Below are 57671 nucleotides of genomic sequence, written 5' to 3' on the forward strand. Positions count from 1 at the left end.
CGTTTTCACCAACCCGCGCAGCACGGTCATTGCGTAACCGTACCGGGATTGCAACTTGTTCTCCAAATGATTCACGGTTCGTATCCTAGCAACAGCGCACACTAAAAGCAGATATTTGCTCCTCGCGATGGGCGCGGAGACATAGCGCGCACCATACCATACACGGTTCGCACGGCAGCATTTTATCGGTTACATGAGGCAACCTATGTGCTTTCTTACATCTGCATGCCAGCAATATATGACAATAAGATTGTTATTATTGTACGAGGAACAATGGCAGTTTAGGAGTATTACAGTGTCGTCTTTGCTCACATCCCTCAAGAGTCGTGTACCGGTTTCCTCTCGCTCGTTCCATGAGTTCGAAGGTGCGCAAAACGGTGCCGCTGAGCGCGAAAATAATCAGCTTACCGAGATTCTGGATACGGCGCATCGCTTGGAATCAGACATGCGCAGCACAGCGCAAAGGAACCAACTGAACAATATCAGTGAACGACTGATGCACGTGGAACGTGAACTGAACGAGGTCCGCCGCAGGCAGAAAGCTGTAGATAGCAAGTCCGAACTTCGCTTCTGGAGCACTTATGGCAGCGGTACCGGAAGTACCGACGACAAACGTCAGTTCTTCCGCTCTTTGCCACCAGCCGGCGGCAACCTTCGACTGTTGCAGCGCACATTGGCCACCATGCTGCACGCATTCGCCGATCTGTGCAACGATAACGGCATTGAGCACTGGTGGCTGTGTTACGGCACGCTGCTCGGTGCGTATCGTCACGATGGATTCGTGCCTTGGGATGACGACATTGATGTCGGCATCATGCGTGACGACCTAGAACGGCTCATGCACGTGGTGGAACACTCCGACCAATTCCGCATCACTGTGCGTTGGGACCATATAGCTTACTGCCGCCAGGTCAGACTTTGGTCCACTCAGCCAAACATCCCCGGCTTCATTGATCTGTTCATTTTTGACTGGTGCGCTGATGCCAGTGACGAAAACTATGCCAAAAACCTTGAGGGACGGCAGCGCGTCATCGACACGCTGAACGCCATGGGGGACGAGCTCGCCGACTGGGAAGGCGATCAGGTCTATATGCCGCCTCAAACACCATGCGGAAAGAGGATAGGAGCGGTTTTCGACAATGAACTTGCCAGGCTCCGGAACGACGGCGTGGTGTGCGATGCAAGCCTGGCCACTGGCGTCATGCTTGCATACGACAACTACAGCGCACCTGATGAATTCTATTGGATCGGCTCCACCGACACCATGTTCCCCGCCACCATGCTTGAGTTCGAAGGCAGACAGTATCCCGCACCAGCACAGTTCATGCGCTTTCTCACCGGTAAATATGGGGATATCTACGCTCTACCAAACGACATCGGCCAACATTTTGAACATGTCTCCATGGACGACTTTAACAGCAGTGATGTTCGTAATGCAGTGCTGCAGTATCTCGCAGGCAACGAAAGCAGCACACCCACAAGCAGGGAGATATGATGCGACGAGTCATTACATACGGCACCTTCGACTTGCTTCATTACGGTCACATCAATCTGCTCAAACGCGCGAAAGCGCTCGGGGATTATCTCATCGTCGCTATATCGACCGATGAATTCAATTGGGCCGAAAAACGGAAGCGATGCTATTTTCCGTATGAGAAACGCAAGCAGCTTGTGGAAGCCATACGTTACGTCGATCTCGTCATACCTGAGGAATCGTGGGAACAGAAACGTTCCGACATCCACGATTACAACATCGACACCTTCACCATGGGCAGCGACTGGGAAGGGAAGTTTGATTTTCTGCGTTCCGAAGGCTGTGAAGTCGTTTACCTGCCCCGCACGCCGGAAGTCTCATCAAGCCAGATCAAGCACGATTTATCGTTGAAATAGGCCATTCGGCTTGTGCCATATCACGCAGCACAAGCCGAAAACAATCGTCAGAGCAAAGCTCGAATGACTTTGCAGCGCTTCTAGTCCATCTTCAAGTAATTACGCCAGTACTTCTCACTAGTCAACGTAGGGCGCGCAGCAGCGTACTCCTGACGCAGACGGGCAATGTTGGCCTTGTAATACTTGAGATCCTTGCGGTAGCGGCGCTGAATATGCTCATACCGTGCAGTGTCCTTCACGCGTATGGCACCCTTGCGGTTGTACCAATCGATCACCACCAGCTTGCGCTTGTCACGAATCACACCGGCGGGGTAGACCCAGCCGAGCAGCGGAATGACCGCGTAACCCTCGCCAGGACTCTTCATAACACGCTGGCCATTGTCAGTAACGAAATCTTGCAGCCGCTGCCCCATGGTGCGTGGCTTGTCACCGTCGATGAGCTGGCGATCAACCTTCTTGATATCGAAGCCACGCAGGTCGGAATCAGCGTCAGCTTGCGCCTGCAGCTCTTCGAAACCGATGAGCTGTTCCTTGTGCTTGTTGGCAGCCATGAACGTCTTCTCAGCGATGCCAGGCTGGCTGATGAACTTCGGGCCTTTAAGGAAGTCCTCAAACGCGTCGAGGCAAAGCTCGGCGTTGTCGTACCCGAACTTTTTGAGCTCGAGACGCACATTGTTTTCCAGCTCGTGCATGAAGTCCGACTTGGGAGCCATGCCACACGTGGCCTGAGCCACCATGGTGTTGCGCGTGGTCTGGTAACGCTCCACCGCGGCGTTGTAGCGCTCGTGGAACGACATGTGCCACACGCACAGGCTGTTCATGGTAATAAACTTGGTCTTGCAGCGAATGCCATATTCGGCATCATCGCAGCGCACAAAGAAGGGTAGCGGCAAGCCGTTCTTTTCGATGACCGAAACAGGAATGCAGCAGTACCACCATGCGGCATACATATTCTCACGCATTTTGCGTGTGGGCTCAAACATCTCGTTGTAAACCAAATCCTCAAACTTGGTCATGCGCATGTTTGGCTTGCAAGGTGCAAATGTACCCTCAGGCGTCATGAAACCGATGTCTTCCCACTGATCCTCGCCAATCTCATAGTTGAGCATGGCACCGCTGATCATGGCCTCCTCGTACTCAGGCTTGACGATGCGCAGCAGATTGTAGGTGCGCTTGATGGACTCGGGGGAGACCGCCACGTCGTCGTCCATAAGCAGCACGTTCGTGGCTTTCGGCTCCTGGGCCATGGCCGTGAGCATGCCACGGGTGAACCCGCCGGCACCGCCTACGTTGTCGTTGGGAATGATCTTGACGTTCTCGCCGCTGAGCGCCTCAGCGTCAAGCGTACGACCGTTGTCGATCACATACATGTGGAAGTGGCTGGAGATATCCTCACCGGCGCGCACAATCTTATCCTTGATGAGATTGACATTGCCGATGATGTAGCTTTCCTTCTTGAACGTCGTGGTGGCCACAGCCAGCTCAACGGCGCGAGGTTCGCCTTCAAAATCGAGCGAGTAGTAGCTGTCGCGCATCTCCACGCGGCCTTCGGTCTCGATTTCGAAGCCGGTGATGACCATGTCATCGGTGACCTTGAGTTCCATATCGAAGCCTTGCCATTCGTCGTTGGCGGGCAGACTGCGTTCTGTGCCTTCAACAACGATAGGGTGCGCGGAGAAGGCATCACCGTAGTTCTGGCGCACCTTGCACGCGGCACCGCGCAACTCCAAGTGCAGCATGAAACTGGTGGCGCGAGTGTAGCGGCGCAGCTTCATGACAGACAATGAGTTGAAATATGTGTCAAAATCAAACAGACCAGCACGGCTCATCGCCCAAGCCTGTGTCTCATCATCAAACACCAGCGGCTGGTCGGCACGGCAATACATGCCTGGGTACGCAACCGACCGTGGATTGGTCTCCAACAGAATGTTTGCAAACTTCATACTCGGCATTCGTTCAATACCTCATTTTGATTGTGCTATCAATGTTCTGATGTTATTTTAGCGGAGTATCCGCCAAAACCGGCCGGCTTTCAGCAATTTACCAGTCTGTGGCAGATACTTTGCACGAAACCTACACAAACAGGAACCATGAATACACGTTCCACCACAAATCCTTGTTGTATAGATTCGCCGATAGATCAAATATGCTGAAGAAGGTGAATAATACAGCCATTACAACTCCAACGAGCACACAGCCAATCATTCGAGATGAAGAAGCAAAGTGACGAGGCAAAGCAAAGCCACCTCCTATTTCAGGAATAAGGTTCTCGCAGTCAACCAACGAATTACGCTGAGCATCAACTACCAGCACTGCCACTGCGAACAGCGCCATGATTGCCCAACCGAAATCAAGGATATAACGAGTATCGACTCCGACCTGATGAACATCGAATACGAATATCACAACTGCCGCAGCTGCGAGTCCTGCGACAAAACCTGTTGCTTTCATTCTCCTAAGCTGACGCTTGTACCCAAATAACGCGAAGACAATCAAAGCGAAGGGCGCTATCGTTGTAAAAAGACCTCCTAAATATGGGTATGTCTGCGTCGGTGTCGACACTATGAAATCAACAACTGTCCCTCTAAAGAATGGGAATTGCGCTGCAATGTTCGGCGCTTGGAAAAGATACGTGTACACCAGAGATATAACTTCGCTCCATGGTAGGTGCGAATGCGTCATATCGAAACCAGTCAAATTGTAATTCGCGCCAAAATCAAACAGGCTTCCAAAACGAACACGGTTATACAGCAGCACAGGTATAACTACTACGATTACTGGAACCAAGGCGCACGCCCAAACACCAAGTTCACGTAGCAAGCCCTTCCAAGAGCGCCGCCCGTCCATAAACAGTTTTCGTATTTCGTCCCAAAATAGCGGGAACGCAATGAATACCGCTAGTATGAATTGTGGTCTACTGGCTAACGTCAATGCCAACAAGAATGCACCAGCAGCAAGCCAGCCTTTGCTCAATCCACGTAACTTCGACTCAATCCAGCAAGCCAACGCAAGGAGAGTCAATGCCAACGCAAGAGTTTGTGGAGGCTGATAGAACATCTCTATTCGTAATGTTTGGAACAAAGGAAGCCCGATTACAAAAGCTGAACTCGCCAGTAATACTGCACCGATACTTACATGTTTCGAGCGGCGTGACAGCAAACGTGCAATTTGCACAACCAAGAGCATCGCAGCAATTGCCACAACAATATCAAGCAGCAGAATAGACCATGTTGTCGGGAGATCATGACCCGTCAACAGTTTATACGGCATAAACAATAATATGGCTGGCAGCACACCAAAGTAGCTATAATACTTGCCCTCCCAAAAAGCAACATCTAAATAAATAGGTGTCTTATCACTGGTAGTTTGCGCAATCTGAAAACGCGTTGCAGCATCATACGGGTTCTGCATCTGCGCCAAATCTTTATTAACAGGTAAATCAAGATTAACGTGACCGTGTATAAGGGCATCTGCTAGCTGATTGTACTGGCCCGGATCAGTATAAACACCAACTTTCAGCCTCTGTGAGTGATTATCGATCACCGTTCCGCCCCACAATCGCCAAACCGTGATGATAGCGATTATTTGTATAGCAAGCACTATTACCAAGCCAATGCTTGATACCGGATCTCGTAGTGAAAAATGTCGCTTATATAATCCTGAAGCCGGACGAAATGCAATAATCAGCATCACCAAAAATATTTCAATACAGATTCGCACTAATGGGAACCGTAATGGCACCTTGGTGTTTACTGTTAACGCACTGACAGGAAACACAGACCCTTCAGGTGCCGTATAACGCAATCGTAGGTGTGTAGCGCTATTCCCAACATGAAAGTAGCGTGAATTGTTATATTGCGGCGAGTATGCATGCTCAATATCTGAGAGATACCAATCCCCATCGGTATCTTTTCGCGTGTCCATCTGCCACGATTGGGTCTTACCATCAGCCTCGCCATCAGACGGATTGACATAAAAGTAATTGATAGGTGCCGCACTATCGATCTCGCGATACTCTTTTTGATCATCCACCACTTTGACGGAGTGATCGCCTACAAGTTCTAACCCAGGCCCAAGCTTGCCAATACCGGTATTTACCGGTTGCGCTCCCAATGTCTGCCAGAAAGGCAAGTTAAATACAAATACCTCTACTATTACAAAAAAGAGAGCAATCAGCAGAGGGGACTTCCACTGCCGCAACAAACGAGATGAGCGCTTTGAACCAGAACTTTTCATAATGGTCAATACTAACAAAGCGTGTCTATCCTTCGGTACCAGCCAAGGCTCATGGTTGTTTCATGTCAGGACACAATCACTCATCAACTAACTGGGCGTGAGTCCGTAATGATTTCGCAAATTCCGAGCGCGAACTTGCATGAGTCACAATTCCTTGTATCCATCGGTAGATGAAGTTTTTATCAGAGTCTAAGCTATCGTCACCTACTATGCGAATCCCGTTTACACTCAGCAGTCCCAACACTGCAAGCACAGTCGTTCGCTTATTGCCATCGGCAAAATAGTGGTCTTTAGAGAGATATTCGGCCAAGAGGCTCACTTGGTCAAAAGCGTCGGATATATCCTGATGCCTTTCCTGCGGAGAGCTGCCGAACTGCACGCCAAAGACTGACCAGATAACAGTTGATACTTTTTCTACTCTTTGCTGACGGTTCGTACGCTGCGCGTAATCATTCACTCCGGCGGCGTCCAATCGTTTACCTGTAAGAGCACCATTCGTATCGACAATCACTCTGGCAACGGCGAGAATGGTTTCCTCATCTTCAAGTACCAGTACTGGGGCAATGGTCAACCAATCAGTTGACCCGATATTCACACTCATGATTCTTCCAAAAGGCGCAAGGCATTGGCGTGCTCTCGGGCAGCTAGCTTGATGCCTCCTGTGAGAGTACGGGACTCTTGTGGAATCTCACGACCATCGCACGAATCGCAAATCATTTGTGGGGTGATAGTGACGTTTCTGTGTGGTTGGTATGCCGCCTTCCATGCAGACCCCTGCCGATGGGAGAACATCATAAGGTCGAAGGCAGTCAACTTACCGTAGTTTTTCGCCACAGTCTCCACTGTTTGCCGTTGCTCAGACGCTAGCTGTGCCGCGCTGTTGGGCTGTGATGGAGCAGTGATGCGCGCAGCGCCGAATCCGCGGAACGCCCGGTATACAGTGGGCTCTACAGGACCATAATCCCAAGCCTCAATGGGGTCGTCAAAGAGTGGCCGCCCCATAGTCCGTAACGCCTCAGCCTGTACGTAGTACACGAGCTTATTGAGCTTGAGGTTCGAAAGATGCAAGCTGTCGCCGTACTCACGGATAAACGTATCGGCAATATTCAATGCAGTGACCATGCTTGCTCCTTTCGATTCGGCGAATATGCTCTTTCAAACTTCGGGACCGCTATCATATCAGGTTTCAATTGTTCGCACAATCTTCCCGCTGTCCGTCTTCCTTTTGTCTGTGGTCATCTAGATATTGACTTGAGTATCATCTTCCTCGAGCGAATCACTCCCCAGCTGCTGCTCTTCCACCAAGTAATTCGGCCGGTGTTTGGTCTGGACGAAGACGCGCCCAAGATATTCGCCAATGATGCCCAAACTCAGCAGCTGAAGGCCGCCCAGGAGCAGAACGACCACCATAATTGAAGCATATCCAGGCACATCCACACTGTCCACGAACACACGCACACAGATGATCAGAGCGTAGATCACCGCCACCACGAAGGCAATCAGCCCAGTGTAGGTGGCGATTTTGAGCGGTGCCGTAGTAAAACTGGTGATGCCATCCACCGCTAGATGAATGAGCTTCCAGTAGTTCCATTTCGTTTTCCCTGCCGCTCTCTCGTCGCGGTCGTAGAGAAACTCGATCTTTTTGAAGCCAATCCAGCTAAACAGGGCCTTCGAGTTGCGTTCAGACTCGTCAAGTTGCTTCAACGCGTCCACGCATTTGCGGTCAAGCAAGCGAAAATCACCGGTGTCCTCTTGAATTTCTATGTTCGAAACCTTGGCCAGCAGACGGTAATACCACCTACTAGTCATCTTCTTCAGCCAATTCTCGCCCTTCCGGCTACGGCGTCGGGCATACACATCCTCATACCCTTGCAGCCAAAGGTCAGCCATCTGGTCTATGAGTTCGGGTGGATCCTGCAGGTCAGCATCGATGACAACCAGCGCGTCGCTGTCTGTGGCTTCGATGCCGGCAAACATAGCCTTCTCTTTGCCAAAATTGCGCGAAAGGAACAGGTAATCTACGTAATCACGCTCGGAAGCATACTGTTTAATGAGCGTGCGAGTGTCATCCTTCGATCCATCATCAACAAACAGCACGCGGTAACGCAAGCGTGTTCCCTCACGTTCCAAGCCACTCGCCACTAGACCTTTCAGCCGCTCAAACAGTGACGGCAACGACTCCTGCTCGTTAAAGCAGGGCACCATGACGGTGATGGACTTGTCACCAGTACCCATGAATTTACTCCCCATCCTTGCCAATTTATTCTGCTACTGTACACCTGCACATTCAATGCACAGATGTCAGGTATTAGCGTAGATAACAAACGTTGGCACATGCGAATCACACAACTTCGGTGTTCATAACGACCACTAGACTGATTACATTACAGTTGGCTGTCAACGTGCCACTAGGCATTAGAGGGAGTATGTGCATGCCCACCAGAATCCGATACTTCGACATAGCTCGAGGTCTTGCCATGATTGCTGTAATACTCAGTCATACCATAGGTGCCGTGGGTGTCATCACTGATGTTGGTGGGGGCTGGACTGCCATATCGAACTTCTGCTTCTCGTTCCACATGCCGCTCTTCTTCATCCTTTCCGGTTTCTTCATGCATCCAGAGCGTAAGTTCAATTGGAAACGTGAATCACGTGAATTACTAGCAACTTATGCACTCACAGCAGGCGCGGTTATTATTATCAATACCGTGCATGTTGCAGCAAGGCGTCCTGATGCTGGACAGACGTTTGTTGACTGGCTCGCTGCAGCTTTGTACGGAGCCGGCAGCGAAGCCAAAAAACCAATGTGGGACATACCTGTGTATATCGGTGCTATCTGGTTCCTACTCGCACTATTCTGGGCTCATCTTTTCATGCACATGTTAAATAAAACTAAATTAACACCTGTATGGATCCTGCTGCTGTTCCTGACCGGATATCTCAGTGCCCACTGGTTTTGGCTTCCGCTCAGTATTCAATCAGGTATGAGCGCTACTTTGTTCGTCTATCTCGGATGGATTGCCAAGAAATGTGATATTCTCGACCGACTGCAACAGATTCCGTACATGTGGATTATTCCTACTGTTATCTGGGTGTTCTTCATCTGGAAATTCTCGGGGTTCAGCATGGCGATGAATCAATATGGAGACAATCCGCTATTAGCAATCATCGGTTCTATTTGCGGAACTCTATGCATACTGGGCATAGCGATGTTCATCGAACGTTTTATTCCCATTGTTACCAGTGCCTTCGCGCGTATTGGCAGGTTCACTCTACCCGTACTGTGCATGCATGTCCTCGAAATCAACACCTTCCCATGGCCACGCATCATTACTGCGCTTATCAACGCAATCGGCACAACCGGTGCCGTACTCATATCCTTCATAGGCAGGACGCTTTTCGACTTCCTGCTTGCTTGGGTGCTGTACCATATTCCCGTCTTCAATGAGCTGTTCTTCCCATCTCTGCAAAAGAAGTCCCGTCATGTCACTGCATAGGCCCTATGAGAACAACGCGTGTTGCTTACCATATTCTCGTTCGAGTCTTGTACCATAGGGAACAGAATGAGTGGGATGCCTCTTAGGATGGTATCTATGTAAATCCTGCCCACCGCACACCTAAAAGACGTCAACAACTCTGAAGGAATCACAACGTGACCGTCACAAGCACCAACACCTCCGCACGAGTGGCTGTATTGCTGCCCTGCTACAACGAGGAAATTACTATCGGGAAGGTGGTACGCGATTTCAAAGAGGCTCTGCCGCAGTCTGACATCTACGTCTACGACAACAATTCAACAGACCGCACAGCGCAAATAGCCAAGCAAGAGGGAGCCATAGTACGGCAGGAGCCGCGCCAAGGCAAAGGCAACGTCATTCGTTCCATGTTCGAAGACATTGATGCTGACATTTATGTGATGGCGGACGGTGACAACACGTACCCTGCCGACGCAGCCCCACAAATGGTTGAAAAAATCGAGCAAGGGTACGACATGGTCATTGGTGACCGGTTGAGTTCGACTTACTTTGAGGAGAACAAGCGGCCGTTCCACAATTTCGGAAATGTACTGGTACGTAGCTCCATCAACAGCATGTTCGGTGCTCATGTAAACGACATCATGACCGGATACCGTGCATTCTCGTTCACTTTCGTTAAAACGTATCCGGTGTTGTCCAAAGGTTTCGAAATCGAAACCGAAATGACGATTCACAGTCTCAACAACAATCTCAAACTTTACGAGATGCCGATTCAGTATCGCGATCGTCCAGAAGGCTCGGAAAGCAAACTCAACACCATCGGTGACGGCATCAAAGTGCTCAGTACTATCTTCCGTATGATTCGCGAATACCGTCCGCTGCCCTTTTTCGGCGGCATTGGAGCGCTGCTGACTCTGATAGGGTTGGGATTCACGTTGAGCGTCGTCATCGATTTCTGGCATACCGGTCTCGTCTCGCGGTTCCCCACACTTATTTCCGCCGTTATGATTATCGTGGCCGGTTTGCTGCTGATTGTAACCGGTTTGATTCTGGACATTATTGCCAAAAATCAGCGAAAAGAATTCATCGTAAACTCAAACAAGTTCTCTTATCTGCGTCGCCACTTGCAATAACGTATCTCTACCATGAAGGCCGCGCATACCGTAACTATCGACGGTGTGCGCGGCCTTCGCTATGTCTATCAGACTAGAGGCGCTGAAACATTGCTTTCATTGCCCGGAAACCCAACGCTGCGCATTGGTGCCATTGTCTGTATAGATTTGCACCAGTGCGTTGTTGCCCGTTTGGCCCGCCTCCACGTCCAAGACTAAATTCTTGTCCAACGCAGAAACAAACTTGTATGAGTTGCCCTGCCGAACAGCAATCCACTTCTGCGCATACGTGCCGTTGGACTGGTATTGCTGCACTTTAACACTTGCGCCGTCTCGCCCGGCAGGGACATCGAGCACCTTGCCAGAACCGACATTTTTAAATGTGACATATCCATTAGCATCGTGCGTTATACGCCATTTCTGGGCATTTGTACGGTTCCCCGCGTAAAGCTGAACCACACCGCCATTGGCGCGCGACGCAGATCGCACATCCAACTTTTGTGCGGTCTTGTTGCGCGTACCGAACGTATAGGTTCCATCGGCAAGATCTTTACGATGGCTCTTCGCCAAATCGTTCAGTGTCTCTCTCGCCGTCTTGGCTGAGGTCACCTTCCACCGCTGAGCGCTCGTGCCATTGCCCGCATACAGGCTCAGCCCAACACCGTTTGACGCATTCGCAGCAGGAATATCGATGGGCTTGTCAGCAGCGCATGTGCTGTAGAACGAGTATTGTCCAGATCCCTGCTCGTGGATAGCCCAACGCTGCGCGCAGGTATGATTGACACTGAACTGGTTAACGGCAGCACCGTTCTTGGTGTTAGCTGCCGCAAGATTGACCGCCTTGCCTGAATTCACATTGATGATCTCGTAAATGGCATTGCCGACCTTATTGAAACGGAACAGCTGCGCATCAGTGCCGTTCCACGCATAAACTTGAGTACGCGCATTGTCTGCCTTGGAAGCGGCAGGGATGTCCATAACTTTGCTGCCATTCACCATGGAACTAATCTTTACCGTCCCTTGCGGAACAGCTGACACTGTACTAAAGATGAACTGTTGCGCAGAAGAGAGGTTCGGTTCCCACAGACGAATCTTTGTAGAGTTCGCCGTAGTTCCATTAGGCAAGTCAAGAACCCAATTTCCCAATGCAGACTGAATAATCATGCCGCCATTGCCGGTATCCCTGAGGTACCAGCGCTGCGCTCGAGTTCCGTTGGCAGCGTACTGCTGCACGGGAGCACCCATGTACGCATTGGCAGACGGTATGTCAAGCACCTTGTTTGATGCAAGGTTACGAATCTCGTAAGTGCCATCATTCTGCCGGTTCAAGCGGAACTGCTGGGCTCTGGAACTATTCCCTCCATAAAGCTGCAGCTGCACATTATTGGCAGTGGAAGCGCCGGCGATATCAAGCCCAGCTGAGTCTCGTTTCACCGCACTCACATAGTATGTTCCGCTGGGCAATGCTACCGACCTATAGTTACTCATTCTAGGTGCGGTGCTCACGTAGTTACGATTGCCGAAAACATTGATATCGACATGGCCATCGATGCCACGCACTCCGCCATTATCGGCATACTGCCAGCCGCGGTCATTCGAACTGTAGCTGAAGCCGGTACGGGCACCATAACTCGCCACCCAGCGGGTTTTCGAGCGGATATTGTTGGAATTCAACGCAGTGTTCAGGTAATACGTGTAGGAGTACACGGAAAGATTGTTGTATCCCGCTGCCTGCAACTCCCTGTACCACGAGTTGACTATACCGTTGTACACGTTCGGACTCGTGGGACGCACACGCCCACCATCTGTCCAATTTTCCAAATCATAGAACACCGGATAACTCAGATTAGAGGGAGACACCCCATAGTTTCGCAACCACTTAACAACGTCTCGCCCCTCAGATGCACCATCATTACTGTTCGCAGCGTAGGAATATATATACACACCAAACGGAATCCCGAGTCTCTTGCACTCATTGATATTCTGCTGTGCTTTTCTATCGGCTTTATTGTTCCAACCATAGCTGATGCGGATGATGGCACCCTCCACGCCGGAATTCTTCACTTCCTGCCAATTGATGTCACCCTGCCACGCCGACACGTCAATCACACCCTTGGCCTGCTGAGCAAAGAGATTCCCGCCATTTTCAAAAAACGCCTGCGTACCGTTGTAACGCCCCCAATACGCACCATATGCGTTGTTCTGCAACGCAGCATTCTGCACACCACCAACGTTGGTGGAAGTGCCCAACATCTGCACCTTCCCACGAGGTGAAGCCGTCCGGGATTCACTGCGCTGCGCCTCGGGCCGCCCGACTGCGGCATCACTCTGTGTATTATGCTCACTCCCAGTGGCCTGTGAACCATTTTCAGCACCGCCGACTGGCGCATTCGCATCGCCGCCGTTGTCACGCACGGCATCCTTCACATCGCTAGCTGGCACAGGGATAAACCTACGCCCATCCGTTTTTGCGAGCGGATCTGGCTGTTCGTTTTCCGTACCGACCACCTTCGGGTCCGTCACCGGTGCGCCCGTCTTCAAATTCTTGACTTCACCATCGTTCGTAACAGCCAAATCCGGAGCAACCACAGTGGCGTCATCAGGCACCGCGGCACTCACCTTATCCGGCAACTTTTGTGACGGATTGTCCGGCATGGCATCTTTGGGCTGGTCGCTTTGATCCGCAACTGGCTTTGCTCCCGCGGTCTCCTGCTCGCTCACATCAGCCGACTGATCCACGTCACGTCGAACAGAATCGCCGTGCACCGGGTTAGAGGTGGCAGGAACCTGTGCCGTGGCAGTCGACGCGGGCGCAGATACGACCCCTGCTGCACCAAGACCGACGACAGCGGCCATCATCCACGTAGCTATTTGCCTTATGTATCCCATTACCTCACCAAACCTCACGAACCAATGTATGCGTATTTACCAGCGCCGTCACGCGCCTGCAGCCTTAATGCCCCTGCCGCCGGTACAGCCGCTCGGTTGGCGCCTTGTCGGCATTCCACCAGCTTTGCTGCGTTGCGTACCATTCTATGGTTTTCTCTAGACCTGCCATGAAGTCCGTATGCTGGGGCCGCCAGCCAAGCTCTTCCTTGATTTTGCGCGCGTCAATCGCGTACCGGCGGTCGGCTCCCGGGCGGTCGCACACATGGTCGAACTCGTCCGCACGGCGGCCCATGCAGCGCAGGATCATAGCCAGTACTTCGCGGTTGCTCAGCTCGCAGTCGGCACCGACCAGATAGGTCTCACCAGCCCGTCCGCGCGTGAGCACGGCCCAGAGCGCCGAACAGTGGTCTTCCACATGAATCCAGTCGCGCACCGCATCGCCAGTGCCATACAGCTTGGCGCGAGCGCCGGCGAGCAGGTTGGTGATTTGCCGCGGTATAAATTTTTCGACGTGCTGGTAGGGCCCGTAATTGTTGGAACAGTTGGAGATGGTGGCATTGAGGCCGTAGGTGCGGTGCCATGCGCGCACCAGGTGGTCACTGGCGGCCTTGGAGGCGGAGTAGGGGCTGGAGGGGCGGTATGGGCTGGCTTCGGTGAACTTGATGGTACTGCCTAGGGGAGTGTCACCGTAGACTTCGTCGGTACTCACGTGGTGGAAGCGCAGACCATACCTGCGCGCAGTTTCGAGCAGCACGTAGGTGCCTTGGATGTTGGTGTCCAGGAAGGGCTGGGCGTTGAGGATCGAGTTGTCGTTGTGGGATTCGGCGGCGAAGTTGACAATGGCGTCGATGGGGATGCGGCTTGTGCGGGCACACAATCGATCCACTAGCGCTGCGTCGGCGATGCTGCCGTGCACAAAGGTGAGAAAGCTGGAAGGCAGGCCGTTCAGGCTTTCGCGTTTGCCGGCGTAGGTCAGGGCGTCGAGTACGGTGACGTGCGTTTCGGGGTGGTGGGCGAACACCCAGCGCACAAAGTTCGCTCCAATGAACCCAGCTCCTCCGGTCACCAAGATATGGCGCGGGGCAACGTCCGTTCGGACACCTGTACCTTGCACTGGTTTTGCAACTTCAGCCATGCCTATATCATACGCAGCCTGCCAAAGGAGCCGGCAGCGCTAGTTTTCTGCCTCTATCCAAGCCTGCCTCTCAGCCCAGCCCGCCTTCAGCTGTCTGAACCGCTCAACTCGGCATTAAGCGCCACGCTTGCACATGTCCCGATTTGCTTTTTTAAGCGTCACCTATTTGCTTTTTTAAACGTCACCCATTTGCTTTTTTAAACGTCACCCATTTGCTTTTTTAAACATCGTCATCTATAATCGGCATAATAACGCCATTCCATTTACACTACCAGTTGCCGTAAGGAGTATGTATGTCAGCGCCATCGCAAACGTATCGTTACCGCATTATCGACGACCAACTTACAGAATATCTACAAACGTTCGGCGCAGTGTCCGTAGAAGGACCAAAATGGTGCGGCAAAACAACAACATGTCTCCAACAAGCCAATACCACTGTCGAAGTCACCGACCCTGCCGGCAATTACGCCGTTCGCACACTGGCACGCATCGATCCCAACCAACTGTTTGCAGGAACACCACCCATTCTGCTCGACGAGTGGCAAGCAGCTCCCGGCATCTGGGATGCGGTACGCCATAACGTAGATAGAAACCATGCCCGTGGCAAATTTTTACTCTGCGGCTCAGCTGTCCCCACTCACGGAACAACACACAGTGGTACAGGTAGAATTGCTCGTCTGCGCATGCACACTATGACGCTGTTTGAGTCAGGACTCTCATCCGGTTCGGTCTCATTACAACAGCTCATGAACGGCGCCCCAGCTGTCGGCATGACTCAAGGCGTCCATACACTCGACGATGTCATCGAGGCGATTTGCCGAGGCGGATGGCCTGAAACCATCAACGATCCCCTCAAACGCGCCATGCTCGTACCACGCCAATACGTCGAGTCCGTCTGCAATCGCCCCGCAGATACAACGAATATAGACCTTACTGGCAATGAGAACAACAACTTCGCGACGGAAGCCCACCAAGCAAGCGACAGCCCAACAGAAATCGACGAGAGCAATGTTGACCCCGACCGCATGCGCGCACTGTTTCGGGCGGTGGCACGCAGCACGGCCTCACCAGTCAAGAAAAACACACTGCTCCAGGATACAGACGACAACTATCGTCCCGCCAATAAACGCAATGTGGCAACTTCATACCAAACATTGAACCGTTATTATCAAATCCTGCGCCAGCTCTACCTTATTGACGAACAACCAGCTTGGGCTCCTGCGCTGCGTTCTCCTGTACGCCTGCGTGCAAAACCAAAACTGCATCTGACAGACCCGTCACTGGCAGTGGCATCACTTGGTGCCACACCGCAAACGCTGAAGGGCGATTTCAAAACCTTGGGATTGCTCTTCGAATCCATGGTGTACCGCGACCTAAATGTCTACGCATCAAGCTTCGACGCCCGCGTGTACCACTATCTCGACAACTCAGACCTTGAAGCCGATGCCATAGTCGAGCTCGACAACGGAGCCTGGGGAGCCTTCGAAGTCAAACTCAGCCCGGATAAAATCGACACTGCCGCTGAATCACTCAACCGCTTGGAAGCCAAGATGATTGCCAGCGGACAGGAAGGTCCACGGTGCAAATGCGTGATCGTAGGCACTTTCAACACAGCGTATACAAGGCCAGATGGCGTGCGCGTAGTACCAGTAGGCGCACTCCGGCCTTAACTACCGCACCAAGAGCAGAGAAGACAATACTAGCGTCCCACACCTTGCACCAATCCAGCGTTTTCTGCCGTACCAATAACCACACACGCTTTTCGCCGCGCAGGCCTAGACTGAATATCAACGTTTATATACAGGGGATGCCGCGTCAGAGCTGCGTCATCTTGGGACAAGGGGCAACGAGATGAGTTATATCGAAGTGATTGGCGAATCGAAGCGATATAAGACCGGAGACACTGTCATCGCTGCCAACAACGACGTCAATTTTTCGGTGGAGCAGGGCGCACTCGCCATCATTCTGGGTGCTTCTGGTGCCGGCAAGTCCACCATCCTCAACATTTTGGGCGGCATGGACACCTGCGATGAGGGTCAGGTGATCATTGACGGGCACGACATCGCCTCCTACAATGCCAAAGAACTCACCTCGTACCGCCGCACCGACGTGGGGTTCGTCTTCCAGTTCTACAATCTGGTGCCTTCGCTCACCGCGCGCGAGAATGTGGAGCTGGCATCTCAAATCGTGCAGGGTGCGGCAGACCCGGGACAAACGCTGGAAAGCGTGGGGCTGGGTGAACGTATGAACAACTTCCCAGCGCAGCTCTCCGGCGGAGAACAGCAGCGCGTGGCCATTGCCCGTGCCGTGGCTAAACGCCCCAAGATTTTGCTGTGTGACGAGCCTACTGGTGCGCTTGACTATGAGACCGGCAAGCAAGTGCTGCATATTTTACAGGATATGTCGCGTAAGTACGGTGCCACGGTGGTGATCGTGACGCACAATGCCGCCATTGCACCCATCGCGGACCGCGTGATCCACATGCGTGATGCCCGCGTGCAGCGCATCGAAGACAATCCAACCCCCACCGACATCGACGAAATCGAGTGGTGACATGGCCGGAAAGCACACCAAAAAGAGCGTCAACAAACTGCTGCGCACCCAAGCCCAGCAGAACGCCGACAACAACACCGGCAGCAGAGCGAAAACCAACGCAAGCGCCGCTACAACCGCTACAGCCACAGCAGCGGCAGCCGCAACCGCAGCAACCGCAGCAAAAGCCCAGCACCTTTCCAAAGCAATGCTATGGAAGGACATCCGCAAGTCATTCAGCAATTCAAAAGGCCGTTTCATCGCCATTGTCTGCTTGGTGGCACTCGGTTCATTCGCGCTGGTAGGCCTCACCGTTACCGGGCCCGATATGCGCTCTGCCGGCAACGATTACTTCAACGAACATCATCTGGCCGACCTCTCCGTCATCAGCGATTACGGGCTCGACCAGGCCGACCGCAACGCCATCGGTACCACAAAAAGCACCAGTCATGTTGAATACGGCTATCTGAAAGACGTGGTGACCAGCAGCGCCGGCAAGCCCACCGACGAGAGCCTGCGCATCTATTCCACGCCTCAGCAGGTTTCGACCTACGAACTCACACAGGGGCGTATGCCGCACGGGGACAGCGAAATCGCAGTGGACGGCGGCTTGGCAAAGCAGCATCCGGTCGGATCAAACCTGAGTGTGAGCGAACAGGCTGATCAGCTGGGGCGCACCGTGCTGCGCCAGCACACTTTCCGTGTGGTAGGTGTGGTGCAATCGCCAGAAATCATCAGCCGAGTCAACTTGGGTAACTCCACCTCCGGGTCCGGATCGCTCGACTCATTTGGCATCGTCGACCCCAAAGCCTTCAATTCCGACGAATACATGATTGCCAGACTCACCTTCAGCGACCTGGACGCGATGGGTGACCACTATTCCAACGCATACACCAAAGCCTTGCAGCAGCATAAAACCGACTTGAACCGTGCGTTGGCCTCTCGCCCCGATCAGCGGCTGGCCGAGATTCGCACCAACAAGCAACCCAGCATCGACCAGGCACAGCGGCAGATCGACGACAGTAAAGCCAAGCTCAACGATACGCAAAACCAACTCACCAGCGCCAAACAGCAGCTTGACGATGCGCAGACGAAAATCAACGCCGCACAGGTCCAAATCGACCAGAAGCAGGCGCAGATCGACCAAACCAAAAACACCCCCGTCGCCGCACCCGATCCCAACGCCTCACCGGAAGCCCGAGCCCAACTCGCACAAGCCCAGGCACAAGCACAGGAACAGCTCACCCAAGCACAGACCCAACTGGATCAGGCGAAAACACAGCAGAACCAAGCACGAACCGATCTGCAGAACAAAACCAACGAATACAACACCAACCTCGCGCAATTTAACCAGAGCAAACCGGAAGCCGAGCAAAAAATCAGCGAAGCAGAGGCCAAACTCAGCGAAGCCAAAGCCACCCTAAACGACATGGCCAAGCCCACATATTCGGTCAATTCGCGGCGTGAGGCCCCTGGCGCCGACGGTTACACGGTGTATCACTCGGTCTCGGTAATTGTGGATTCGCTGTCGCGCATCTTCCCCTACTTCCTCTACCTCGTGGCAGCTCTGGTCACTTTCTCCACCATGACCCGGTTTGTGGAAGAGGAGCGCATCAACTCCGGCACGCTCAAGGCACTCGGCTATTCCAACCGCGATGTGATGAAGAAATTCGTGGTATACGGCACTGCAGCCTCAGCACTCGGCGCACTCATCGGCATTGCGGCAGGGCATACGCTCATGCCGGCCATCGTGTATGCCGCCTACGGCCACGCGTTCGACATGCCGTTCATCGCCATGAACTTCAACTGGCAGGTCACGCTACTGGCCGTGGTGCTGGCCGCTGTGAGCGCCGTGGTGCCAGCCGCATTGAGCGCACACAACGAATTGCGCGAGCGCCCGGCAAGCCTGTTGCTGCCCAAAGCTCCCTCCAACGGCTCGAAAATCATGCTGGAGCATATTCCGTTCGTCTGGAATCGCCTCAGTTTCACGCACAAAGTCACCGCTCGCAACATCTTCCGATACAAGCAGCGCATGTTTATGACCATCTTTGGCGTGGCTGGCTCGGTGGCGTTGCTTATGGCCGGGTTTGCGGTGCAAGGCTCCATTTCAGGCATCAACGCACACCAGTTCGGGCCGGTGCTCGACTACAGCCTCATTGCCGCACACAACGACCATATCTCGCAGAAACAGCATGATGCCATAGCCAAGCGGCTCAAGCAATACGATGTGGAACGTGCCACCAGCGTGCGCTACGAGAACCTCACCAAAGTGGCCGGCAGCAACGACGACAAGCAAGACATCACGCTGATTGTGCCGGAGCACGCCTCACAATTGGGCGACTATGTAACGCTGCGCACCCGGGACGGCCACAAACCGCTTTCGCTCGGCGGGAGCAACGGGAGCAACGCGACCGGCAACACGGACTCCGCCAGCTCAAGCAACGCAAACGACACCGCCAGCTCGAGCTCAGGCGGCGCTCAAAATTCCGCTGCCAACACCAACGGCGGCGCCATTGTCTCCGAACGATTCGCCAATTTGGTGCACGCCAAAGTCGGCAGTACCATCGACGTGCAGGATGCCGGCGGGCACAGCCACAAAGTGCGTATTTCTGGCATTTGCGAGATGTATATGGGTCACTTCATGTTCATGAGCCCAGAGACCTACGCTTCCGTGTTCGGTACCACGTTTACCTCGAACGCAGACCTGGTCACCCTTCGCGACGGCAGCACCGCCAACGTGAAACACCAGTCTGCCTCGTTCATGCGGCTGGACGGCATCAAGGGCGTGCAGCAGAACACGGCGCTTATGACGCAAATTGACACCGTGGTCTCGTCGCTCAACATCATCATGTGGGTGCTTATCATCGTGGCTACGCTGCTTGGTGTGGTAATTCTCTACAATCTCACCAACCTCAATGTCACCGAACGCATCCGCGAGCTGAGCACCATCAAAGTGCTCGGTTTCTACAACCGCGAGGTGACGATGTATATTTACCGCGAGACCATCCTGCTCTCCGGCATAGGCGTGCTGGCAGGCTACCTCTTCGGCGCTTGGCTGCATCGCTACATCATCACCTCAGTGCCGCCGGACAACGTCATGTTCGATCCGTCCATCAGTTGGACCGGATTTGTGGTGCCGCTGGTGCTGGTGGTGGTCATCACCGCTGTGCTGGGCTGGCACGTAAACCGCAAGCTCGCACACATCGACATGCTCGACGCATTGAAGTCCGTGGACTGATCGCAGGTGGTGCTGACGAGAAACCGCCAGCACCACCTCATCTGTAACGCAGCTCAGCTCCGGTGCGTCTGTAAGGCAACAGAAGCAAACAGACTGAGATGCGCCTTAAGTTGGTATGCAAACATCAAATACAGGTAATCGACGCCACCACTAGTCACCTAAACCAGCCAAAAGTTCTACCGATTTAAATAAACTTTTGGCGGAATTTCAACGATTATCGCACCTTCGTCCAGTCATCCGGTCTGGCAATTTAAATAAACGCGGCAGTCATATGTCTCATAACGACACGCCCGAAATGTGGATAACTCCGAGCATTCGACCACATACGCTAACAATCATCTCCCTGCACCATCAAATCCAATACGCTTATCTGCATATATCATAATTGCTTATTTATCCGGAATGGAGGACACATGGAAGATACTTACCCCACACTGGTACAGCTACTTGATTTAGCATCGGAAATCGCTTCCATCGCAGGCGTTATCGGTATTATCGTCGCAGTATTCACCTACCGCAAGGCCGTGCGCGACACTGATAAGGCCGAGCAGATTCAGCTGATGCATAACTCTATAGAAGTCATCAATATCTTCACCGATTCATTTGCTCCGCAAATTCCCAGCTACAGGCAACGCATGAAAATCGAATACACAAAGAAGCGATCACAAATCATCACTACTAACAAGCGAGAGAATCCTTCTTTCACCGTCTCTTCTATTTCTCATACCGTCGATAGAACCCTCAAACAGCAAGCTCAACTGAAGGCAAACGTCGGCAATCTATTCAACAAGCTTGAGCAGATTTGCACATACATCAGGAGTGACCTCATTCTTGACGATATTGTGTACCCTGTTCTGCACTATGAATTCCTTGAATTCATCAATAGCAACGAAGAATCGTTGACACACCTGACCACGCCGTCCAAACCCTATACGGGAATACACTTCACCATAAGCAAGTGGCAAGCTCAGACAAAACACGATACTATGAAACAATACATGTGAATGCGTTTACACAAGATCTATCCGCCCGTGACAATAACACTGCACACGAAGGACCGATGAGATGACTGAACAGAAGCAATACAAATCAATCGAACAAATCAATGCTGAACTGCTAGTGCAGTGTAAAGCAGAACTCGAGGAAATTACCATTGAAGCCGAAAAGCGGGCGCGTAACGCCAACATTTTCTCTGACTACTACAAGGTGACCCATGGGCTACCCACAGATTGGTGACTAGCCCTGACGCAGCCAAAAGTTCTACCAAATTAAATAAACTTTTGGCGGAATTGCAACGATTATCGCACCTTCGTCCAGTCAACTGGTCTATCGATTTAAATAAACCCGCTGGCCTGAGCAATAACGTTTACTCGCAGGCGATGCCGTCGTGGTCACGGTCGAGGGCGGAGCGGTAGCCGGGCTGTCCGGCGTACAGCGGAGCTTTGCCGGCAGCACGTACAGCCGTGCAGTTTTGGTAGTACACATTGGTGTCCGGTGCAGGCTGGGGTGCCGGGGCAGGAGCAGGAGCGGGCGCTTGCGGCGCGGGAGCCTGTGGCACTGGTGCGGGAGCCGGCTGCGGGGCAGGAGCCGGAGATGATGGGCGCGTATGTTGCGGCGCTTCACCGGCGTTGCTGGGTTCTGTGTTCACATTCGGTTCGACGGGAGCGCCGCCAGCCGAGTTCGCATCGTTGTTCTGCCCAGCAGACGCTGCATCGGAGTCAATCTTGCCGGCTCCATCGCCCTCGGCAAAGGGCCCATTATCCTGTGCCACTTTATGGGCGGGGCAGGCCTTGAGGGTCTTGTTCATCGCTTTTTTCTCAGCAGCGGTGACCCAAAGACCATACTTGTGCTTCACGCCGATCTGCCGCGATACATAATCGCAACGATACTTCTTGTTTTTGGGAAGCCAAGTGGCTGCGTCCCCATCCTTTTTCTTCTGGTTCGACGGGCCGTCAACAGCCAGGAGATTGTACGGATCGTTGGCCAGCTGCTGACGTTGCTCGGCGGAAAGTGCCTGTGCGCCGGTCTGCCATGCATTGGAAAGCGCCACCACATGGTCAATCTGCACTTTGCTGGACGTCTTCTTGCCTTGCTTGAAGTGAATCTTCTTGCCGGTGTACGGATCGGCGAGGTTGCCTGACATCACCTTGCAGTCGTTGGTGCCGGCTTTGAACTTCTTCTTCGTCAAGTCGCGCTTTAACACGTCGTTGCGGGTGTCGCAACCGTTCTTGTCCACATCCGCCCAAGCCTTGCCGAATTCGGAGCGGGAATACCCGGTTTTGGGTGCGCGCCCTTTGACCGGCAGCGTGTTCAGCACGCTTTTCGCACTCTGCGGCTCATCGGCCTGCGCCTGCTCGGGTGCAATGACCACAGCCGCCGGCAACAGCACCGCCACCGCCAGCAACGCCACAAACGCGCGTTTCATGGCATGCATGCCGGAAACTTTGCCGGCCCCCTCAATGTTGTGTTCATGGTTACTTCTACGCCAAAAACCGTTCACCGACTCACACTCTCTCTCGACAGCCGTTGAAAACCCAGCAATATTATAGCGGTTATGGCGTTACCGCACACCGGCAACACGTTCACATTCCACAAAGTTGGCCGAAGTCTGAACATCTCTATACGGGGATACCTCCACGAAAGCCGCTCTACTCGTCACCGTTACCGCTCACATCGGCACCGTCGTCCTCCAACAATTTGAGCGCGCGGCGCAAAGACGAAACAGAACCGAACCCGCACAGCGCACTCACCTCGTTAAGTGTGAGCCCTGGTTGCCGAGCCTCCAGCTTTTGAGCAGCGTGTGCACGAACATTGCGCACCAACGTGGTGAAATTCGTATGATGTTCCTGCAGTTCAAGCTGCAATGTACGAGTGGAAACGCCTTCATACTCCGCCACATCGGACACGCTCAGTTCCGGGTCGGAGAAGTGGGTGGCCACGTATTCCCTGACACGCAGAATCAGCGGTATACGGCTCGTATCCTGCTCAAAGCACAGGACCAGCAACGCTCGCGCCGCCTCATCCACCACATCAGCCAGCACTTCGGCAGTCTCACCGTTCGGCTCATGCAAGTTGCACATAGTTATCACGAACGAGAGCAGCGGGCGCAGTGCCGCTGTGTCAATCTTGTTGTACCGCTGGTCAGCGTTCGGTGCAAGCTGCTCCATCGACACCGCCGACGAAAAAAGACGTTGCGACATGCTCACGCCAACAAGTTCGTTGACTGTACCGGAAGTTCGGTAGGTGACCACACCCTCACCAGGCGGCAGCAAGTACACCCCGGGCTCCCGCGTCACCACGATACCTTCGGATGATTCCACGTGCAGCGAACCTTGCAGCAAAAAGGTGAGTGTGGCCATGCCAGCGGTGGAACGTTCTCGTTTCCAGCACATCGCGGTAGGGCCGAGGGTCATGTGCGAAAGGGTAACCTCGGGAAACACCGCCGCTTTGGATGCCAGCACACCGTTTTTGTGCACCGTGCCGGGGCTGGTGTTGCCGATTGCCACTGGTACATCGTTGCGATCGAACATGACTCGCCTCTTTCCCCTTCAGTGCGCCCTTACGGACGCGTCCCCTCTCGCGCGCCGCCACCGGGGCCTTGGTAGGCACCTGAAGACGCAGCGAAACGCATACCTGACTCATCACGTGCGCCAACCGCACGGTCAGCTTTACTAACATCATCGTCTGTCTTGCCGTTGAGCGCCCGCAGCTCACCGGAGATTCCCTGCAACAGCTCAATCATCTCCGCGTTGGCTTCAGACTGCTTCTTCTCCTCAGCTTCTTCGTCCTCACTGGCGATACCCATTTTTTCGGCCAGCGCCTTAGACATATCGCGAACTTTGTTGATGGGTACGACGATGACGAAGTACACTGCAGCAGCGATGAGTAAGAAGTTGAGCAGAGCGCTGAGAATCCCGCCGAACGAGATGGTGGCATTGTTGAAGGTGAAGTTGAGCAGGTTGTCCATGTTCGGCTTGCCGAAAATCATGGCAATCAGCGGGTTGATCAGGTCTTTGACGATGGCGTTGACCACAGCGGTGACCGCGGAGCCCATGACCACACCAACTGCCATGTCAATCATGTTCCCGCGTGAGATAAACTCCCTGAATCCCTTCAGCATGCCCCCTCCTTGGCCGCTCAGCTTGCTCTTCCCTCCATTCTACCTGAGCAATCTACCAATTCTTGCATAACGAGAACATATACAATTAAATATTGAATATATTGTATTGCCGTTCATGCCGGTGCAACTGCTGCCCGCTGGAGCAACTACACACGCCCACAACACCATCCTGCCTTACGCAGTACGACCGGTCTTCCTTCCGGCCCCAAGCAGGGCACCGCCACCCCTAACCAACTGTTCACATGCCCTCTTCCAAAGCCCCGTCCTTCAGCAGCAGACGCTCAATCTGCCCAGCGGCAAGCGCGGAAAACTCGTTTACCACGTTCCCTTGTTTCATCAACAGAATGCGGTCAGCTGTAGCGGCGACCTGCGGGTCATGAGTCACCAGAAGGCACGTCTTCAAACCACCTTGCATGGCGTTGGCAAGTGCGGCGAGGATATCTTCTCGAGCCTGGGGATCAAGATTGCCGGTCGGTTCATCGGCGAACAGCACATCAGCTCTCATCATGAGCGCGCGAGCGATGGCCACGCGCTGCTGCTGACCTCCAGAAAGCTCTGTGACCGACGCACCGGCAAGGTCTGGGCTGAGGTTGACGGAGGCGAGCGCACGGCGTACTTCAGCATCACGATATTGCTGTTTCGCCAGCCTGAGCGGAAGCGCGACATTTTCGGCAACGCTCAGACTGTCGATGAGCATGTAGTCTTGAAAAATGAATGCAAATTCCGACCGCCGTAGAGCGGCAAGTTGCGTCTCCCGAAGCTTGTCGAGATGCTTGCCGCGGTAAGAGACATGCCCGTTACTGGGTTTTAAAATTCCTGCCAGCAGGCGCAGTGTAGTGGATTTTCCACACCCAGAGGGGCCAATCAGCGCAGTCGTTTCTCCCTCGCGCAGTGTGATGTTCAGCGGTCCTATTTGGTTGATACCGGAGCCGTTGGCTTGCTTGGATCGGTAGGAGAATTCGAGATCTGAGGCAGACAGCACTGGTTCACACTGACGCTTGGTTTCACCGTCGTCAGCGCAGCGATTGCGGGTATTGAGCGTGGCGTGTGCCGTTGTTTGGGGAAGCATGTTCAAACCTTTCGTAGTATTGCAGATTGCGTTTGGGGACGGGGATACTTAAGCGTTCGGCAGACTCTTGCGGTAAGACAAGCCATGCACCACCAGCGCGAGCAGGCCTACGGCGCAGACCATGAGCAGCAAACCGATGATTTGCGGGGTGGGAACGAAGCTTGAGATGCCACCATAGAACACCTGCGATTCGGAACGTAGGCATAGGTTCATGACGAGTACCGATCCGCACGTTCCCAGCAGGGATGCCGAAAGCATGTGCACCAAAACGTACAGAGCACCCGCTGCGGCGTACCGCCATGCACCAAAGACGATGAGCCGTGCCGCTAATGCTTCTTTTTTGCGTTCGGCTATCAGGTCGAACACCACCGATACCGCGCCAATCAAGCAGATAGCCAACACTGGGTACACGATGGGTGCAGCCTCACTCAACCCGTTGCCCCCGTTCACCGACGCAGCCTTCCCGGGAGCCAGATGACGGATCCATTCGGAAGCGGACTCAACGTTAAAATCGGCTGCAGGGAGGGCACGAGCCGACTTGTTGGAAATCAACGCGAGCGCGTTGGAATTCGGTGATGCCACCGCTGCCCGGTCGAGCACGAAATACTCCCCAAGAGCAGCCGGCAGTTTCGCGATGGCAACAACTGGCAGCTCGCGAGTGCCGTCACCGACAGCCACACATATCATGTCGCCGAGCGCGATGGCATCACCGTCATCGTTGACATCTTGCGCAAGCGCCACCACTCCGCCGGTCGCTTCCAGGGAGCCTTGCACAACGGTATCACGCGGAATGAGCGTGGAGATATGACCGCTGGACACGGTGCGAGCATTGTTGGCAACTCCATACTGCTGTATTTGCTGCGCACAACCGGTCTGTGCTGCCCACTTGGAAACGGCGGTGGTTTCGGACAGTATCAGCGCGTTAGAGTCGCTGCGCTGTACCGCTTGCGTAAAGTCGGCACCGCGCAACGTAGCGCCACTGACTACAGATGTGTCACTGCCCATCACCGTGGAGAGCGAAGCTCGGGCATCTGCGTCGGTATACCCGTACACGCTGTACACCGTGCCGAGCAGCACAGAGGCTATGGCTGCCAAGGTGAATAGAGCCGTAGATGTGGCTGTTTCGAGATTGCGGAAGGCCAGGAGCAGCACATTGTTGTTGGTCAATGAGGCCACTCGCGCCGAAGCCTGTTTCAGCACGAATCCAGCACCGCGCACCAGCAACCATCCCCACACAAAGCACAGCAGAAAACCTAACGCTATATTCGAGGAACTGTAGTCGCTTACTGCCGCAAAGCCAGTGCCCACCACCAAAGCAACGGCCAACAGCCCGGTGAACCATGGGCGACGATGCCGTACAGCGGTCACTTTCCCTACTGTCAGGTCGGGTACAGCGCTGACGATGCGCCATGACGACAGGGCAGCGCCCACACTTGTACAGAACGCGGATGCCAGCACAGTGATGCCTGCGGCAGGCAACGCAACACTCAAGCGGAACGCAGGAATATGCATATCTATACCGCGATATATCAGATTGATCGGGGAGACGAGCAGTACACCGCACACGCTGCCAACCACCGCGGAATACACGGAAAGCTTGAGCTGCACCGCAACGACACCGACCATGAGCTTGAGAGGCGAGGCGCCAGTCAAACGCAAACGCATCAGCGGCTTCCACTGTGCGGTAAAAGCGTGGTCAGCAACGATTTTGGTAACTGCCATCGCGCACACCAGGCAGATGATCATGATCCCTGCCGGACTGGAGGAATCACCCTCGGCACTCTGCGCCAGCATCACCTCAGCGATGGTGAACACCAAGACCATCGCCACCGCATTGGCCATAACATTGACGGCTTGGAGCGCACGTTTGTCACGCCATAGCGAATTGACCAAACTAACATATTGCATAAGCCCACCAATCGTGCGTGGGCATCACGCCCAGTACCAGCGTTCGCAAGGCCATTACTCAGCAACGTTCGAACGTCACCCGGTGTAATCGCCTTACACTGCGAGCCTACAAAGTATGGAACGGGAGCGCAGCAGGCAAATGTCACTGCCGGCAGACGATTGTCACTCACTCAGCGCACTCAGTAAAGTCCTCGTCATGTTCGATGGGGTAGATGATGTCGACTTGGGCACCACTAAGGCTGCCATGTGGCGCAATATGCATGCTGCCACCTATTGCGGTGATACGCGAGCGCAGAGAACTCAGGCCGAACCCGGTATGGTTTGCCGGCATGCCGCTTCCATCATCGCTCACGCGCAACGACACGGTGTAGGCATTCACTCGAATCTCAACGACCGCTCGAGTTGCTTTGGCGTGGCGCACCACATTGGTCAGCAACTCTTGCAGCGAGCGGTACAGCACCGTTTTCTCTACTCCCGGCAGCTGAGCCACGTCACCAACCACTACCGCTTGTACGTCAAGTTCTGTGGAATGAAATGAGTCCGCTAGCGCTTGGATTGACCCATTGGTCAGCTCTTCTCCGAACGCCGCAGGGTTGAGCGCGCGGGCCTGCTGCCGCACTTGTGTGAGTCCGTCGTGGGAAATCTGGAGGATACTGTCAATGGACACACGCAGCGCCTCGTCCTCGGCTGGCACACGGCGTTGCACAGCCTCCGCTTGCAAGTGAACGGCAGAAAATGACTGCCCTATGGAATCGTGCATCTCACTGGCCATCCGGGCGCGTTCGCGGGCTAACGCCAAACTTTCGATCACAACGGTTTGCCGTTCCAAACGCGCATTTTGGCGCAGCAGCTGCCGAATCGAATGCGAATACAGCAGCAGCAACGCGGCCACTAAAGCCGGAATCAGCAGAGTATACAGCGCAGCTCCATAATCGAGCCGCGGGTACGACAGTAATCGGAATGCGGCAAACCCTACGAGTTCACAGCCGACAACCGCTAGCTCGCACTTCTCGGAGCTGGCAAACAGCACGTCAACGCTGACCACAAGCAGCGTGTATATCTGTCCGTCTCGGTTAAAGACAATTTGTGCCGCAGCAACAATGATGAGCACTATGCCAAACAGCAGGCCTGCACGGCGGTCGGGCACCAGCCGGTACAAGCCCCACAACAGCAGAGTTACAAACAACCACCCGAACATGAGTACGGGGGATCCATACGCCGACATGAGCACGGTGATGCCCAGCGCAATGACAAACATGGCGGCTGAGTAGGGGAGGAATGTGCGTGAAGCCCGCATTGCTTGTCTGTCACCCATGGAGCAGCACCGCTAATTCCGTGCGATTACGCACACCAACTTTGGCAAAGACGGCACTCAAATGGTTGCGTACCGTGCCGACCGACATGAACAGTCGCTGCGCTATCTCACGATTGGTGACCCCCTGCGCCGCCATGTCGGCAATGCGCCGATCCTCTTCGCTGAGCTGTGCGAGCACACGCTGCCGCTCACTGCGGGATGGCGCCGCTGTTCTTTCTGCCGACTCTGCGGCCTCTATTGCGGCAGGATGCACTGCTGCAATTTGAGTTTCCGCGGGTTCCCCGTGAGAGGAGTTCAGTACGCCCGACTGCTCACGCCGCTGCCTCTGTGCCAGCAAGCCGGCCATGCGCTCCATCTCGCTGGCGCCGAACGCCATGCCACCGCCAGCCACGGTGCGAATAGCCGCAACGATGTCGTCGCCAGACGCGTCCTTGAGCAGATGCCCGCGCCCACCGGCCTGAATACAGTCAAGCAGGCTGGCGTCCTCGTCGAACGCCGTGAGCATGATGCAACTGATATCCGGATGCGTCTGCGCAAGCCGTGCGATAAATTCAGCGCCACTCATCTCGGGCATGCGCGCATCAACCAGTGCCACGTCAACGTCGTCAAGTCTGTCGTCCTGCAGGGCATCGTTAGGATGAGCCGAGCTGATGACCACACTGCAATCGTCTTCAGCCGCCACGATGGCAGACAACCCCAACCGCACCAACTCTTGATCGTCCACCAAAGCCAGACCAATCGCCCCGTTGTCCGCCATCGCTGCCGCCTTACGCTTCCATTCTTACCGCTAAACCCTCTCCCTCAATTCCAACCGAAGGGCACGACTCCACGATACACACGATCATTATGAGAGTCATAACTGCGGTATGACTCTCACAGCTTTGAAGGAAGCCAAGCGCGACACGGTTATCCACATTCTGACAATAACGGCAAGCATTCGTCCACAATGATCGATTCTGTTTTCCCACCTCACAAATCCATGTCATAGTAGGCCGTACACAACCCACTACAACACAACAAAGAAACAAGGAAGTAGAGACGACACGCCGAGCATGATACAATTTCTCGTACATACAACCAAGGAGATCATCATGCCTATGACTGTTTCGTATAGCAACTTCAGGAAGGATTTGAAATCCTATATGCGCAAAGTTAACGACGAATGCGACACACTGCTCGTCACCAATAAAGACCCGAACGACAACGTCATTGTGATGAGCACCGACGAGTACGACTCCATTATGGAAACCATTTATGTTATGCAGAACCCCAAGCTCTACAACAAAGTCCTTAACGGACTACAAGATGCTCGCGACGGCAAAGTTTATCAGCACGCCCTCATCGACCCAGAGGAGGACTCGTGATTCTATCTTGGACAGAACGAGCTTGGGAAGACTATCAGTACTGGCAGCAGCATGATAGCAAAGTCCTCAAGAGGCTCAATACCATCATCCGTGATACCTTGAGACATCCCTACAGCGGTATCGCCAAACCGGAATCCCTGAAGTGGGAGTTGGAAGGGGCTTGGTCGCGACGCATTGACGTACGGAACCGGCTGATTTACCTCGTTGTGGACGATGAATTAAGAATCATTCAAGCACACGACCACTATTAACGCGTACTGCCCATCACTCGCTGATTTTGGCCTGCTTGGTGGGGTCGGCAAAAGCAATGGACTGGCCTTCGCGCTGGGCACCGTCTGCGGCGGAACCGGTGAATGCGGGGCGACCGCCAGCAGCCTCGTAGGCAGCACGAGCTTCCTCGTCATTCCACTGTTCTCCAACCAAAACGCCATGATTGAGCATGATCTCACGTTGGGCGCAAGAGGCCACCAGCGCATCGTGCGTGACCACGATGATGGTGGTGCCTTGAGCATGCAGCTCCCGGAACAGATCAAGCACAATGTTCTCGTTCTTCTCATCCAAGTTGCCGGTGGGCTCGTCGGCCAGCACCAGCTTTGGATGGTTGATCAGCGCGCGGGCAATGCACACTCTCTGCTGCTCGCCGCCGGAAAGCTCGCTCGGCAAATGCTTGGCACGGTCCTTAAGCCCCACATGGTCAAGCGCTTCCAACGCCTCAGCCTCATCCACCACCGAATGGTAATACTGCGAAACCATCACGTTCTCCACTGCCGTCAGGTGCGGCACCAAATAGAACTTCTGGAACACCAGGCCGATTACATTCTTACGCACTCCGGCCAGCTGCCGGGCGTTCAGGTCCTCAAGCCGTCGCCCTTCAAGCTCCACAGATCCCTTGGACGGTGTATCCATGCAGCCGATGATGTTCATCAACGTGGTCTTGCCCGAGCCGGACGACCCCACTATGGAGAGCCACTGACCTTGCGGCACAGTGAGACTCAAGTCGTCCACAGCGTGCAGGTCGCCGTATATCTTCGAAATATGGTCCAGTTCCAGCAGCATGAGTTACTCCTTGGCATCGCAGGATAGAAGGGACAAATACGATAGTTGGGACGAATTAAATCGTTGGAACGATTGACCCGACGGCAATCGTGATGTTGAGACAAACGCGGCACATACCGCAGGCATGGTCCTCATGATCATTCCTCCCTGAGCACGACGGCCGGGTCGATGGTTGTAGCTCGACGCACGGGCGGAATCGATGCCAACACGGCCACCACCATGGTGAACACTACCGAACCGACGCCCAACACCCAGCTGAACGCGAGCGCATAATTAAAGATGGAAACGCTGAGCACCCGGGCGAACACATATCCCACAGCGGTACCGATCGCACCGCCGAACAAGCCGTAGAGCGCCGATTCGGCGTAGAATTCAGCACCGATGCCCAACGTTGAGGCACCAAGCGCTTTGCGCAGGCCGATTTCGTTGCGTCGTTGGGAGACGATGGAGGAGATGGTGGTGCCCACTCCCACGAGCGTGAGCACCAATACCACCAGCGAGACAATCCAGAACAGGGTGCGCAGCATGGTGACGATGCGTGCGTTTGACGAGGTGATTTTGGTGGTCTGCTTGGCTTGGGCGCCCAATGAGGAGTCTTTGTTGAGCGACGTGACCAGGCTGGCCAGCTGCGCATCCGAGGCGCTCGACGAGTACTCGACGACGTCTGCACCGCGTGCTGTGCCGGTAAGCTTCGCCACGTCAGCCGCCACTGCGTAGACAATGTCATCCTCGTTGCCGCCGGTGCTTACGATGCCGCCGACGCGGAACTCGATTTTGTTCTCCTGCGGTTTGCTCCATGTGCCGGCACCGGTTTTCGGCGCTTCTCCGGTTTTGAACGTCATGGTGACGAATGACCCGGCTTGCAGGCCGAGAGTCGATGCCAGATCTTGCCCCACCATGATGTTGCCCGCAGATGGCCAATGCCCTTCAACATCCCAGTGGTGATTGAGTGTGCGCACAGCAGCCGGGTCGATGCCGGCGATGGTGTATGGCGTTGAGTTGATGCGCATGGTTTCGTAGCGGTATGCGGCGTGCGGAGCTGGAGCCACCGCGGTGATGCGCTTGGTAAGCGCTGTAATCTGCGTATCGCTCAGGCCTGGCGATTGCTGAGATTGCTGGGGCTCGCTGCTGCCACCTTTGGCCGTACCAGAAGCACCCACATCGCCCGCAGCCGTACTTGACGATGGTGTGACGATGAGGTTGGCTCCGTACGCGCGCATTTCTTCGGTCATGCGCTGCGGCACCACCAAGCACACTGCCGTTAGGCAGAACAACGTGGCTGCACCGATGGCCGCAGCAATCACGGCCATAACGGCGCGCGAGCGCCGGCGAAACACCGCACCAAAAAGCATGGTGGCAAACATACGCCGATTAGAGGTGCCGTAAGGGCGAGATGCCGCGTTTGCATCCCCAGAACCTGCAGGTTCGCGGTGTGTGCGTGTCAGTTTCGGATCAGCGGCCATGAAGCACCTCCGCGGGGCGTACGTGCAGAATCGAGCGAATTGCCGAGAATGAGGCAATCAGTATGGTGACGGCCAGCAACACAAACACCAGCACGAACACCATAGGCCGCATCGTGATGCCTGAGCCAAAGACCACGTGCCCCACCACTTGTGCCAGTGCGGAGCCAAGACCTGCGCCCACAATGGCTCCGGCGAGCGCGATCACCGCCGTTTCGGTGAGCATGAGTCTGGAAACCGCGCCGTCGGTGGCGCCCACGGCTTTCAGCAGGGCCAGCTCGGCGCTACGTTCGTTGATGGAAGAGGCCATAAGGTTCGCCACGGCCACGGCGGCCGCGAACAGGCTCAACACGGTCATCAGTATCATCACGGCTTGGGTTTTGCGCAGCACGTCGCTTTGCAGCGCCGCTACTTGGCGTACTTGCTTGGCTACCACACCGGGGATGGCTTCTTCGATCTGGTAGGCGATGGAGGAGGGGTAGGCGGTGCAATACCAGGTTTCCCACTCTTCCGGAGTCAGACCGGCTGGATTCTTTGCAGCTTTGCGCGCCAAATCGTTCTCGGGGGTGGTGAGCGCTTTTACTTCGATTTTATCGGCTGCATCAGGCAGGTCGGCCAGGCGTTGCACCAGATTTGAGGGTAGGTAGAGGCTGCCGTCGTCGCTGTCTCCCGAGTCATAAATGCCGGTGATGGTCACGTTCTGGCTGGTGTGTTTGCCACTGGCCGTGGTCTTGGTCAGCGTCACCGTACTGCCCACATTCAGGTGATGTTCCTTGGCGAGCGTTTTTCCTGCCATGGCCTGCGCTTTGCCGTCCTTGGCCCATTCGCCGTCTATCTTCCACCATGAGCGCATGCTTTGCACCCCTGCCGTGGTGGATTCGCCGCTAGGTAGGTGGAGTTTTTTGTTGAACCATGTACCTACCAACGGCACGCTGGAACCGGACTGACCCAACTCATCGGCGTTACCGCCCGTACTGTCGCTCAGTGACGCATGCACGTTGAGCTGCGGGGCAAAACCAGTGATGTTGAATGCCCAGAATGTCGTTTTGATTTTCGGAACATCGGATTCCTTAAGGAATGACGTGGGATCGCTCTGCGAGGTGTCATTGCCTCCTGAAGAGCCACCGTCACCATCTTGCCCTCCGTACAAGTCGGAGACCACAGCGGCATCCTTGGGCTGCACCACGATATTCGACCCGTAGGTGGAAAGTTCGGCGTTCACTTTGTCGCCCACATCAAACACGATGCCCAGCATGGAGACCGCCACCGTCGCAGACAGGCATACGGTCACCGCGATCAGCAGCCGTCGTTTGAACTGGCGGCTGAATGATCGGAAAATCATGCGCAGCATGAACATAATGACCGTTCCTTTCTGTTACTTATCTACCGTGTACCCGTCACGCAGGCTTGTCAATGTTGGAAATGCGACGAGAGCGCGTCCAAGTCCCCGGTGTGGATGGTGATGGAACCATGACCGGCGGTGTAGGGGAACGGAATGGGGTTGCACCCGCCCTTGAAACCGATGGTGGCCACATTCATGGTCACGTCGCATCGTTTGCAGATAATCCTGCCGTTCTTCTCGTAATATCCAGCGTCACCGCACGTCTCGCAGGCATCGAGTCCCACACCGTACGCACCGCCATTTTTCTTGATGATAATGAACCGCATCTTGGTGCCGTCTTTGGCAGTGTAGGCAAAGCGGTGAAGGTGCCCGTCTTCCACATGCGAGAACGGTATAGTGGCCACGTCACCCTGCAGCGAGTATGGCTCCGGAGGGGAGAGCGTAGGCTCTTTGTGTACTTGGGCCACTCCTACCGTAAGCGCTACGCTCACACCGATGATGGCAGCCAAACTCCAAGCTCCAGCAGCCAACGCCCGGCGTTTGAAGGCGATATGCTCGCGTCGCACAGCGGGGTTTGGCCCTTCAGGCTTCTGCCGGAACCCGGCCACCAGTGAGGCGAGCGCAGGGATGATAAACACCGCACACTGTGCGATGACCATAATCATATCGTTGTTTGCAGCCACGATAAGTAACCGGAAAGCCGTACCGTGCAGCATGAAAATCATCATCGACATGAGCAACGAGAACAGCTGGGTGAGATGGCGCACCAACAGTATCAGCAGTAACGCCACACAGGCGACCATGAAAGAGCCTTGCACCGCCGTGGTACGCATGGTTCTGAAGATGGCAGCGGCCACCACAGCCACGCCGATACCCAGCACAAAGCCCAGTACGCGCAGCAACATGTCGGATGTAAAGGGGGATTTGCCTTCCTCCACGAAACTGGTGAGCTGCATGATCACGTCCTGCAGCGCAAAGAACGTGGTGAACGCGATGCCGACAGCCGAAACGGCATTGGCAATATGGAGCCGAACCGGGTGTTCATGCCATTGATCGGTGATGCTGCGCGCGCGCAGAGCAATGACGACCATCAGCACGTCAGTAACCACGCATACCACCAATACCGGCAGGTTGACACCAGAACGGCGGGTGACGATGACCAACGTACGCAGCACGGTGAACACGATGGCGCTGCCAAGTCCCATCATCAGGCCAGCAAGTCGCCAATGCCTGCTCATAGGCCTATCACGCCCCTCGCCTACGGTGAGCAGCACACTCATGGTCATTACCAGTAGCGCCGGCGCAAGCATGCCCGGCAGAGCCTGCACAAATTGACCCAGCATCAACCCTCCCGTCATAGTTCATCGTCCAAGCAGCCCGTACGGCTGCAGCACCCCTATATTACGACTTTGGCTTTTGCTGTTGTTTCACGTGAAACAACAGCAAAAGCCTCATCTCCAGCAACCAAACGATATGCAATCTACATACGTTCCGGTCACCGTTCAGCGCAGTCAGCGGCAAGACCGTCAGCAACGCCGTGCAGCATATCGGACATTCCCGCAGAACGGAGAGAACATCCAACACCCGCTGGTGCGCGGCCCCAAAGACCGCACACCTCAATCATTTACCACTGATGCATTTACCACTGGTGAACAGTGTAGTCCCAATCGAAGTTCGCCTCGATGGGCTCCGTCCAGAAGCGGCCCTTCACACCAGTGTCGGGATCCACGTGCAGCGTCCAACCGTTGGTCTGCGGGCTGAGAATAGTGAAGGTGAGCTTGTACTGGCCGGCCTTGTCGAGCTTGATGTTCGCGCCGTAGTGCGGGCCGTCGTCCGCGTTCATTTCCATGAACGTGCCCTCTTGCACGTTGCTCGCGTCGTTCTTGTCCTGAATCTTGTACTTCACCGTGAGCTTGGGAATGAACTCGCCCGCACCGTAGCCCAGCTTGTTGTCCTTGAGCGCATGGATGTCGGCCTCGAGGTGGAGGTTCGACTCGGCTGCGGAAAGACCCATGCCTTCGGGGTACATATCAACCGGCTGGAAATAAACGGCTCCGATGTTGAGCGGGAAGATTTCCTGATCGTCACCGATCGGAATCTCCTCGAACTTGGCACCGCCATCATCCTTCTTCTTATCGTCCTTCTTGCCGTCATCTTTTTTGTCGGCCTGGGACTGCGAGGAGGCTGCCTTGTCTTCACTCTTGCTGTCGGTTCCACCGCAAGCCGAGAGGGACAGTGCGAGCAGGCCCGTCGTCAGCGCGGCAAGCGCGCCGGTGAGTTTGCTGTTGGTCATGATGTGTATTGCTCCTTTACCGATGTGGTTGGGGGGTTTGTTTTCCGGAAATCTTATGGGCGCGATGCTCCTTGATACCGAACACCACGTAGAGCGCCACGACGACCACCAACGCCACGCCTTGAGCCACAAGGGTTTCGGCGTAGGGGTAGAAGCCGAGCCAATCGCTGGTGGGCACACCGTCAAGATACGTGCCGGCGATGAGGTTGCCTTCGATGAGCGCATGCACACCGCCACCGGCGAATACCACCACCAGCAGCGCCATAAGCACTGACGTGATGATGAAGAAGGGACGGATGGGGATGCGCACGGAAGTGAGTCGGAAGATGACAAAGACGATGACAAGTACCACGGCCGCAGCTATGCCACCAATCCACATGCCCTGGGAATCCTGAGTCATAGAGTAGATGCTCTCATAGAACATCACCGTTTCGGCACCCTCACGGAACACCGCCAGGAAGCTGAGCATGGCCAAGGAGAACATACCGCCTGCAGTCAGCTTCTCGGAAGCGTTGACGCTGCGCACCGTACGCTCGGTTTTGGTCTTGATATAAGCGTTCCACTTATCGACACTCGATTTGGAGAGCATCCAATTGCTGGTGTAGAGCAGCATCACCATGGCGATGAGCGCCACCACGCCTTCCATGATCTCCTGCTGGGGCCCGTTGCCTCTGAACAGCACGCCGAACAGCGCCGCCATGATGCCCGAACCGGCCAAACCAGCCACTACGCCAACATAAATCCACCTGACCAACTGCTTATTGCCAGACTTGACCAAATAAGCCACAATCGCGGCCACCACGAGTAGCGCTTCCAAGCCCTCACGTATGAGGATAATGAACGCTTGACCCACCGAACTGGTGATGAACTTGGTGAAACCGTTCACTTGGTCTTCGGCACCGCCGTCAAGCTTCTGAGCGTCTTCGACCAGCATGGACTTCAAACCGTTCACCTCTTTGGTGACGCTCTGTATGCTGTCTCCGCCGACCATGGCCTTGCGGCATTCCTTGAATCGGCTTTCCACCAAGGAAACGCGGCTGCCGCTGATGGCATTCATGACGTTCTTTTCAAAGCCCAGCTTTTCGTAATACTGGTAGTAAGCCTCGTTTACCTTGTCGGAACCGGCGCGACCGTCACCGTTCTTGGTGGCTTTCACTGCGTCGTCGAGGATGCCGCCCATCTCTTCGGCCACCTGCGACCAGGTCCGCTCGCCTTTGCCGGTGAACTTGGTTTTCTTCTCGCTTTGCAAACGCTTACGCTCGGTTGTGGTCTGCTTCTTGCGTGCTTTGGCATACTCGCGCGGGCTCCCTATGGCAGCGTTACCATCCAGAGTCTGAGCGGCAGCGTTGAGGTCTTGCTCGAGCGCGCTCACCTGCGTTTGCAGGTCATTCTCGTGCCCGGAAGAGTACGTGAGCTGCTGGATGGATTGGAATGCCGCAGATTGTTGCTGCTGGCGGTCGGCTCCGAGCTCCGAGCTGACCCCGGAAATCATGTTGCTGGAGATATAGGCCACGTTGAAGGCGGAACTCACCGCCGAGCTGGCAGAACTCATGTCTCCGGACTGATAGGAAGTCACGGCCTGATTCAGCTGTTGTGCGACCGCTGACGAAACAGCCTCCCACGAGTCGTAATCAGTGGGGAAGGATTGATTCGCAGACTTGGAGCCGGTGGAAGGAGAGGAACTATCGGCTTGGATAGCCGCAGAAGCGGCGGACACTGCAAGGGGCTGCGCAGAAGCGGGGGCAGCAATGGCACCGGCCGGGGCAACAATCGCACCAGCGGCAAGAGAACCCGCCACCACCAGCAGCGAGCACAGCAGCACTGCAACACGGGACCACACGTGAGCCGTGCAATCTCGTCCATTACCCTTCCGCCCTAGCATATGTCTCCCTCACCTCTCTCATCGTGAGCTCCGCCATCACTGGCCATGCGAAGCGAGCTCACCATATACTCAGACAGCGTAAAGGAGAAAGTAATCAAAAGATAGACTTGACTTTCTTTCACAGATGAGGTAACCGCTAGGAAAACCGCGGTATTCAGCCATTCCTCAACCACAACTTTTCACACCACTGTCTCAGTATATGAGATTTGCTTCTTCATGCTGCAGATGTCGGTTCGCAGACACACCGCATCCCAGTCACGATAAATCAGCATCCTCCCAGTGCGCGGCACTCGGTATCTGGCGAATCGAAGGTGCCGCAAGAATCAAAACCGCACCCAGGAAGAACGCTGCGGAAAATGTCGTCATGGTTCCGCGGAAGCCAACGACAGGAAGCAAGGTTCCCGCTATGGCACTGCAAAACGCCGACAATATCTGCGACGGGGCACTAAGCGCGACGGTGACCCTTCCTTGCATACGTTTCGGAGCTTTGGCAAAAATGAAGCCCAGCAGCAGCGAATTGATAATGGGAACCGGAACGCCGATAAGCGCATTGCAGACAATGAGAATCGTGCGATTATCTGACATAATCATTGGAATCAGCACAAGGCAGATGAACACAAACGAAAGGCAAACAGCATGCCCGACATGCGCATTGCCACTGATTCTGTTCGCAATCAGCGAGCCTACAAACATCCCAATCGAAATCCCTGCATTAACCATCCCGATATACGTGGAATTTACCTTCATTCCTGTGAGATTGAGCTGTATAGCATATTGAATACCGTTAATACCGAAATTGGACAGACTAGCAGCACCAACAGATAGGAGCACTGTTTTGCGGTGCGCAAACCATTTCCACCCGTCCCAGAAGTCACTCATGAAGGATTTCCCGATCGCCGCTCCTTCCTCACCTCCCCTTGCCTGACTCAGCGGATGCAATTTCGCCGCAGCAACACCGGAAACCGCGTACATCAGCGAGGACATAAGGAAGGGGAGCAGTGGAAGCAGCGCATAGAAAAACCCACTGAGCGGACCGCTTACCATGTTGATAGTTGAGTCCCTTCCCTCGTTCACGCTTCTAGCTTTCGGGTAATCCCGAATGTTGATGATAGAACGGAGCATGGCGTCGGTGGCGCTTCCCAGGAAGCCGTTGATCGCGGATGCGACCACCGATATGACAACCAGGGTAATGAAGGAAAGCCGACCTAAGAAACTCAACAATGCGACCGCTCCCCACAACATGAAACCCACTGTCGCATTGATGATGATCAGATTTTTCTTGCTGTGACGATCTACGTATGTTCCGCCAAATATATTCATGCCTTGCTGGGCAATAAGCGAAAGCGTGCCCAGCCATCCGGCCGCTGTCAGCGACCCGGATACCGCATAACCAAGCAACGATAGGGCCAAGGTCTTCATTGCCGCCCCAACGGCAGAGGCAGTGTCGGCAGTGAACCAGGACGCATATTCCCGATTCCGCCAAAGCGACTCGTCTCTCGCACTAGATTCAGTCTGCAGGCCAGACTCAGCCTGCGTACGCTTTGTGTTGTGACTTACCATCAGCTCATTCTTTCAGCAAATAACGAAAACATGGCTTCTCTTACCCTCGCATCATTGCAGTGCCGTTCAAAATAGTTCCAGTCACCATCGAGGTTTATTTCGAGAAAGGTATAAGAATCACCATTTTTGAGTAAATCTATGGCACCATAGTCAAATTTCATAATTCGCTGCAGTTGTTTAATCTTCTCGATGATATCCTTAGGAAGTGAGCAAGGCTGAATCTTTACACTACTAGGCTTTTCCCAAATTTGCGCAGCTGAATCTTTCCCACGTACACTATAGGAAATAATCTTACGCTCAACCACATAAACACGTATTTCACTGTCATGCGGGACAAATTTTTGAAACATTGTGGGCACTTCTTCAATCTGTGCGCGTTTCAACGAATCAGCATCCAATACTCTCGGAAAATCGCCAATAAAACTGTCTGATGATTCTCTAACCCAATGCAACCCCAAAGCTTTTACAACAACTTTCTCCGTCCCATCTCCAAACATTGAAAGAGCCCGTCTTGGATTATTAGTGATAATAGTATCAGGAATATCAAAACCAGATCTTCTGGCACTTGTCAATTGCATAGGTAGACTTTCTACAGTAAGTTTGCCATTTAATAAATACTCACTTGTCTCACTGAGAATAGTTTTCAATGACTCCATCTGTGCAGAGCAGTATTCCATTAATACTTGGTTTTCTAGCGACGTAGCTTTTTTAATAAAAGAGTGTCTATCCCAAAAAACTCTGGGTCTTAAAATCTCATGCCCTTTAATAATTCGTCCTTGCTCATCTATGCCGTCAATACCCATCTTTTCAGGGAAGTCAGAGTCAATGCGAACAAGTCTCAAACCTGCTTTAGCCATATCAAAGGAAAGCTTGGAAATTTCAATGTCTCCAGAATAGGTAAATACCACAGCACAGTTCGAATAAACATCAGTCATTGGACGAGCAAGACCGTTATCATACATATTCGACTGAAAATCTTCATTCCTATGAACGAAAACTTGCCGATAAGCATCATCGATAAGTAAAGCCATCCTATCCCTCCACATCTAATGCATGTGCTGCCAATTCATAACATAGAATCGGCAGCACATAAACAGACTCACAGAAAATCAAACGATTTTGAAGTCACCATCAGGTTCCGAGCCAGTAATGACAGACTTCTCATCAATATCGTTTGCAAACTTCTTCATTTCGTTTTCCATTGTGTCCTTCTTTCGTTGTAACAATAAGCCCTTTCTTTTGTGGGCTAAGTAGAGCGTATCACGAAAAAATATTTTGCGCAAATTTATTTCACAAATTTATTTCACAAAATTTGTTGTACTATTACACTTTGAAAGGAACTACACCATGCCCACAGAACCATCCACGACACAGAGCGTTGAAATTCAGCGAATTTCAAACGGCCAGACCCTTAAAGTCATGGCCAATCCACTGAGAATGCGGATTCTCGGAGTGCTGCGCATCAACGGCGCACAAACCGTCGGCACCATCAGCGACTACCTTGGCGAGGCACCTGGTGCAATCAGCTATCATCTTGCCCAGCTTGCCCAGGTTGGTCTCGTCGAAAAAATGCGCGACCCCAACAACGACAAGAGGAAAAGCTGGTGGAAAGCAAGCCAGCCAGCGGTACTTGTGGAGTCAGCGAGCGACGACAATGCGAACGACGAAGCGACGGACCTCTTTAGACGTTCGGCGGCACTATCATACGAGCAAACCTACGAACGCTATCTGGACGCATTGCCGCAACTGCCGCAGGAGTGGGTGGATGCGGGCGCCAGCAACGATTTCATCTTGCAGTTGACCGCAGAAGAGCTATCTCAAATGCTGTCCGAACTTACCGGAGTGGTGAAGAAATGGACTATGCAACACTCCGTGCCCTCACCGCAAGCCGAACAGGTTGCCCTCATCATGCAAGGATTCCGCTGGATACCGTAATCCAATACCGCAAACAAGCGAGCCTGCCGCCGATATCAGCCGACGCATCACTGGCTTGAACAGCATCTCACGTTCATATCAAGTCGTAGGGCATGCGGCGCGCTACCACGTAGAACACGGCCAGCACAATCGCCACAAGCAGCCCGAATTTGTTCCAGCCGGTGGGGTAGAGCTGGGTCGCCAAGAACAGCAGCACAGTACGTGCCAGATAGAATGCAGCCCTTCGGCCACTGCTGCGCGGCACCGTCTCAACGGTCATGTGCGTGAACATGCCGCCGAGCGTCTGCCCATGCTTCGCCGCCGGCACGCATAGTTCGAACACCGCAAACGCAATCACCGAAGTCATTCTCGCCGCTACCTCGGAAACATTCGACCCCAGATTGAAGCCCAGGAACAGAAACTCCCCGTTCGGAAGCGGTGTAGCGGTTTTCTGGAATACGAAAATGAACCCCAACGCGAGCGCCACGTTGAACACCCACACAAATACCAAATCGATGACGAGAGTGACGCAGCGGTGCAGCAGCGCAGGATTGGTGTTGATTTCGTCTGGATTGTCAAGGGTTTTCACCGGATCCAGCAAGCCGTACATCCATGCAATGAAGCAGCCCAAGGCCGCACCAATCGTATTGGTAAGCAGATCGTCCACATCGAACTGGCGGTAGGCGCACGGGTAGATACCCCACACCCCGGTAAGCTGCGATGTCTCGATCAGTGCGGACACTGCAAGACCGACGGGAACCACCAGCACCGCACGCCACCTGGCCCACCGTTTGAGCGCAAAGCCAAGGGGCACGAACAACGCCACGTTGAACACAAGTTGCAGCATGGCACTGGTGCCGCCGAAACGCAGGTCGTCTGCGAACTGCATAACGTTGAGCTGTGGGCTGTGCGAGTGTGTCTGGCAGTATTGCGCAGGGTTGTCGGGCATGGGGTAGAGCGTGAACGTGACCAGCCCGAGCGCGTACAGCACGCACACATAGGCAGTAATAACCGATGCGGCCCGCAACCGGTGGTAGCGGTTGTACATCACAGCCAGAATCGGCAGCGTGAGTAAGGCCGACAGCAGCGGCCAAATAGCCACCGCGAGCGTGAAAGAAGAACTGAATGCGCCCAGATATGCGAACATAACGGGTTACGCTACCGTCTGCGGCAACTCAGTCGTCGCCCAGCGTGACGTGCATGCCGCCCACCAGCTGAGAAACCACGTTGTACAGCGCAGCGATGATTACTGCCAGCAACGTAGCCAAAATAACCTCAACGATGGAAAGTATAGTGACCGTGCTCAGCACCGTACCCAGAGAGAAGATGCTGCTCAGATTGAACCCGCCGGCATCCAGACCTGCGGAAGAGACCAGCTGTGTGACTTGGTCAAACACACCCACCACGTTCAACAGCGCCCAGATCAGGCCGACCGCGACGATTTGGATGATGCCGGCTGCCACAGAAAGCAGGAATGCCACCTTGGCCACCGACCACGGGTCGACGTGCGTCAACGAAAGACTCATACGGCGGGCACGGGGAACGCGACGCTTGGCCTTCGCTGTGCCGCCGAAGCCCTGCCGCTCGCCATGACCACCCGCCTGATTAGACATATTGGAAGCCGTACGCGGCGCACGAGGAGAAGATCCCGCATTCCCCTGTGCGTTCGCAGGGAAGGACTCTTGCTCGCCATTGGACGAATCAAACAGTTCAGGCACGGAAAGTTCAGGCTCTCCACCTCGCTGCGATTTCGTCTTTACCGACGGCTGTTCAGAAGACTTCACGGCGGTGCGAGGCGTTGTCGCGCTGGAAGCTTGCGGACTCTTCGAGTCCTTCGCATCCTGCTTCGACTTGCTTTCGCTACGCTTAATGCTCATTGTCGCTCCTTGAACGCCCACAGTTCGCCGTGAGTCCTACCAATATCTAAGCCCCAAGGGTACCAGTCTTTCGAGACGATACCCTTGGGGCTATAAGCAGTGCGGGAGCGGGTCATAGACCTCGCCCACGCACTGTTCCGGACGATGCTGATCGCCGACCTAAAGTCACCGGCGAGTCGCCGATCTACTCGTTTCCGCTCTCGCTGGCGTTACCGGAGGCTCCCTGAGCACTGCTCGCAGCATCGCTTGTCTCTGCGCCTGCTGCCTGCTCAGCGGTACCCGTGGCTTGGGATTCGCCTTCCGCCTGCGCAGACTCCTCATCCTCGGATTCGGCGTTGCGGGCAATGGAGAGAATCTCATCGTTCTTGTCGGGCTTCGCCAGCGTCACCCCCTGCGTATTGCGGCCGGTGAGCTTGACTTCTGCCACATTGGAACGAATCACCTTGCCGGACTTCATGATGGCCATCACCTGGTCGGTGTCCGTCACCATGAGCGCACCCACCAGAGAGCCACGGCCTTCGGCAAGCTGCAACGCCTTGATACCAAAGCCATTGCGCCCCTGCAAACGGTACTCGCTGATGCGGGTACGCTTGGCATAGCCCTCGTTGGTCACCACCAGCAGGTCGAGTTCCTCTTCCATGTCGGTGCGAACCACGTCCATGGCCAGCAGTTCGTCGCCTTCACGGAACTTCATGCCCTGCACGCCGGCGGTCTGACGGCCCATCGGTCGCAGCTGCTCGTCGTTGGCCTGGAACTTCAAGCTCATGCCGTTGCGGGAAACGAGAATGATGTCATCCTCGGCGTTGCACAGCTGCGCGCCCACCAGCTCATCGGCCGGCTCACCCGTTTCCGGATCTTCCATCAGGCGCACGGCGATGAGGCCACCCTGGCGCGAGGAATCGTACTGTTCAAGCGGAGTCTTCTTGACCTTGCCGGACTTGGTGGCCAGCACCAAATACTTGGCCACCTCGTAGTTCGGAATGGTCAGCACGGTCTGAATCGCCTCGTCGGGTGCCAGCTGCAGCAGGTTCGCCACATGCTGTCCCTTGGAATCGCGCGAGCCCTCCGGAAGCTCGTAGGCCTTGAGCCGGAACACGCGGCCGCGGTTGGTAAAGAAGAGAATCCAGTTGTGCGTCGATGTGGAGAAGAAGTGATCCACCACATCGTCCTCGCGCAGCTTGGCACCCTTGATGCCTTTGCCGCCGCGGTGCTGGGCGCGGTACTCGTCGGCCTTGGTGCGCTTGGCAAAGCCGGAGTGTGTCACTGTGACCACCACATTCTCGTCAGCAATCAGGTCCTCATCGCTCATCTCGCCGGAGAACGGCAGGATGCGCGTGCGGCGTTCGTCACCATACTTGGAGACAATTTCGTCGAGCTCGCTGCCCACAATCTGGCGTTCGCGCTCCGGGCTGCCGAGGATGTCGTTGTAATCGGCAATCTTGCGCATCAGCTCGTCGTGCTCGTCCACAATCTTCTGACGTTCCAGAGCGGCCAGACGACGCAGCTGCATGGCCAGAATGGCGTCGGCCTGCACATCGTCAACGTCCAGCAAATCCTTCAGGCCGGTACGTGCCGTTTCCACGTCCTTGGAAGAACGAATCAGGGCGATGACCTCGTCGATCATGTCCAACGCCTTCAGGTAACCCTGCAGGATGTGGTCGCGCTCTTCCGCTTCTCGCTTCAGGTAGCGGGTGCGCCGGTCGACGACCTCGAGCTGATGATCAACCCAGTGGCTGACGAACGCGTCCAGAGACAGCGTGCGCGGCACATTGTCGACCAACGCGAGCATGTTGGCGCCGAAGGTCTGCTGCAGCTGCGTGTGCTTGTACAGGTTGTTGAGCACGACCTTGGGCACGGCGTCGCGCTTGAGAACAAGCACAAGACGCTGACCGGTACGGCCGGAGGTTTCGTCGCGCATGTCGGCGATGCCCTGGATCTTGCCGTCGCGCACCGACTCGCGGATAGATGCGGCGAGGCGGTCGGGGTTGACCTGGTACGGCAGCTCGGTGACCACCAGGCACATGCGGCCCTTGATCTCCTCGGTGTTGACCACGGCGCGCATGGTGATCAGGCCGCGACCGGTGCGGTAAGCCTGCTCGATGCCCTTATGGCCGAGAATCGTGGCGCCAGTGGGGAAGTCCGGCCCCTTGATGCGCTCGATCAGCGCCTCCAGCAGCTCTTCTTTGGTTGCTTCGGGGTGGTCCAGCGCCCAGTGAACGCCGTCGGACACCTCGCGCATGTTGTGCGGGGGAATGTTCGTGGCCATACCAACGGCGATGCCGGAGGAACCGTTGACCAGCAGGTTCGGGAAGCGGGCAGGGAGCACGGTGGGCTCCTGCGTCTTGCCATCGTAGTTCGGCACGAAATCGACGGTATCCTTGTCGATGTCTCGCACCATCTCCATGGCCAGCGGATCCATACGGCACTCGGTGTAACGCATGGCCGCAGCCGGGTCATCGCCAGGGGAGCCGAAGTTACCTTGGCCGTCCACCAGCAGGTAACGCATCGACCACGACTGGGCCATACGCACCAGCGTGTCATAAATGGCGGAGTCGCCGTGCGGATGGTACTTACCCATCACGTCGCCCACCACGCGCGAGCACTTGTTGTAGCCGCGGTCGGGGCGATATCCACCGTCGTACATCGCGTAGATCACGCGGCGGTGCACCGGCTTCATGCCGTCGCGCACGTCCGGCAGGGCGCGTTCCACGATGACGGAGAGCGAGTAGGCCAGGTAGGAGTCTTTCATCTCCTGTCCCAGTTCCACCGGCTGGATGCGTTCACCGGTCATCAGGCCGTAATCGGTATTGTCGGCCTCCTGCGGGCTCAACGGTTCCAGCGAACCGTCCGGAGTGAACTGTTCGTCGAAACCGTCGCCGGCTGTGCCGTTTGTTGTTGTGTTGTCGTCTGCCACTATCTGTCCTTAAACCTTAAAACCCTTACATTCCGCTTGCCGGTCATGTAGTGCGCCAACTGTTGCGCCTTACCCGCATGACCAGCATCGGTGTATGTTCCGTTCATCTCTTATGCGTCGATGAACCTGGCATCGTGTGCGTTGCGCTGAATGAAGAGGCGTCGTGGTTCTACTTCGTCACCCATGAGCATGGAGAACGTTTCATCGGCGCGGGCTGCGTCCTCAATCTGCACCTGCTTCAAAATGCGGTGGTCAGGGTCCATGGTGGTGCCCCACAGCTCCTGGTAGCTCATCTCACCCAAGCCCTTGTAACGCTGGATGCCTTCACCCTTGGGCAGCTGGCGGCCAGAGTCCTTGCCTTCTTTGAGCACGCGGTCGCGCTCGGCGTCGGTGTAGACGAAGCTGTGATTGCCCTTGGTCCACTTGATGCGGTAGAGCGGTGGCATGGCCACGTAGACGTAGCCGGCGTAGATCATCGGACGCATGTAACGGAAGAAGAGCGTCAGATTCAGCGTGGCGATGTGAGCACCGTCCACATCAGCGTCGGCCATGATGATGACTTTGTGGTAACGCACCTTGTTCAGGTCGAAATCCTCGCCGTAGCCGCCGCCGACCGCAGTGATGAGCGATTCGATGGTGTCGGACTTCATGATGCGATCGATCGAGGCGCGCTCGGTGTTGAGGATCTTGCCTCTCAGCGGCAAAATGGCCTGCGTGATCGGGTTGCGCCCCTGAATGGCGGAGCCACCTGCGGAATCACCCTCCACGATGAACAGTTCGCACTCTTCAGGATTGTTGGACTGGCAATCCTTGAGCTTGTCCGGCATGCCGGCCGTCTCGAAGACAGACTTGCGGCGAGTGTTCTCACGCGCCTTCTTCGCGGCGATGCGCGCACGGGAGGCCTCGATGCCCTTCTGGATGATGTTCTTGGCCTCGCTGGGGTGAGAGTCGAACCAGTCACCGAGTTTATCGGTCATCACTCGCTGCACGAAGGTCTTGGCCTCGGAATTACCCAGCTTGGTCTTAGTCTGGCCTTCGAACTGCGGGTTGGTGAGCTTGACGGAGATGACTGCCGTCAGACCTTCGCGCACATCGTCGCCGGAAAGGTTGTCGTCCTTCTCCTTGAGCAGGTTCTTATCTCGCGCATAGCGGTTGATGAGAGTGGTGAGCGCCGCGCGGAAGCCTTCCTCGTGGGTGCCGCCCTCAGTGGTGGAGATGGTGTTGGCGAAGGTGTGCACGGCCTCGGAGTAGGCGGCCGTCCACTGCATCGCAATCTCGGCGGAGATGCCAATGGAAAGGTCCTCGGCTTCGAGATCGATCACCTCTTCCTCGATAGGCGAGGATTTGCGCGTCTTGACCATGTAGTCAACATAGTCCTTGATGCCGTTGGCGTACATGTACGTCACGGTCTGCTCGCCGCTTTTTTCCTCGTCGGAATCATCTTTACCGGCTACTTCGTCGCCGGCCAGATCAGGCTGACGTTGATCGGTCAGGCTGATACGCAGACCCTTGTTGAGGAAGGCCATCTGCTGGAAGCGCGAGCGCAGGGTCTCGAAATCGTAGACGGTGGTTTCGAAGATTTCCGGATCGGCCCAGAAAGTCACCGAGGTTCCGGTGCTCTCACCCTCGGCGAGCGGTTCGCCCTGCTTGAGGGGAGCCACGGACTTCTGGTCCACGAAGTTCTGCGTCCAGTGGTAGCCCTGACGGCGCACTTCAACGTTGATGCGGGTGGAGAGCGCGTTTACCACGGAGATGCCCACACCGTGCAGACCACCGGAGACGGCATAGCCACCGCCACCGAACTTGCCGCCGGCGTGCAGCTTGGTCATCACGGTTTCCACACCGGAGACACCTTCACCGGGAACCTCGTCCACCGGGATACCACGGCCGTCGTCAACCACGCGGATGCCGTTGTCGGGCAGAATGGTGACTTCGATGTGCGAAGCGTAGCCTGCGAGCGCCTCATCCACGGAATTGTCGACAATCTCGTACACCAGGTGGTGCAGACCGCGAGGACCCGTTGAACCGATGTACATGCCAGGCCGGATGCGCACTGCTTCAAGGCCTTCGAGCACCCTCAAATCGCTCGCGTCGTAGTGTTCCGGGGACAGTGCATCGTCAAGCTGCTCGGCGTTCAGCTCATCGTTCACCGTGTGCTCCACTGCAGCGGCACTGCTCTGTGCAGCGTCATCCTGAACCGTCTTATCTACTGAATCTGATTCGTGGTCTGCCACAAAGATTCCTTCCTGATTGCCCGCACGAAAGGTTACCCAAACGGGCGACACGCTCTAGAAAGCATGTAATGGGGCCTTCTAGCCGTTTTCTATTCTACCGGCAGTCTACTAGCAAATAGGGACGTTGGGCGTATATCGAGCGTATGGGCATGACGCTTGGCATTTACTGCCATCTGACGCATTTACCGGCATCCGGTAACGTCCGCCGCAGGCAAATGCCGCTGTCAACTGTTACCTAACAGACGATTACGATTGTCGATCTGCCTGCGCCGCCGCTCTCAGTGGTTATATCCACGATGGCGATACCGCTTGGCAAAATTGGCCATTTGCGGCCCCGTTACCCGCACTTCGCGCACATCAAGTCCGTCAAGCCGTTCGCGAATGGTCGAGGTCAATTCCGGAATCATATAAGTCAGCTGCGTGGCCCAAGCGCCGGATTCGGTATGGATGGTGAGAACACCATCGCGAAACTCATCCACTTGCGAGTGTGCGGCAATGCTGGCACCCACCACTTGGTCCCAATGATTGCGCAACTGCGCCACTTTGAGGTGAGGCACCCAACGCCCCCTGCTGGCGATGACGTCCAATGTTCCACCCAACAGTCCCGGGTCTCGCCCAGGTTTGCCAAAGTTCTCCCAGGCTGCCTCTTGACGCAGCGCCCGGTTCTTTTTCGCGCCCGAGCGTGCAGCAATCCTGGTGAACACCTGCTCGGGCAGTTTGCGAGGGTCGAGGTGCAGCTGTTGGTCAACCGGTGGCGTCATAGCTGCTCACCGGGGCCATCAGCCGGTCGCATATCATCTTCCGCTGCATCAAGCGACGACAGGTCAGACCGCTTCCCCCGACCGGCCTCGCCGACCAATGCTGCCACCAGAGCCTCATTGCCGTCCTCTTGCCCGTCTTTGAGCAATGCCACGTCAATCATGGTGCAGTCTTCGCGGTTCAGCGCCGCCTGCGGGATATCGCTCATGGCCGCCACCGTCACGATCACTTGGTCTTGCCGGACTGCAAAGTCAAGGATTTGGGCGCGCCTGGTCTCGTCAAGTTGGGCGAACACATCGTCGAGGATGACAATGGGTTTAACGCCCTGATCTTCTGCAATCGCACCAAATAACGCCATTTTCAAGGCCAATGCCATCGTCCAGGTTTCACCGTTGGAAGCGAATTCACGGGCGGGGGCCCCCTCCAGAGTCAACTCCAGATCGTCTCGATGAGGACCGATGAGATTGCGCCCGCGCGCCACTTCCCCCGGATAGAGACGTTGAAAATGCTTGGATATCTCTGCTCCCGGCACGTCGTAGTACAGCACTTCGTCAAACGACGGCTGGTAGGAGAGTCCCGCGTGTGCACTGGTACCGGCCAGCTCATCGTAAATACGCGAGAACGGACCTGCAAGACGATCCACAAGTTGTTGCCGCAGCTTGGTGAGAGCCATGCCCTCCTCAATGAACTGTCCGGTCCAAACCTCCAGCCCGCTCAGCGCAGCTTGCTGCGCATCGGCAGCCTCAACCCCGTCATGCGTACCCAACTGCTTTAACAAGGCCACTCGCTGTTTGGCGATTTTCGCGACGCGCTGCGCACGCACCGCATATTCCGTAGAGAACATGGCTCCGGCCTGGTCAAGGAACGAGCGCCTGGAGGCGGGATCCCCTAAGACCAATCGCTGGTCGTCAGGGGTGAACGAGATGCTAGGCACCTGTCCCACAATGTCGCGCATGTATAGTGAACTACCGCCGTTGATGCGGCCTCGATTGGCGCCTCTGGTCGACACCGTCACCTCGTAGGTGGTAGTGGTCGCCCCATCATCGCGATCCACATTGGCTCGAACGGTGGCTTTGGTTGCTCCGCGTTCCACCAACGGCAGAGAGCTGGAGACACGGTGACTTGAGCCTGTAGAAAGCACCTCGATGGCTTCAACCAAGTTGGTCTTACCCATGCCGTTGGCGCCTTGCACAATGTTGACGCCCGGCTTGAGGTCTACAACGCAGTGACGCCATGACCGAAAATGGTCAAGTGCCAAGCGCGAAATAGTCGTCGTTCCCGTGAGCGTTATACCTTTCTATGCACTTGTATATTCTGCATATTTGCAGGATAAATATCTTACAGTGTTCAACGTTTTAGGTGGGGATTAATCGCTTATCGCTAATCTTCCCCACCCGATGCCGGTAACCGTTATTTCCGTCTATTTTGCGTCAGGTCACCGCTTGCATATCAGTTATTGAAACGCATTGGCACCAGCAAATATCGGTAATCCATCGACTCGTCACCATCGGACTCTTGTTGACCGTTGAATTCCACTGGCTTAACGGCAGTGTTCATCTTCATGCGCACGAACGGTTCGGTGATGGCGCTCAGCCCTTCGATGAGGTACGAGGGGTTAAATGCCACGGTGATATCGTCGCCATCCATGTCGATATCGAGTGTTTCTTTGGCTTGAGATTCGTCGGCGGCACCGGCTGAAAGGGTCAAGGACTGCCCTTCGAACACCATACGCACTGGAGCGTTTCGCTCAGCAACCAGACTCACGCGCTTAATCGCGCTGAGTAACAGTTGACGGTCGATGACCGCGTGAATCGGGTATTCATCAGCAAACAGACGGTCAACCGCAGGGAATTCTCCATCAATCAGCTGCGACGTGGAAACGCGTCCCGCATTTTCAAACCCGAGCAAAGACGGGTTTTCGGTGTCCAGAGACAGCACCACATGCTGGTGTTCGTCGGTGGAACGAGCCACATCGCGAAGCAACGAGCCGCGTACCAAGGCTTGTGTTTCCACAGTTTCTTCTTGCGGAGACCAAGAGAAGGTGGAACGTGCCAAGCGGAAGCGATCGGTAGAAGTCATGACCACTTTGGTGCCTTCAAACTGAACGCGCACACCAGTGAGCACCGGGCGGTTTTCTTCTCGCGATACTGCCACGCATGCCTGGTTGACGGCCTGTACAAACGTGGGCGCATCAACCTGTCCAAGTACAGAAGGAACTTCGGGCAAATCCGGGTATTCGCCTTCAGGCATGAGTTGCATCGTGAAGGTCGACTTGCCTGAAGTGATGGTGAGAGTGGTGTCTGACGACGAAAGATAAGCGTTTTCCGCAGGGAGGGCTTTGGAGATGTCGGCAAGCAGTTTGCCTTGAACCAGAACGTTTCCGGGTTCATCTACACCTGCCTCGATGTGGTGGCGAGCGGAAATCTCGTAATTAAACGCAGAAAGTTGAAGTGTGCCGTCAATAGCTTGGAGGCGGACACCTGCCAGAATGGGGTTTGCCGGACGAGCATCAATGACGCGAGTGGTCCAAGCCACAGCGTCGGCAAGTGCAGCTGCATTAATTTCGACTTTCATAGTTCCTCCACGTGTTTGACGACTGGTTCAAGTCTAAAACAGAATCGGTACGGTAAAAATGTAGCGCGCAACAGTTCTTATAGTGACGATGATCTTTTCTAATTTCAGAAAGTAATCGTCTTAATAAGTACGGTGGATAAGTGGATGAACCGCGTTGTGCATTACTGGCAATTGAAGAATCCACAAACAGAGAGTGTGGATAACCTTCGAACAGTGTGTGCATAAGTGGGCGACTTATCCACAGAATGAGGGGGCTTGAAAAGTTGTCCACATCGAGGTAAGACTTCTCCACACTGGGAATGCCAGTTTTCCCGAGGTTATCCACCGAAAAGGATACGAGATGTGCACAGTCTGTGTACAAAGTTGTGGATAACTTATTTGCGAAATATCCACCTCTCGGAGTGTCGTTTGCCGTCCTTCTCGCTGAAGAGGAGCTTATTTTCTCCGTTTGCAACCCGTATAGCAGAGTTTTGAAGAGGCTATGATGCTGCATGCAAGTCGCGCGAACTGAAACATACGTCACTGTATGGCTGTTCCTGATGGACAAGACTTACTCGCTTGGCTGTTGCTTGAGGCGTACGGTAAGTTCCATGACGTAGTTGTAAATCTCCTGCTTTTCCTGCATTTCACCGGAAATACGCGTATACGCATGCATAACAGTCGTGTGATCGCGTCCGCCGAAGACCTCACCGATGTCAACCAAACTCATACTGGTCATCTCGCGGGTCAGGTACATGGCTATTTGTCGCGCTAAAGCAACGTTTTTGGTACGTCCGCGGCCCACCAGATCGTCAAAAGTAAGATGGAAATATTTCGCCACTTGTCCGATGATGTCGGTCGGCTTAATCTCCACGTCAGACGTGTACAAATCGTGCAATGCCCTCTCTGCAAGAGCAGTGCTCACTGGCTGATTGCTCAGCGATGCCACGGCAGTTACACGAGTCAGTGCACCTTCAAGCTCGCGGATGCTCTCGGTGAATCTCTCGGCAATAAGGTCGAGTACATCATTGGGAACGCTGGCGTGATTGTTAGCCGCCATCATACGCAAAATAGCGGTTCGCGTCTCCAAATCCGGTGGTTTAATATCCACGGTGAGTCCCGATTCGAAGCGGGAGATGAGCCTGGCTTGGAAGCCTTTCAAGTTTTTGGGTGCCACATCGGAGGCGATGACGATACGCTTATTGGCTTGGTATAGCGAATTAAACGTATGGAAGAACTGCTCCATCGTCGAGTTCTTGCCGGCCAAGAACTGAATATCGTCAATCAGCAGTACATCCACTTCGCGATAGCGGCGATTGAATGCAGCAATCTGGCCTTCGCTCTGGTTTGGATTCTGAAGAGCCTCAATGAACTCGTTCGTGAACTCCTCGCTGGTCACATATCGTACTTTGAGTGAGCTGTCCTTGACCAGAGCATAGTTGCCGATGGCGTTGAGCAAGTGGGTTTTGCCCAGCCCTGGTCCGCCATAGATACATAACGGGTTAAAATCCTTGCCGCTACCCTCTGCCACAGCCAGCGCCACGGTTCGCGCAAATCTGTTGGAGTCCCCTGGAACGAAGGTATCGAACGTTGAATTCTTGTTCAGATGTGTTTGCGGGTCTCGTGCTATTTTCTGCTGGTCATACTGCTGCGTCGGTTGCGCCGCTGGTGCCGGCATGGTTTGCTGGTTTTGTTGCGGCTGTTGGATAGGCTGCACCGGTGCGGGCACAAAAGATGGCGCCTGCTGCTGCATTCCTATCGGTGCTGTTGCTGGAGCGCCGGAATCAGGATGAATTGTAGCAAACTGACCGGTGAGCGCATTGCTATAGGACTCGTGATCAATTCGTGTGGCATCAAATTGGTTGGTGTCAAACGGTGGCTGAGATGCGGTCTGCCCTGGCGCTGCTTGCTGACGGGTGTTACCGGATCCCGAAGTGGGGGAGAGTCGCTGCGCAGATGAAAAATCATCGGTGGCGTAGGGCTGGTACGCGTTATCGCCTGCATTAGCGAGCTGCTCAGCCGCCATTGGCTGGCCTGCGGTTGTGCGCTGGGTTGCGTCGGAGAGAGGCAATGAGGGCTGCGCCAATGCAGATTGCGCTAGTGAAGACTGCGTTGCAGTATCGGGCGTTGAATGCTGATGAAGTGGCGCAGATTCTTGCAGTTGCGCTGTTTCAGGTCTCACCGCTGAAGTTTGATCGGTGATTGAAGATTGTTGCGGCACGATTTTGAACGCGGGGAACATATCTTGCCCTGTGCTCAATTTGAGCGCATGCATCAGTTGCTCGTTCATCTCGCCCTGCAGCGCCTGCTGTGCTGCCGAACTGGACACGCACAACACAATTGTGGTGCCGAATACGGCCTCGGGTGTTACTCCTTCGAGCCAGCCCCAGTTGCGAGCGGTAATGGATGTGTCTTGCTTGAGAATGGAAAGTACGTTCGCCCAAGTTTGCGCAGCTTGTACAGTGGGGTCACTCGACTCGTCTACCATGAAACGACCCTTTCCGACTCCCTACGTATTCCTAACCGGCTGCACTGTACGGCGGCACATATATTTATGCGCATCATTGACCGGTGGCAATGCAACATCATCATGTTTACTCCATGCCAGCGAAGTTATCCACAGTCTCGCGTGTTGGAAATACTGAAATGTGAATAACAAGTGTGTAATTTGTGGATAAGATGAAATGCCGGTTTTCCTTGGAAAATCAGCGTTCTGAAAGATTTTCGCATGCGGAAAATATGTGCTGGTAACGGGATTGGCTGTGAGCAAAGCGGGGAATCTGATTTGCTCGCTCGGCATGTTGTTCGAATGATGCACGGCGCATCTATGGGCAGACAAGTTGGCGAATTTCGCTCAAATTTGACTTGAGACTAGGGGTAAGAGTACGTTGGTAGAGCTTGACTCATGAGGAGCCGTGCTGTTGCGCGGCTAAAAAACAGGAGCATATTATGAAGAGAACATACCAGCCGAACAACCGCCGCCGTCACATGAAGCACGGTTTCCGCGCCCGCATGCGCACCCGCGCAGGTCGAGCAGTGCTGAATCGTCGTCGCAGCAAGGGCCGCAACGCACTCGCTGTCTGATCGCGTATAGCGTTAAGCGAGGCACATAGGCTTGGAGCGGCTGAGAAATCATCGTGATTTTGTAAGCGTACTGAAACGCCGCAAGAAAACGGCAAGTAAGGACATCGTCGTGCATTATGCGTGCGGCGATGTTTGTCATGCTGCTAAAAGCGGTGTTGATAGTGGTGCTGTGCCGAATTTCAGAAGCGGCAACGTTGCGTTAATCGAGAAGCAGCCATCTGTCTCTAGTGCTGCCAGCACTGAATCAGATGCGCTGGATACGGTCGAGATGGATTATGCCGTGGTGGCCAGTGCTGACGTTGTTGATTCTAATAGCGGCGGAAGTGCTGATGTTCAGATGTCTCGCCGACGATTGGGGCTCGCTGTTTCGAAGGCCGTAGGCAATGCCGTTGTGCGCAATAGCGTTAAACGGCGTTTTCGCGTACTTGCAAGAGAGTATGAGTCGCTACTGCCGCAGTCCTGTGATGTGGTGATGCGCGCAAAGCCGAGTGCTGCTCGAGCATCATTTAGTTCGTTGCGGGAACAGGTCGAGAAGCTTTTTGCCAATGTTTCACGTGAAACAAGTGGTGAATCACGATGAGTGTCGCCATGTGTAGCAAGGCAGTTTCGTCCGATGACGGCGTGACAGGCACTGATACACGCGTAGGTAACAAGCGACGTGGCCAAGCTGCCGGTGAGCGGTGGCAGGGTCGAGGCACTGATACGTGCGTACGCAGCAACCGACAAGCAGAGGGTTCGCTGGCTGCGCGCGGTATGATGCGTGCCATTCGTTGGTATCAGCGCAACATTTCCGCTTACAATCCGCCAAGTTGCAAGTATTATCCTTCATGCTCGCATTATGCGCACCAGGCTATTGCCCAATACGGAGCTTTCCGTGGGGGAATTCTTGCAGTGCTGCGTTTATTGCGTTGCCGACCTTGGAGCCGCGGTGGCATCGATGATGTGCCGCAGCGTTTTTCTATTTTTTATCGTTGCACATGGTCGCGGGCTCATGAAGAGCCACGTTTGACTCCGCTTTCGACGTTACCGTCTTCATCTGAGGAGGAGACAGCCTGATGACACCGGATTATAACAATTTCTTGCTTGACAGCGGCTTCTTTGGGTGGATTTACAAGATCCTTACCCCAATCGAGTGGATTATGACCCAGGTTATGGTACTGTTCCACAAGTTCCTTACCTTCTTGGGCATGGCGCCTGTTGGACTGTCTTGGGTATTTTCCATTATCTTCCTCGTGCTGGTGGTGCATGCGCTGATTCTGCCGATTTACATTAAGCAGATGCGCTCCATGTCTAAAATGCAGGCGCTGCAGCCCAAAATGCAGCATATCCAGAATAAGTACAAGGGTAAGAATGATTCGGCCAGCCGCGAGGCGATGAGCCGCGAAACCATGAAACTGTACGAGGACAACAAGGTGAACCCTGCAGGCTCGTGCTTGCCTATGGTCATTCAGGGCCCGGTGTTTATGTGCATGTTCTACATGCTTTCGGCAATCCCGTACATTGCTCATGGTTCACGTGGCCCGCTGGGTGCGTTCGACAAAGCAACCGCCAAGCAGTTTGCGCAGACCGAAGTATTTGGCGTGAATGTGACCAACACGTTTACTACAGCTGACGCTGTAGGCAAGGTAACTATCGCCATCTTCACCGTGTTGATGTGCGCGGCCATGTGGTACATGCAGTTCAATAACATGCGCAAGAATCTTCCCGCAGCCGCTATGGAAGGTCCTTCCTACAAGACTCAGCAGATGATGACTTGGATTTATCCCATCATGTACATCTTCTCTGCTGTCAGCATGCCGTTCGCCGTGCTGGTCTACTGGCTGACCAACAACATCTGCAACATGCTTCGCTCTCTCTGGCAGGTTTATGCATTCCCGACAGCAGGCTCCCCTGCGGATGAGGCAAAGAAAGTGCGTGACCACGACAAAGAGAATAACCGTCGTGCTCGTGCTGGTGAGGTTTCTTTGGAAGAGGAACAGCTACAACGTGCCGAGGAAGATGCCAAGCGCCGTGAGAATGAGGGCTATCAGCGCAAGCAGCCCAAGCGTAACCAGCCTCGTAGTCAGCGCAAGAAGAATCGTCAGTAACGAGCCACAACAGTGGTCAGTGTGGGATAGACTTAAGGATGAGTCTGACCTTGATTTGAAAAGGAGCAGTTATGGCGAATGATGTGGAGCAGACAGTCGATCAGCTCAATGAAGAGGCTGATATCGCTGCCGATTACCTTGAGGGCCTGCTTGACATCGCCGATTATGACGGTGATATTGAGATGGGTGTGCGCAATCATCGTGCCAATGTGCAGATTGTTGCTGACGATGATGTCGACATCAGCAATCTGGTAGGGGAGAACGGTGAAGTCGTTGAAGCCCTGCAGCTGTTGACGAGATTGGCTGTACAACAGAAGACAGGCGACCGGTCACGGCTGATCCTTGATGTGGATGGATTCCTGAAGAAGCGCA

47 protein-coding genes and 1 pseudogene (2 of these 48 cut by a window edge) are annotated in these 57671 nt (G+C 54.6%); 17 read left to right on the forward strand and 31 right to left on the reverse strand.

Annotated elements, in window-relative coordinates; genetic code table 11:
- Positions 1–30: the 5' end (the start) of an ABC transporter permease gene (locus tag AC3B5A_RS06285; protein ID WP_489799859.1), read on the reverse strand. 762 nt of this gene lie to the left of the window's left edge; the window shows 30 of its 792 coding nt (coding positions 1–30); it begins with the start codon at positions 28–30; its stop codon lies beyond the left edge, outside the window.
- A 265-nt stretch (positions 31–295) separates the two neighbouring features.
- Here AC3B5A_RS06285 and AC3B5A_RS06290 point away from each other — a divergent pair, with 265 nt between their 5' ends.
- Positions 296–1495, forward strand: coding sequence for a LicD family protein (locus AC3B5A_RS06290; protein ID WP_489799716.1), 1200 nt, complete (start codon positions 296–298; stop codon positions 1493–1495).
- Complete coding sequence (tagD, locus tag AC3B5A_RS06295; protein ID WP_489799718.1) at positions 1495–1890, forward strand: glycerol-3-phosphate cytidylyltransferase; 396 nt, start codon at positions 1495–1497, stop codon at positions 1888–1890. Before AC3B5A_RS06290 ends, tagD begins: the two co-directional genes overlap by 1 nt.
- 80 nt (positions 1891–1970) lie before the next feature.
- On the opposite strand, the gene AC3B5A_RS06300 is transcribed toward tagD, so the two are convergent.
- From AC3B5A_RS06300 to AC3B5A_RS06320, 5 genes are all read right to left on the reverse strand, one after another.
- Complete coding sequence (locus tag AC3B5A_RS06300) at positions 1971–3842, reverse strand: glycosyltransferase family protein (RefSeq protein ID WP_489799720.1); 1872 nt, start codon at positions 3840–3842, stop codon at positions 1971–1973.
- A 121-nt stretch (positions 3843–3963) separates the two neighbouring features.
- Positions 3964–6135: a hypothetical protein gene (locus AC3B5A_RS06305; RefSeq protein ID WP_489799722.1), complete on the reverse strand. Its 2172-nt coding sequence runs from the start codon at positions 6133–6135 to the stop codon at positions 3964–3966.
- A 67-nt stretch (positions 6136–6202) separates the two neighbouring features.
- On the reverse strand, positions 6203–6727 hold the full coding sequence (locus AC3B5A_RS06310; RefSeq protein ID WP_489799724.1) for a Fic family protein: 525 nt from the start codon (positions 6725–6727) through the stop codon (positions 6203–6205).
- A complete protein-coding gene (locus tag AC3B5A_RS06315) occupies positions 6724–7248 on the reverse strand; it encodes a Panacea domain-containing protein (RefSeq protein ID WP_489799726.1) in 525 nt (174 codons plus the stop codon). Before AC3B5A_RS06315 ends, AC3B5A_RS06310 begins: the two co-directional genes overlap by 4 nt.
- A 117-nt stretch (positions 7249–7365) precedes the next feature.
- Positions 7366–8376 (reverse strand): glycosyltransferase family 2 protein, encoded by a 1011-nt coding sequence (locus AC3B5A_RS06320; protein WP_489799728.1) that lies wholly within the window; start codon positions 8374–8376, stop codon positions 7366–7368.
- A 182-nt stretch (positions 8377–8558) separates the two neighbouring features.
- On the opposite strand from AC3B5A_RS06320, the gene AC3B5A_RS06325 reads away from it, so the two are divergent.
- Together AC3B5A_RS06325 and AC3B5A_RS06330 are read left to right on the forward strand one after the other, a co-directional pair.
- The gene (locus AC3B5A_RS06325) at positions 8559–9623 is read left to right on the forward strand and encodes an acyltransferase family protein (protein WP_489799730.1); all 1065 of its coding nucleotides are present in this window, start codon (positions 8559–8561) and stop codon (positions 9621–9623) included.
- Positions 9624–9778: 155 nt separating this feature from the next.
- Positions 9779–10735 (forward strand): glycosyltransferase family 2 protein, encoded by a 957-nt coding sequence (locus AC3B5A_RS06330; RefSeq protein WP_489799732.1) that lies wholly within the window; start codon positions 9779–9781, stop codon positions 10733–10735.
- A 96-nt stretch (positions 10736–10831) separates the two neighbouring features.
- On the opposite strand, the gene AC3B5A_RS06335 is transcribed toward AC3B5A_RS06330, so the two are convergent.
- On the reverse strand, positions 10832–13369 hold the full coding sequence (locus AC3B5A_RS06335) for an RICIN domain-containing protein (protein WP_489799861.1): 2538 nt from the start codon (positions 13367–13369) through the stop codon (positions 10832–10834).
- Between the two features lie 298 nt (positions 13370–13667).
- On the reverse strand, positions 13668–14738 hold the full coding sequence (gene rfbB, locus AC3B5A_RS06340; RefSeq protein ID WP_489799734.1) for a dTDP-glucose 4,6-dehydratase: 1071 nt from the start codon (positions 14736–14738) through the stop codon (positions 13668–13670).
- 293 nt (positions 14739–15031) lie between these two features.
- Between rfbB and AC3B5A_RS06345 the strand changes: the two genes are divergently transcribed.
- The 5 genes from AC3B5A_RS06345 (at position 15032) to AC3B5A_RS06365 (ending at position 21744) form a co-directional block, all read left to right on the forward strand.
- Positions 15032–16408 (forward strand): ATP-binding protein, encoded by a 1377-nt coding sequence (locus tag AC3B5A_RS06345; protein WP_489760276.1) that lies wholly within the window; start codon positions 15032–15034, stop codon positions 16406–16408.
- 181 nt (positions 16409–16589) lie between these two features.
- Positions 16590–17291: an ABC transporter ATP-binding protein gene (locus AC3B5A_RS06350; RefSeq protein ID WP_489760277.1), complete on the forward strand. Its 702-nt coding sequence runs from the start codon at positions 16590–16592 to the stop codon at positions 17289–17291.
- Position 17292: 1 nt separating this feature from the next.
- Complete coding sequence (locus AC3B5A_RS06355; protein WP_489799736.1) at positions 17293–20508, forward strand: FtsX-like permease family protein; 3216 nt, start codon at positions 17293–17295, stop codon at positions 20506–20508.
- 413 nt (positions 20509–20921) lie between these two features.
- Positions 20922–21512 (forward strand): hypothetical protein, encoded by a 591-nt coding sequence (locus tag AC3B5A_RS06360; protein WP_489799738.1) that lies wholly within the window; start codon positions 20922–20924, stop codon positions 21510–21512.
- Positions 21513–21573: 61 nt separating this feature from the next.
- Positions 21574–21744 carry a hypothetical protein gene (locus AC3B5A_RS06365; RefSeq protein ID WP_489799740.1) on the forward strand — a complete coding sequence of 57 codons (171 nt, stop codon included), beginning with the start codon at positions 21574–21576 and terminating at the stop codon, positions 21742–21744.
- A 130-nt stretch (positions 21745–21874) separates the two neighbouring features.
- Here the strand turns inward: AC3B5A_RS06365 and AC3B5A_RS06370 are convergent, their stop codons facing one another.
- The 7 genes and pseudogenes from AC3B5A_RS06370 to AC3B5A_RS06400 form a co-directional block, all read right to left on the reverse strand.
- Positions 21875–22933: a GmrSD restriction endonuclease domain-containing protein gene (locus AC3B5A_RS06370; protein WP_489799863.1), complete on the reverse strand. Its 1059-nt coding sequence runs from the start codon at positions 22931–22933 to the stop codon at positions 21875–21877.
- Between the two features lie 223 nt (positions 22934–23156).
- Positions 23157–24038, reverse strand: a complete 882-nt coding sequence (locus tag AC3B5A_RS06375) for a helix-turn-helix domain-containing protein (RefSeq protein ID WP_489799742.1) — start codon at positions 24036–24038, stop codon at positions 23157–23159.
- Positions 24039–24214: 176 nt separating this feature from the next.
- Positions 24215–24628, reverse strand: a pseudogene (mscL, locus tag AC3B5A_RS06380) (large conductance mechanosensitive channel protein MscL); the annotation flags it as partial.
- Positions 24629–24866: 238 nt separating this feature from the next.
- Positions 24867–25697 (reverse strand): ABC transporter ATP-binding protein, encoded by an 831-nt coding sequence (locus tag AC3B5A_RS06385; protein WP_489799744.1) that lies wholly within the window; start codon positions 25695–25697, stop codon positions 24867–24869.
- Positions 25698–25745: 48 nt separating this feature from the next.
- Entirely contained in the window at positions 25746–27605 is a 1860-nt protein-coding gene (locus AC3B5A_RS06390) for a hypothetical protein (protein WP_489799746.1), read from the reverse strand.
- 166 nt (positions 27606–27771) lie between these two features.
- Positions 27772–28920, reverse strand: coding sequence for a sensor histidine kinase (locus AC3B5A_RS06395; protein ID WP_489799748.1), 1149 nt, complete (start codon positions 28918–28920; stop codon positions 27772–27774).
- On the reverse strand, positions 28913–29677 hold the full coding sequence (locus AC3B5A_RS06400) for a response regulator (protein WP_489799750.1): 765 nt from the start codon (positions 29675–29677) through the stop codon (positions 28913–28915). The genes AC3B5A_RS06395 and AC3B5A_RS06400 overlap by 8 nt, the downstream gene beginning before the upstream one ends.
- Positions 29678–30017: 340 nt before the next feature.
- Here AC3B5A_RS06400 and AC3B5A_RS06405 point away from each other — a divergent pair, with 340 nt between their 5' ends.
- Both AC3B5A_RS06405 and AC3B5A_RS06410 read left to right on the forward strand, forming a co-directional pair.
- Positions 30018–30284: a type II toxin-antitoxin system Phd/YefM family antitoxin gene (locus tag AC3B5A_RS06405; protein ID WP_489799752.1), complete on the forward strand. Its 267-nt coding sequence runs from the start codon at positions 30018–30020 to the stop codon at positions 30282–30284.
- Positions 30281–30535: a Txe/YoeB family addiction module toxin gene (locus AC3B5A_RS06410; RefSeq protein WP_489799754.1), complete on the forward strand. Its 255-nt coding sequence runs from the start codon at positions 30281–30283 to the stop codon at positions 30533–30535. The genes AC3B5A_RS06405 and AC3B5A_RS06410 overlap by 4 nt, the downstream gene beginning before the upstream one ends.
- 13 nt (positions 30536–30548) lie before the next feature.
- Here AC3B5A_RS06410 and AC3B5A_RS06415 read toward each other — a convergent pair whose 3' ends face one another.
- From AC3B5A_RS06415 to AC3B5A_RS06450, 8 genes are all read right to left on the reverse strand, one after another.
- Positions 30549–31340: an ABC transporter ATP-binding protein gene (locus AC3B5A_RS06415; RefSeq protein WP_489799756.1), complete on the reverse strand. Its 792-nt coding sequence runs from the start codon at positions 31338–31340 to the stop codon at positions 30549–30551.
- A gap of 137 nt (positions 31341–31477) precedes the next feature.
- Positions 31478–32704 (reverse strand): ABC transporter permease, encoded by a 1227-nt coding sequence (locus AC3B5A_RS06420; RefSeq protein WP_489799865.1) that lies wholly within the window; start codon positions 32702–32704, stop codon positions 31478–31480.
- 88 nt (positions 32705–32792) lie between these two features.
- Positions 32793–34157: an ABC transporter permease gene (locus AC3B5A_RS06425; RefSeq protein ID WP_489760652.1), complete on the reverse strand. Its 1365-nt coding sequence runs from the start codon at positions 34155–34157 to the stop codon at positions 32793–32795.
- A 53-nt stretch (positions 34158–34210) separates the two neighbouring features.
- Complete coding sequence (locus tag AC3B5A_RS06430; protein ID WP_489760665.1) at positions 34211–35485, reverse strand: Fe-S-containing protein; 1275 nt, start codon at positions 35483–35485, stop codon at positions 34211–34213.
- A 296-nt stretch (positions 35486–35781) separates the two neighbouring features.
- Positions 35782–36435, reverse strand: coding sequence for an iron transporter (locus AC3B5A_RS06435; RefSeq protein ID WP_489760653.1), 654 nt, complete (start codon positions 36433–36435; stop codon positions 35782–35784).
- A gap of 16 nt (positions 36436–36451) precedes the next feature.
- Positions 36452–38317: an FTR1 family iron permease gene (locus tag AC3B5A_RS06440; protein WP_489799758.1), complete on the reverse strand. Its 1866-nt coding sequence runs from the start codon at positions 38315–38317 to the stop codon at positions 36452–36454.
- A gap of 255 nt (positions 38318–38572) precedes the next feature.
- Positions 38573–39736 carry an MFS transporter gene (locus AC3B5A_RS06445; RefSeq protein WP_489760654.1) on the reverse strand — a complete coding sequence of 388 codons (1164 nt, stop codon included), beginning with the start codon at positions 39734–39736 and terminating at the stop codon, positions 38573–38575.
- Between the two features lie 140 nt (positions 39737–39876).
- Positions 39877–40908 (reverse strand): ATP-grasp domain-containing protein, encoded by a 1032-nt coding sequence (locus AC3B5A_RS06450; RefSeq protein WP_489760655.1) that lies wholly within the window; start codon positions 40906–40908, stop codon positions 39877–39879.
- A 244-nt stretch (positions 40909–41152) separates the two neighbouring features.
- Between AC3B5A_RS06450 and AC3B5A_RS06455 the strand changes: the two genes are divergently transcribed.
- Positions 41153–41812, forward strand: coding sequence for an ArsR/SmtB family transcription factor (locus tag AC3B5A_RS06455; protein ID WP_489760656.1), 660 nt, complete (start codon positions 41153–41155; stop codon positions 41810–41812).
- Positions 41813–41885: 73 nt separating this feature from the next.
- Here AC3B5A_RS06455 and AC3B5A_RS06460 read toward each other — a convergent pair whose 3' ends face one another.
- The 8 genes from AC3B5A_RS06460 to dnaA form a co-directional block, all read right to left on the reverse strand.
- Positions 41886–42938, reverse strand: coding sequence for a VanZ family protein (locus tag AC3B5A_RS06460; protein WP_489760657.1), 1053 nt, complete (start codon positions 42936–42938; stop codon positions 41886–41888).
- Between the two features lie 28 nt (positions 42939–42966).
- Positions 42967–43509 (reverse strand): DUF3566 domain-containing protein, encoded by a 543-nt coding sequence (locus tag AC3B5A_RS06465; protein ID WP_489760667.1) that lies wholly within the window; start codon positions 43507–43509, stop codon positions 42967–42969.
- 343 nt (positions 43510–43852) lie between these two features.
- Positions 43853–46459, reverse strand: coding sequence for a DNA gyrase subunit A (gene gyrA, locus AC3B5A_RS06470; RefSeq protein ID WP_489799867.1), 2607 nt, complete (start codon positions 46457–46459; stop codon positions 43853–43855).
- A gap of 233 nt (positions 46460–46692) precedes the next feature.
- A complete protein-coding gene (gyrB, locus tag AC3B5A_RS06475; RefSeq protein ID WP_489760669.1) occupies positions 46693–48744 on the reverse strand; it encodes a DNA topoisomerase (ATP-hydrolyzing) subunit B in 2052 nt (683 codons plus the stop codon).
- 350 nt (positions 48745–49094) lie between these two features.
- Positions 49095–49577 (reverse strand): DciA family protein, encoded by a 483-nt coding sequence (locus AC3B5A_RS06480; protein WP_489760658.1) that lies wholly within the window; start codon positions 49575–49577, stop codon positions 49095–49097.
- Positions 49574–50866, reverse strand: a complete 1293-nt coding sequence (gene recF / locus AC3B5A_RS06485) for a DNA replication/repair protein RecF (protein WP_489760670.1) — start codon at positions 50864–50866, stop codon at positions 49574–49576. The genes AC3B5A_RS06480 and recF overlap by 4 nt, the downstream gene beginning before the upstream one ends.
- A 158-nt stretch (positions 50867–51024) precedes the next feature.
- Positions 51025–52149 (reverse strand): DNA polymerase III subunit beta, encoded by a 1125-nt coding sequence (dnaN, locus tag AC3B5A_RS06490; protein WP_489760659.1) that lies wholly within the window; start codon positions 52147–52149, stop codon positions 51025–51027.
- A gap of 550 nt (positions 52150–52699) precedes the next feature.
- Positions 52700–54418, reverse strand: coding sequence for a chromosomal replication initiator protein DnaA (dnaA, locus tag AC3B5A_RS06495; RefSeq protein WP_489799869.1), 1719 nt, complete (start codon positions 54416–54418; stop codon positions 52700–52702).
- 659 nt (positions 54419–55077) lie between these two features.
- Between dnaA and rpmH the strand changes: the two genes are divergently transcribed.
- The 5 genes from rpmH to AC3B5A_RS06520 all read left to right on the forward strand — a co-directional run.
- Positions 55078–55212: a 50S ribosomal protein L34 gene (rpmH, locus tag AC3B5A_RS06500; RefSeq protein ID WP_489760660.1), complete on the forward strand. Its 135-nt coding sequence runs from the start codon at positions 55078–55080 to the stop codon at positions 55210–55212.
- A 31-nt stretch (positions 55213–55243) separates the two neighbouring features.
- On the forward strand, positions 55244–55792 hold the full coding sequence (gene rnpA, locus AC3B5A_RS06505; protein WP_489799760.1) for a ribonuclease P protein component: 549 nt from the start codon (positions 55244–55246) through the stop codon (positions 55790–55792).
- A 173-nt stretch (positions 55793–55965) separates the two neighbouring features.
- Positions 55966–56268: a membrane protein insertion efficiency factor YidD gene (gene yidD, locus AC3B5A_RS06510; RefSeq protein WP_489799762.1), complete on the forward strand. Its 303-nt coding sequence runs from the start codon at positions 55966–55968 to the stop codon at positions 56266–56268.
- Entirely contained in the window at positions 56268–57299 is a 1032-nt protein-coding gene (gene yidC, locus AC3B5A_RS06515) for a membrane protein insertase YidC (protein WP_489799764.1), read from the forward strand. Before yidD ends, yidC begins: the two co-directional genes overlap by 1 nt.
- Positions 57300–57370: 71 nt before the next feature.
- Positions 57371–57671, forward strand: the beginning of a protein-coding gene (locus AC3B5A_RS06520) for a Jag family protein (protein ID WP_489799766.1). Its footprint extends 398 nt past the window's final position; only the first 301 of its 699 coding nucleotides appear in the window; it begins with the start codon at positions 57371–57373; the stop codon falls past the right edge of the window.

This window comes from Bifidobacterium sp. ESL1133, assembly GCF_058107325.1.

Coding starts and splice junctions, on each gene's coding strand:
- AC3B5A_RS06310 (WP_489799724.1), bottom strand. CDS start 6,727: ATGAGTGTGAATATCGGGTCAACTGATTGGTTGACCATTGCCCCAGTA.
- AC3B5A_RS06415 (WP_489799756.1), bottom strand. CDS start 31,340: ATGCTGCTGGAACTGGACCATATTTCGAAGATATACGGCGACCTGCAC.
- AC3B5A_RS06360 (WP_489799738.1), top strand. CDS start 20,922: ATGGAAGATACTTACCCCACACTGGTACAGCTACTTGATTTAGCATCG.
- gyrA (WP_489799867.1), bottom strand. CDS start 46,459: ATGACCGGTGAACGCATCCAGCCGGTGGAACTGGGACAGGAGATGAAA.
- AC3B5A_RS06345 (WP_489760276.1), top strand. CDS start 15,032: ATGTCAGCGCCATCGCAAACGTATCGTTACCGCATTATCGACGACCAA.
- yidC (WP_489799764.1), top strand. CDS start 56,268: ATGACACCGGATTATAACAATTTCTTGCTTGACAGCGGCTTCTTTGGG.
- yidD (WP_489799762.1), top strand. CDS start 55,966: ATGATGCGTGCCATTCGTTGGTATCAGCGCAACATTTCCGCTTACAAT.
- AC3B5A_RS06365 (WP_489799740.1), top strand. CDS start 21,574: ATGACTGAACAGAAGCAATACAAATCAATCGAACAAATCAATGCTGAA.
- AC3B5A_RS06450 (WP_489760655.1), bottom strand. CDS start 40,908: ATGGCTTTACTTATCGATGATGCTTATCGGCAAGTTTTCGTTCATAGG.
- AC3B5A_RS06335 (WP_489799861.1), bottom strand. CDS start 13,369: ATGCCGGACAATCCGTCACAAAAGTTGCCGGATAAGGTGAGTGCCGCG.
- AC3B5A_RS06375 (WP_489799742.1), bottom strand. CDS start 24,038: ATGTTCGATCGCAACGATGTACCAGTGGCAATCGGCAACACCAGCCCC.
- AC3B5A_RS06385 (WP_489799744.1), bottom strand. CDS start 25,697: ATGCTTCCCCAAACAACGGCACACGCCACGCTCAATACCCGCAATCGC.
- AC3B5A_RS06400 (WP_489799750.1), bottom strand. CDS start 29,677: ATGGCGGACAACGGGGCGATTGGTCTGGCTTTGGTGGACGATCAAGAG.
- AC3B5A_RS06405 (WP_489799752.1), top strand. CDS start 30,018: ATGACTGTTTCGTATAGCAACTTCAGGAAGGATTTGAAATCCTATATG.
- AC3B5A_RS06315 (WP_489799726.1), bottom strand. CDS start 7,248: ATGGTCACTGCATTGAATATTGCCGATACGTTTATCCGTGAGTACGGC.
- AC3B5A_RS06430 (WP_489760665.1), bottom strand. CDS start 35,485: ATGCTGGGTCAATTTGTGCAGGCTCTGCCGGGCATGCTTGCGCCGGCG.
- rpmH (WP_489760660.1), top strand. CDS start 55,078: ATGAAGAGAACATACCAGCCGAACAACCGCCGCCGTCACATGAAGCAC.
- AC3B5A_RS06320 (WP_489799728.1), bottom strand. CDS start 8,376: ATGGGGAGTAAATTCATGGGTACTGGTGACAAGTCCATCACCGTCATG.
- AC3B5A_RS06395 (WP_489799748.1), bottom strand. CDS start 28,920: ATGGGTGACAGACAAGCAATGCGGGCTTCACGCACATTCCTCCCCTAC.
- AC3B5A_RS06445 (WP_489760654.1), bottom strand. CDS start 39,736: ATGAAGACCTTGGCCCTATCGTTGCTTGGTTATGCGGTATCCGGGTCG.
- AC3B5A_RS06440 (WP_489799758.1), bottom strand. CDS start 38,317: ATGCTAGGGCGGAAGGGTAATGGACGAGATTGCACGGCTCACGTGTGG.
- AC3B5A_RS06300 (WP_489799720.1), bottom strand. CDS start 3,842: ATGCCGAGTATGAAGTTTGCAAACATTCTGTTGGAGACCAATCCACGG.
- rfbB (WP_489799734.1), bottom strand. CDS start 14,738: ATGGCTGAAGTTGCAAAACCAGTGCAAGGTACAGGTGTCCGAACGGAC.
- AC3B5A_RS06390 (WP_489799746.1), bottom strand. CDS start 27,605: ATGCAATATGTTAGTTTGGTCAATTCGCTATGGCGTGACAAACGTGCG.
- dnaN (WP_489760659.1), bottom strand. CDS start 52,149: ATGAAAGTCGAAATTAATGCAGCTGCACTTGCCGACGCTGTGGCTTGG.
- AC3B5A_RS06480 (WP_489760658.1), bottom strand. CDS start 49,577: ATGACGCCACCGGTTGACCAACAGCTGCACCTCGACCCTCGCAAACTG.
- AC3B5A_RS06355 (WP_489799736.1), top strand. CDS start 17,293: ATGGCCGGAAAGCACACCAAAAAGAGCGTCAACAAACTGCTGCGCACC.
- AC3B5A_RS06420 (WP_489799865.1), bottom strand. CDS start 32,704: ATGTTTGCCACCATGCTTTTTGGTGCGGTGTTTCGCCGGCGCTCGCGC.
- AC3B5A_RS06350 (WP_489760277.1), top strand. CDS start 16,590: ATGAGTTATATCGAAGTGATTGGCGAATCGAAGCGATATAAGACCGGA.
- AC3B5A_RS06460 (WP_489760657.1), bottom strand. CDS start 42,938: ATGTTCGCATATCTGGGCGCATTCAGTTCTTCTTTCACGCTCGCGGTG.
- dnaA (WP_489799869.1), bottom strand. CDS start 54,418: ATGAACGAGCAACTGATGCATGCGCTCAAATTGAGCACAGGGCAAGAT.
- AC3B5A_RS06325 (WP_489799730.1), top strand. CDS start 8,559: ATGCCCACCAGAATCCGATACTTCGACATAGCTCGAGGTCTTGCCATG.
- tagD (WP_489799718.1), top strand. CDS start 1,495: ATGCGACGAGTCATTACATACGGCACCTTCGACTTGCTTCATTACGGT.
- AC3B5A_RS06425 (WP_489760652.1), bottom strand. CDS start 34,157: ATGTTCATGCTGCGCATGATTTTCCGATCATTCAGCCGCCAGTTCAAA.
- AC3B5A_RS06435 (WP_489760653.1), bottom strand. CDS start 36,435: ATGACCAACAGCAAACTCACCGGCGCGCTTGCCGCGCTGACGACGGGC.
- AC3B5A_RS06370 (WP_489799863.1), bottom strand. CDS start 22,933: ATGAAACGCGCGTTTGTGGCGTTGCTGGCGGTGGCGGTGCTGTTGCCG.